The following is a 57,671-nucleotide window of genomic DNA, read 5'->3' on the forward strand; positions in this document are numbered from 1 at the left end:
CCTCGACCCGCAACCAGGCCCTGCAGACCCAGCAGCAGCTCGGCGTCCAGGCCCTCTCCATGGCCAACCAGAACAGCCAGATGATCCTGAAGCTCTTCCAGTAAGAGCTTCAGTATGGGCTGAGAGAAGCCTCGCCTTGAAAAAGGGCGAGGCTTCTTTTTGAAAGAATGGTGCGGCCATGAGAGAGAAGCCGTCTTACTCCACTTCTTTGAAGAAATTCTTATGCCTGGCCGTCGCGCTTGGTATCACGAGTTCCTTCGCGGCCGGACAGGTGCAGGCTCTGGCAACATGGATCGGCTCTTGGGATTATGTCCTGCGTCATGATCAGGACGGAAAACCTCAAGCCGCTTTCGCGCGTTTGCGTGGAGACAACGAGGCGCTGCTGTGGCTGACGTGTTCACGGATGCCCGTCGGCGAGGACCTGCCGGAAGTCGTATCAATGACGGCAGCGGTTTCGCAGAAAAGCTACCTTGGACCCAGCGCCCCCCGTGGGCGTAGCACCATCTATTGGTTCGATGATGGCAGTCCGGAGCTGAGCTACTGGGTTTATCGCGGAAGGGTGGGGCGGCTTGCCAACTCGGAACAGGTTTCTCTCTTCCTGAAAAAACTGTCTGGAGCTCGGTCGCTTGTCATTGAGCTTTCAAACTACCGCTACGAAACACAAAGGTCGGAATTTCAGCTCAATGCTGCCGACACGAAGGCTGTTGCTGAAAGGTTCAGGCAGGATTGCCGGGATATTGCTGGTCGTGTGAGCGCCGATCAATCCTTGATCCATTAGGGCGGCTTGTCGAAACGCGAATTGTCTGAAGGTTTGTCATGGTTAGCACGTCAACCCGGTACCAGATCATTACAACGAACACGACCCGCACGAAGGCGCTGATTGAGAAAGATCCTGTCGTCAAGCGTGAGACGGATTATTACAACGCGACGATCAAGACCATCAAAACGGTCGACGAGTTCATCAAGAACGACCGTGTCTTCAAATATGCCATGAAGGCCTATGGCCTGGAAGACATGGCCTACGGCAAGGCACTCATCAAAAAGCTGCTTAAAGAGGGCGTTTCGAGTCCTCAGAGCATGGCGAACAAGATGAGTAATCCGCTCTACAAGGAGTTCGCGAGGGCCTTCGACTTTGCCGGAAAAGGGGCTGCGGCGACATCCGCCGCCAGCGCCACGACAGAGGCGGTGCAAAAATATATCCAGCAGACTTTGGAGCAGCAGGAGGGCAAGGACAATCAGGGCGTTCAGCTGGCGCTCTATTTCAAGCGCAAGGCTTCATCTGTCACGACGACAATGGGGATCCTGGCCGACAGGGCGCTTTTGAAGTTCGTCCAGACGACATTCGGTATCCCCGAGGCAGCCTCGAGAGCCGATCTCGACTTTCAGGTCCGCAACCTTGAAAAGTTCCTGAACGTGAAGGATCTTCAGGATCCAAAGAGGGTGGACAAGCTGATCCAGCGCTTCAATGCCATGTGGGACGTGAATAACGCAACATCGGCAACGATGTCGCCTATGCTCACCCTTTTCAATCAATCCACTGAGCAGGGGATGAGCATCGATCTCATGATGAGCATCGCCAAGCTGAGGCTTGGCGGATCGTGATAAGACGATCAATGAGGTCGGCGCGCCACCCTGAGTTCAGTTCGTCAGGCTAGCGACCGATCCTTCGGTAATGGTGGTCTCTGATGTGACCACGGACCAGCCTGTCTCGGAACGTTCGATGGAGAGAATGTGGCCCGCGCCAGGAATCTTCATGCCCGGAGTGACCCACCACAATCCATTTGGGCCTTCAATCAATGCCGATGCGGCTGTTGCACGATGGATCACATAGCGTGCGAAAGTGGCTCCTACAGAATTAGACTGATTTGTCGTGGACTTCTCGTCATTCTCAGCAAGATAGAGTGTGTTGCTCTCCTTTTTTGGTGGGCTGATCAAGGAATGAGCGGTCATTTGCGGCTTTTCCGCGATCAAGCTATTCCGTGCAGCAATCGAGCTCCCGACGCTTGGTAGATACGCGTAACCGTCGCTATAGAAAGCAGCATAGACAGGAAGCGCCATAGAAGAGACCACGAGCGCAGCACCCAAACCGATTACAATGCGGTCTCCCGTTGCCTCCTTGGCGCGGATGAGCTCCTCCAATCGGCGAACCTTCTGCGCGTGGCTTTCAAGGACGATCCGATCTGCCTTGAGATCATTCTCTGCCCGTGCCACCTGTTCCATCGCTTTGTCGAACCGAGTGAGCATAACTGTTCCTGCCAATAGAATCAGAGATGTTGATCTATGTGTCTCATAAAATTAAGCCAATGAGCATGAGAGAGCATCTTGAGAAAAGTCTCAGGCAGATCGGGTAAGTGCGGGCTCTGAACTCTCAAGCTATGATAGATCAGCCGATAATTTTCTGGAGGAGCTCCGCCCTCGAGATTGAATTTGACCTGCATAGCGTCATAGCTCTTTACTTCGAAAGCGCTAATCCGCAGTTGAGAAAAGCCTTTTCAGACCATGCTGAGGATGCTCTCTTCGTCAGGGGAAAGAGAGAGCATCCAACTCGAATTTCCGACGAGGACTAAGCTGCCCTGACTTCTATCAGGAAGTTGGAGACCTCGTGCCCAAGTTCGCTCGACCGCCTTGCCAGTTCCTGAGCTGCGCCGAGAACTTGCGAGGCGGCGGCACCCGTGTCGCCTGCGCCTTTCTGGACATCCACGATGTTGCCGGTGACCTGCTCAGTGCCGCGGGCAGCTTCCTGCACATTGCGGGCGATCTCTGCGGTCGCAGCTCCCTGCTGCTCCATGGCAGCTGCGATTGAAATGGAGATCTGAGACATCTCGTTGATGGTGCGTGCAATCTCTTGAATCGCTTCCACCGTCTGCTGGGTAGCCTGCTGCACGGATCCGATCTGCTGCGAGATCTCCTCCGTGGCCTTGGCGGTCTGGCTGGCGAGGTCCTTCACCTCCGAAGCGACAACGGCAAAACCCTTACCAGCCTCCCCGGCGCGCGCCGCTTCGATCGTGGCATTGAGTGCCAGCAGGTTCGTCTGGCCTGCGATGTTGTTGATGAGCTGCACGACGTTGCCGATTTTCTCTGCCATGGCAGCCAAGTCTTGAACAGTGGCATTCGTCCGCTGAGCGCCTTCAACGGCACGGTCGGCAATTTGGGAGGATTGCGTCACTTGGCCCGCAATCTCACGAATGGAAATGGAGAGTTCTTCGGTGGCGGCGGCGACTGTCTGAACGTTGGCAGAAGTTTGCTGCGCGGCAGACGACACCGTCATGGATTGGCTGGTCGTCTGGTTCGCGACCGAGGCCATAGATCGCGCGGTCGTTTCCATATCGCTAGCCGAAGATGAAAGGTGCTGTACGAGACTGCCGACGCTGCGCTCAAATTGTTGTGCGAGGGCAGCCATCTCCGCTTTGCGCTTCTCGGCCATCCGGCTTCCTGCAGCCTCTTGCTCGTGCCTGAGACGCTGGGTCTCCTGCATGGCATCGGCAAAGATCTGGGTGGCCTTCCAGATATCTCCAATCTCGTCGCGGCTCGGCTTGACCTGTGGCAGATTGAAGTCCCCGGAGGCCAATTTCTGGATCGCCCCGGTCAAGGCTTGGAGCGGGCGGGCAATCTGACGATGGCCAATCAGCCAGCCCAGCAGAAGTGCAATGAGCGTGCAGCCCCCCGCCATGGAGAGCAGCAGCATCAACATTTTGCTATAAAGGTCTTCGGCCTTTTGCTCGACAGCATCCATGGCTTGACGACCACGCGCTGTGAAGGCGTCAATGGTGACCTGAAAAGCCTTTCTGTTTGCGCGATTCGCTTCCGTGTTGCCTTGTGCATTGGCTGCTGCAGGAGAAACTTCCGTGCCTAGGCGAACAGTTTCAGTTCGATGAGTTTTGAAGCTTGCCGCGTCCTTTTCGAGGGTCTCAAACAATGCAGCGTCTTCAGCCGGAACGTATAGCTTCCATTGTCTGAGCAAGGTATCGATTTCGGTGAGGGCGAGCAGGGCGCCATCCCCGAATTTTCGAGCTTCTTTTGTATCGGAAGACGCATATATACCACGCGACTCCATGACAACTTGGGTCACCAACCGGTTCAGACGCTCGGCATAAAGAGTGTGAATGGCTGCGTCCCTGACTTCGTCGACGGCTGTGTTATAGGTTCGCACGGTGTCGACCCCGACGCCGGTTATGATGATGGTGCCTAGGCTCAACGCAGAAACGAGCGCAAATAGCTTTGTCTTGATTTTCATTGGTTCCTCCGCGAGCCGGATCGCTGCTGCATTTTTCGAGCGGCCAACAGACTTAACGGGGATTGCTTGCGTGAGACTTGCCGGTTTCTACGGACCACCCGTCATCCAAGATGCTGAGGCACGAGAGCGTCTTTCGTGCTCCCGTGCCTTGTGGTTCCGTCCGATATAAGTTGCAAGAACCAGGTCGAGGATGACGCTGCCCTCACGCACTCAGAAAGGTACTGACTTCGTTGTTCGATATAGGAGAGTGATGGGAAGGCTCCTGGGGCGAGTTGAGAGCCCGAGAGGCGGTTGCACCTGCCTCGCCAGTACCTCGGCTTCAACGGTCCGGTATCAGCCGTGCCAAGCTGCGGTGTGACAAGACATATGATAGGGTATATTGCATCGAGAATGTGCGTCTTCCGTCATTGTGCTGCCGAAAACGCTGCGTGTGGGGGCGCCGCGGCTTGCCCAACCAAGTAATGGCAAATTGAGAAAATAGAAGACGAATGCAATTCTTGTAACTGCCGGTATTATTCTGAAAAAAATCCGCAAGCTTCCACGAGAACCTTAAAATCGTTAGTTTACAGCATGCAAAGACGAATAGAATTGATACGCGGCTCTCTCGATCGACTTAAATGAATAGCATCTGAAATGTATTTTCGGGAAGGGGCAGTCATGATCCGCCTCCTTCCCGTGTGGTCCTTATGTTTCCGCCGCTGGCGTGATCCCAAGATCACTCAGTTTGGCGCGAACATCGGTAATCGAGCGTTTGAGCTTGAGGCTGATGACGGAGACCGGCGTTCCCTCTTGCGCCAGTGACTTGAGCATCTGAACGGCTTCGTAGGTCCAAGGGGATTCGGCATTCATTGCAATGACCTCCAATGGCAGAGGTGAAAGGTCCGCTCCAAGTGCGGCAAGATCATGAAAAAATGCCGCCCACTGTTCCCGGGTTGCCGCAACCTTAGCTAGGGATGCGCGTTCTTGAGGAGGCAACACACTCAGGGATCATATCATGAGCATCATCTGGACCATCATTATCGGCTTCGTGGCTGGCCTCATTGCCAAGTGGATCATGCCGGGCCGGAATGAACCTTCCGGGTTCATCATGACGACCATCCTTGGCATCATCGGTGCTGTAGTCGCCACATATCTTGGGCGCGCCGTCGGCTGGTATGGGCCCGATGATGGGGCAAACTTCATCGGCGCCATTGTGGGAGCCGTCATCGTTCTCTTCATTTATGGTCTGATCGCCGGTCGGCGCTCGACGACGACTTATTGAGAGAATGGGCCGCACCGATGGTTGCGGCCCATCTGTCTTGGCACGAGGATCCGCCTCAGTCGGATTCGTGAGAGCCCATAAGGGCTGCCTTGACTGGGCAATTGCCCACATAGCCGCGCCAGGCGAGGTAAGAGCCGCCTGCGAGCGCTAGGATATTCATCAGAGGATTAGGGCGCGGCTTGGCGGCCGCTGCGGCAAGGCCTAGCCCTGCGAGCATATAGATGCCGCGCTCCGTCGCGCTCAAATTCGGTTCTCCGTTCATCAGCGATCCGGTGCTGGCCGAGATGATATTCGCCACGTTCGTTCTCCTTGGGTACAGGGGCCGAACGCGACGTGGATCATAGTTGTTCCGGAAGACGGCAATTCCAAAGGAACCTCAAAACTTGGCCGTCGTTGAGTCCACTCTCACCGATATGGAGTTGGACAATGCCTGCCAAGGAAAAGACCTTGAACGACCTGTTCCTTCACACCCTGAAGGATGTCTACTATGCCGAAAAACAGATCCTGAAGGCCCTGCCCAAGATGGCCAAGGCCGCGGAATCCGAGGAGCTCAAGCAAGCTTTCGAGACGCACCGCGACGAAACCGAAGGCCAGATCGAGCGCCTCGAACAGGTTTTCGAGATGCTCGGCAAGGCGGCTCGTGGCGTGCAGTGCGAGGCCATCAATGGTATCATCGAAGAGGGCAAGGAAGTCATGGAAGACTTTGCCGACAGCGAGGCCCTCGACGCCGGTATCCTCGCGGCTGCCCAGGCTGTCGAGCACTATGAAATCACCCGCTATGGCTCCCTGAAGACCTGGGCGCAGGAGCTCGGCATGAATGATGCCGCAAGACTGCTCGACCAGAACCTGCAGGAAGAGAAGAAGACCGATCTGCTGCTGACGAGACTGGCTGAGGCCCGCGTCAACACAAAAGCTGCTTGAGTCCGAGGCCTTCAAGGCAAAGCCCCGCCGGAAGAGCGGGGTTTTGCTTTTGCATGACCCAGTTGGAGGTGCCCGCCGTCAGTGCTGGTGGGACTTGCAGGGCGCAACGCTGGTGTCCAGCGTCAGGCGTAGCAACCCTGACGGCTGAACTTCGAGCGTTGCCTTCATGGTTTCGGGCTGCTCAACCAAGTGCAGGAACGCCAATAGCCTCAGGCGTGAGACCGGTGGCAGAAGATCAAGCAACTGGCCCAAGTTCTCGCTGAGGCCGTCGATCATTTCCTCTTGCACGAAAGAGGCGAGGGGAGGGGGCTCATCAGGCAGCGACATGGGGCAATCGCTCAGTGAGAGGAGAGAGGGTGCCTTTCCGAACAAGGGAAGCGCCCCGCAAGCCGGCGAGGTTTCGCACATGATGGAGGCTTGCTTCAGAAATCCCGATGGCAGCGGCGACGCAGGGTTGTCCTTCGATCAAATGAGGCAGTCCGAGAGGGCGAACCTTAAAACCCGCCTGCTGCCATCGAGGTAGCCACCACATCTCGACGACGGCTGTCACTTCGGAGATGCCTTCTTCCAAGCAGAATTCCTGCATGGCAGCCAGCAACCGGCAATCGGTCCGCCCTGTCCGCCTTTCCTTGACAACGAAGTAACGGGTCCACTCAAGGACATGGGAGGCTTGCGGAACACCACGGCCTGCCAGATGGGGAAAAACTTCGCTGATCATGTGCGGCAGCAGGGTCGGGTAAAGCCGCTGCCCACCGACGACGCGGCCCGCGTCGATAGCGAGAAGATAGGTGGCATGCTCATTGTCGTACGAGTCTATCTCGAGCCCGTCCGGTCGCCTCAGGTCGTTCCAGCCTCGCTCCTCCACGAAGACCCGATGCCTGAGGCGGTAGAACTGCTCGATGCTCTCTTCGTATAAAGCTCTGTTTTCGTGTGTAATGACATGAACAGAGGTCATTGATGCCATCCCCCTTTGGTGAGCAGGGTGACATTTCACTCGAATGATCTGTGAATGGTATTGTAGGAAATTACAGGTGCCGCATCAGATCTGGATGAGTTTGTACTGAAGCGCCCTTGCGACGGCTTGGGTCTTGTTGGTGGCGTCCAGCTTCTGGCAAGCGCTCACGATGTGGGCGGTCACCGTTCGCTCAGTAATGCCAAGGATGTCACCTGTATCGGCTGCCGACTTTCCGGCAGCGGCCCACATGAGTGCTTCCCGCTCCCGAGGAGTCAGCAGGCCCGCGCCGCGATAGGGAAGCGGGTCGAGAAGCTGGCGCGCGCGCTCAAAGGCATACATGGCCATCAAATGGAGGGCAGGTTTCGTCCGAGGGGAAAGGTCCAGATCGACCCCGCTCATGGAAAAACAGGCCTCATACCCGTTGATGCCGTGGATCGGCAGGCAGAATCCATCCTTCATCCTGAAATCCGTGGCCCGGTTCATGACCTCCGCCGCGCGCGGTTCTTTCTCACGATCAAACGGAGCTTCAGACCACTCGAAAGGTTGAACCGTATTTCGACACAGTCGAATGACTGGGTCAACGCGGACATAATCTTCCTTTGCGTAGATTTCGAACCACCCAATTGGCCATTTTCTAAGTAGAACGACTTGATCGAATCGTTCTTTCAAGTTCGGTAGTCCTGTAATAATGAAATTCTCCAAACCGAATAGGGAGAAAGATTTTGATATTTCATTGATGACATCTTGAACCGACGCGAGATCATCCAGCCTTCCGATAAATTCGAAAGCCTCCGTCGCATGGTCGAAACTGTGATGGGACACCTGCGCCTCCAAGGGAGGTTTCAATTAAAAGGTGTATATCATAGTTTCGCTACCAAAGGTTTTGGAAGGGGTATATTAATCCAAGCCTGACAGTAACGGTAGGAGAGGCGGTTGCAGCAGAAGTCACCCAACCCCATCGACGGGCATATCGGCAGTCGGGTGCGGGCCAGACGGATCATGCTCGGGATGAGTCAGGAGAAACTGGCAGATGCCTTGGGGCTCACTTTTCAGCAGGTTCAGAAATATGAGAAGGGAACCAACCGCATCGGAGCAAGCCGCCTTCTTCGTATAGCCGGCATCCTGGATGTGAGCATCGAGTTCTTCTTCGAGGGGGCGCCTGGACTACGCAAGGGCGGCTTCTCGGATGACAGCATCATGGCGGAGTTCCTGACGAGCCCGGACAGCGACCGTCTCATGCGCGGTTTCATCCGCCTGAAGGATGACGAAGCTCGCAAGAAAGTAGCCGACCTCGTCGATTGGCTGGCATCGATCCAATAGGCTTCTGCTCTCCAATATCTCTGATGGTTCAATGCGAAAGAGCCCTGGGCTCTTCGGAACCTGCCGCGCTTCTAATGGTTACTCCCCCACGATTGAGAGAGGTTGACCATGGGCGTGGGACAGCAGAACGGCAATAGGCAGCAGGATACCAGCAGCGATGATTGGGATGCCCTGAGAGGAGATGTCGGCGAGATGGCCGGTGCGGCCGTCGAGCGTGGCCGTTACTTTATCGAATCGGCGCGCGAGCAGGCGGTCAATTACGTCGGGCATCGCAAGGACGACATTGCGCAGTCCGTGGCGGATTTTGCGACCTCTTTGCGCGAGTCGACCCACTCCTTCGACGAGCGTCCGAATATCCGCGCCGTCGTCGATAGTGCTGCCGATGGCTTGGAACAACTGGCGGACTCGATCAGAGATCGCAGCTTTGCGGATATCTTCAACGACTTCGAGGATGTTGTCCGGCGTCGCCCTGCAACGGTTGCTGCAGTGTCTGTCGCTGTTGGATTCCTGGCGGCGCGGTTCCTCAAGAGCACGGCCGAGGACATGCGGCAGGAGCGCATGACCCCGAGCGTCTCAAGTCCTGGCCGGGGGCGCTCACAGCAGGCCCAGCGCTCACGCGCCAGCGCCGGTGCATGACGGAGAGGCCCATGCAGGGTAACAACAATCAAACCATTCAGGGTCTCGTCGGTGAGGCCCTGCGTGAATCCACTGACCTCGCGCAGAAAGAATTCACGCTCTTCCGCACTGAGATTTCTCAGAATATCCGAACCCTGTTTATCGGGTTGGCCATGGTCGTGGTCGCAGCGATCTTCGCGATTGCGGCGGTTATGCTCCTGACAGAGTCGCTCGTCGAGTGGCTGGCAACAATTGTCAATTCCGAGGCTTTGGCTGCTCTCATCGTAGGTGGCGTTCTGGCGCTCGTCGCGATTGGCCTCGGCCTCTATGGGCGTCATGCCATGACGGCTTCGTCGCTCACGCCGCAAAGAACCATGCGCTCGCTCAAACGTGATGCGGAAGTTCTGTCCGAGAGAGGTGCATGATGACACAGAGCCTTCAGGATCTGGAGAGGGACATCGAGCAGAGCCGCGCGCAGCTCGATCGCACCATCGACCAACTCCAGAACAAGATGACCGTCTCGGGTGTCGTCGACGATATGCTGGGAACAGCACGCGCGAGCCAATACGGCCCTGTGTACGACAGGGCTCTTGAAACGGTTCGCAGTAATCCGGTGCCTGTCATCCTGATCGCGATAGGCCTTGGCCTTCTCGCCTATCGCCTCGGGCGTCCGGCGAGACGTCGCCCTACCCGACTGATCGCCGCGGATGAGGACTTCATCACTGAGCAGGATCTCACAGGGGAACCGGACGACTTGCGTCTCTATCCGTCGGGAGCGGCTCCGCTGGAGCAAGCAGACGGCATGTTCGATCGCCGCAGAATGAACTCCCGCATTTAACGAACGGAACAGGAGCTTTTCATGGCCAACGCAAAGAACGAAAGCGACAAGTCGCCGACCGACAAGCAGAGTGAGACCGGATCCGGCAAGGTTTCTGCCGGTACGTCCGTCGGGAATATCGGCGAGGCTCCGATGCCGCATGCTCATGACGAGAGGAAGAGCGCGCAGAGCGCAACGCTCGCATCCCACACTTCCCATCCGTTGGGCGGCAACCAAGGTGGCGACAGGTCGAAGGGCGGCTCGCAGTCTCAGTCCTCACAGCAGCAAGCTCAGGATCAAAGTGGGTCAGTGACGGACAAGGCTCAGCAGATGGCAGGCGATATGCGCCATCGTGCCGAAGAGGCCTATGAGGGCGCTTCCGAATGGGCGCGCGACACGTACGATCGCGCATCGGAATGGGCATCGGACGCTTATGAAGGTCAGCGTCGTCGCGTGCGCCATATGGGCGGCCGCTCCGCGCGTGCCTTTGGCAGTGCGCGTGGCAGCATGCAGAACTACGTGTCGGAAAACCCGATGGTCGTCGGACTTGTCGGTCTCGCTGCAGGTCTTCTTCTAGGCGCTCTCCTTCCGCGCACACGGCGTGAAAACGAGTTCTTCGGCGAGTGGGCTGACGAGGTGCGTAACCAAGGTCTTCGCTACGCGCGTGACGCCGCCAATCGCGGCCGCGAATATGTGGAAGAAACCTTCAGCGGTGACGAGCCGCAGTTCAGCCGTCACGAGAGCGAGTTCGGCGCCCAAGGCCCCGACGCAAACCGTCACTGACGGCAAGTCCTCAAGCAAGGCGAAAGCGCTGGCCTTGTGCCAGCGCTTTTCATTTTTACCTCGTTTTGGGAGATGAGCCGCTCCGGAAATGGGAACGGCCACGGCGAGATCATGCGCGTACATCCGGCGTCATCATCTCGGCATCGTGACCGCATCTGGCAGGCAGTGCCGCCAGGTTGATACGCAGATGGTGCTGTTCAGCCCGCGTTTCAAGGCCTGGGTTTCAGAAATTTAACCATACCCCTTGAATTCCGGAGAGTTTCCGGCCGAGCTGGAACCCTCCATTGGTAAGCCCGTTCCCACTCTGGGTTGGATAGAGTTGCGGTTCATCTGAACAGATTGGCTTTGAAAAGCGATCCGGCAGGGTCTGTGAGCGGAGTTGTGTCATGCGTATTCTGATCTTGGAAGATGATCCTTTCATTGCCTCGGATCTCCAGGCGATCCTGGAAGACGAGGGGCATGAGATCGTCGGTATTTTTGATTCACTGGCTGAAACCTACGAACATCTCGAGGATGATTTTGATTACGCGCTGCTCGACGTAGATGTGGTCGGCGGTAAGAGCTTCGGCGTAGCAACAGCGCTTGTTGAGCGTCACATTCCGTTTGCCTTTGTGTCGGCTTCGCAGCCAGGCGATCTGCCTCATTCGCTTCGGCGGGCGGCCTTTATCCCGAAACCTTTTGAGGAACACGCCATCCTGCAGTCGATAGACGAGACTTCGTCCCGCCTCTATTCGTGCTAAAGGCATGAGGGCACGAACCTGGGACAGAGGAATCCAGCTGCCCATGCCCAATCCCAGACTTGGCTTCTGCTGCAAGTTTCTGCCGGAGGATGGCAAGGCGGAAACGGCGCGGCAGATGAACACCACAACGGTGACGATGGCCTATCTCGGCCGCCTCGATCCAGGGGCTGCCTATGACAGGTTGTCCGCCGTCGTAGCCCATAACCTGGAAGCGGCCATCCGCCAGATCGCGCATGTGGCGAGCCGCCCGAAGCTGGAGCGATTGCATCGCCTCTCCAGTGATCTCCTGCCGGGCTATACGCATCCAAGCTGCCAGGATTTCTATCGGGACCAGGACCTGCGCAACCTCGTCGAGGCCAAGCTCGCGTCAGCCGGACAGCTCGCACGGGAGCATGGCGTGCGCCTCAGCATGCACCCCGGTCAGTTTTGCGTGATTGTCTCCGCGAACCCATCTGCTGTTGCCAATGGTGTGGCGGAGTTCGAGTACCATGCGGATGTGATGTGCTACATGGGATATGGCGAAGGCTGGCATCCGTCTGGCGCCCATATCAACATTCATGGCGGTGCAAGGGCCATGGGTGTCGGGGGCATCCGCGAGGGCCTCGGCCGCTTGTCGGAAACGGCGCGCAATCTGATCACCATCGAGAACGATGAGGTTAGCTTCGGCCTTGACGATCTCCTGCCGCTGGCAGATGCGGTGCCGCTTGTTCTCGATCTCCATCATCACTGGATCAAGAGCGGGGGCAAATATGTCGAGCCCGACGATCCCAGGATCGAGCGGATCATCGCCTCCTGGCGAGGTGTGCGGCCTTTAAGCCATATCAGCGTGTCCCGGGAGGATTTGCTGCCGGATCACGATATCCATGCGCTCCCCGACTACAAAGCTCTCACTCAGGCTGGAATCAAACCGAAGGATCTGCGCGGTCATTCCGATCTGATGTGGAACGTGGCGGTCAACGATCTCGTCGCACGCCATCTCGCCTGGTCTGATTTCGAAGTGGAGGCGAAACTAAAGAACATCGCTTCCGAGGGGCTGGCCCAACACGTGGAAAGGGCAGGGGCCCTGGTCGAGTGAAAAACTGACCAAAAGGTCAACTGGTCTGCTTCAGGTATGGAACAAACACTCGGCTTGAGCGTTCATGAGCATTGTGCAGTCTGCCGAGCGCCCGATGCCTGAGTCCCCGTCCACAGTTCTTTTGGTTGAAGACGAGCCCCTCATTCGTCTGTTTGTTGCAGAGCTCCTGGAGGAATCCGGATTCAAGGTGGTCGAAGCTTCCAATGCCTCGGAGGCTTTGGTGCTTCTGGAAGCGGGCCTTGAGGTGAATGTTCTGCTCACCGACGTAGACATGCCGAACGGCTGCAATGGGTTCGAACTCGCTCATAAAGTTCATGAATCCTGGCCTGAGGCCGAGATCCTGATCATGTCGGGGCGGCAATGGCCGGCCGAGGGCGACCTGCCCATGGGTGCGGCCTTCCTGGCGAAGCCCTGCCCGAACGAGGCGATCGTCTCTCACGTCCATTCAGCGGCCGAGCGGTCCAGAAGGTACTCCCGTCCGAGGCGGAGTCCAGTTCCTCAGGAAACGGCGAAAATCCTTCCCTTTCCGAAAACCGCCTAAATTCCCGAACTCTATCTTGCTGAAGGCGCAGAGCAGACATAAGCTCTGCCGGAATTGACCTACCATCGGGGGCTGGGGCCTTTTACATAGTCTCCGGAATATCCGACCCAGGGCAGGCCAATGAGCTTTCGAGGCCCAAGATGAAACGGCTGTCGAGAAGCTTTCCCACTCTACTCCCGGAGGAATACATGCCGACCAAGACGACAGACGGAAAAGCCGGAGCGAAGAAGGCTGCTGCCAAGCCGGCCGCCAAGAAGGCTGCTGGTTCCAAGCCCAATGCTCTTCAGCAGCCCCTGCAGCCGTCCAAGGAACTGGCCGCCATCGTGGGCTCGGACCCGCTGCCGCGTGGCGAGGTTGTGAGCAAGATGTGGGACTACATCAAGAAGAACAACCTGCAGAACCCCGAGAACAAGCGCGAGATCCTGGCTGACGACAAGCTGCAGCCGATCTTCGGCAAGCCCAAGGTGACCATGTTCGAGATGAACAAGCACCTCGCCCAGCACCTGAAATAAGCCATTCGGCCGTTTGATCAGGAATCCTGCCGCCATTGGGTGAGCGGCAGGATTTCCGGCCTCTGGCCCGGCGCTCGTCTCCACGGATCGACCGCCCATTCCTGTCCGCTCCCTTTTTCTGCTATGATGGCAGTGAAATGCGGGTAGCGACCATCCAGAAAGAATCCCCGCGACTCCGGCGGCTCGACCCGATGATAGGTCAGCAGGCCTTTTTCCTGCAGCACGAGCAGCAGGCTCGTCGTATTCGCAGTCTCATCCAGGCAATCCATCTGACCATGAACGCCCGACATCTTAACCGGTGAGCCCGGGATATCCGGCCTGCCGCCGATAGAGGCAGCAAGATACGCCGTGTAGGCGCTCACCACCTGAGCGAGGGCTCTTCTCTCCGCCTCAGGCGACGCGCTGCCGGACTTCAGGAGAGCGCTCGCCCGGCTGAGCAGAGCTCCATCCACAGAAATCGCCTGACGGCGAGAGCAGCCATAACCATGGCAGGCAATGATGCGAGTGCCTGCAGGTCCCACATAACCTTGGCTCTGAAACCAGCTCAGCGCTGCTTGCGAGGCGCTCGCCGAAGAAGGTAGAGACAGCACCGTTAAGACCGCTGAAACGAAAAGTGGCATCGCTTTCATCGTGGGGTTACCTCTATGGCCATGCTGATGGGATGCACAGGGATCTAGGTCACCCAACCGTGGCGCCCATCTGCTAAGGTGTCCCAAGAACCGCATCATTCGAGGTATTCATGTCCCGCATCGTGTTCCTGAACGGCTCGTTCCTGCCTATTGAAGAGGCCAAGGTGCCTTTCATGGATCGGGGCTTCCTGTTCGGGGATGGCGTTTACGAAGGCATCGCCGTGCTGGAAGGGCACCTCGTCGACAACGAAGCGCATCTCGAGCGCCTTGAACGGTCACTTCGTGAGGTGCGGATTCCGAACCCCTATACACGGGCTGAGTGGACGCGCCTTGAGGAGGAACTTGCCCGCCGCAACGGCCTGACCGAGGGCTTCATCTATTTCCAGGTGACACGTGGTGTGGCGGAGCGTGATTTCATGTTTCCCGAAAACGCCACGCCGACCGTTGCGATGTTCACACAGGCGAAATCCATCGTGAACTCTCCCGCAGCGGAAACGGGCATCGCCGTGATCACCGTGCCTGACCTGCGTTGGAAGCGGCGTGACATCAAGTCAATCAATCTGCTTGCCCAGGTTCTAGCCAAGCAGGCTGCAAGGGAAGTCGGCGCGCAGGAGGCCTGGATGGTGGAGGACGGCTTCGTGACTGAAGGCGGCTCATCGAGCGGCTTCATCGTCACGAAGGAAGGGCGCATCGTCGTGCGCCCGCTTTCGAATGCCATTCTTCCTGGCATTACGCGGCAATCGCTGCTCGCTCTCTCGAAAGAGGCTGGGATCGAACTTGAGGAACGCCTGTTCACCGTCGAGCAAGCCTACGATGCCGCCGAGGCTTTCCTCACGAGCGCATCGAATTTTGTGCTTCCCATCGTCTCCATCGACGGACGACCGGTTGGCAACGGCACGCCCGGTCCGATCACGAAGAAGCTGCGTGAAATCTACATCAGGATGGCGACAGCACAGCGCATGGCGGCTCGTTGAGCCAAGCGGAACTGCCACAAGGATCGCCCGTTGCCTTCCCAAAGGAGCGATCCATGAAGCGAATACTGGTTCTGTCCCTGGCCATGGCCGGCGGTGTCACCGTCGCCCTAGCGCAAAATCCTGGGGTGCTGAATCAGCAGGCCCCCAACATGCCGCCGCTGCAGCAGATGCCTCCTGAAAAGGTCGAGCCAAACGGGATCCAGTCCCGGGAGGAGCCGTCTTCGACGGGCTCGACCTTGAGCGACAAGCTCGAGCAATCCGAAGGCGTCATTCGCCCGCCGGAGACAGGTGCACCTGACATCACCGTGCCTGCGCCCGTGCCGGATCCTGGTACGACACCGGTCATTCCACCGCCGGGAAGCCCAGGCGGCAATCAGCAGGTCCAACCGAAGTAAGTCAGCTTCTCAAGAGACGGCGGGGTCGGGCAGGGTCTGCTTTCCCTCCGCTCTGTTACGCCGCCTGTTGTTGCGGCCATTGCCGTCGCGGGGCTCGGACGCACCGTTGCTCTGCATTACTTTAGCTGCGACTTCGCTGATCTGGCGGCGCAGCTCCTCGTCGCCCTTCCCGAAGCTCTCCTGCGAGGCGATGCGGTTTTGCGCCTCGTCGCGCTCGGCTTCGATCTCTCGAATGCGCTGTTCCAGGATCAGGCCACGCTCCTGTTCGGCGGCCAGATCCTTGGCGAGTTCGGTAAGGCGCTTGCGCTCGTCCGAGAGCTCGCTGTGGCGCTCGTTCAGCGCGCGTTCGAAATCGTTGCCGCGTGCGGTCTGCGTCATCAGGCGCGTTTCGAGATCCGAGATCGCGATGCGCTTGGCGTCAATGTCGCTCAGGGCTGCCGTCAGGCGCCGGTCGGTGTCGGCATAATCGGCTTCGAGGCGGGCAAGCTTCTCCTGGGTATGAAGCAGCTCCGTCTTGGTTCGGGAGCAGTCGCTCTGAGCGAGATCCAGCTCCATCCGGGTGTTGGACAATTCGTTCAGGGTCGCGCGGTGAGCATTCTCGAGAGCGGCAAGGGTTTCGCGAGAGGTGGCGAGATAAGTCTTCGTCTGCCCCAGTTCGTCCTCGAAGGCAGCGAGCCGTGTCTGCGTTTCCGCAAGTGTTCTTTCAAGCTCAGCGATGACCTTGTCGCGTTCGGTCAGAGTGCTCTCGAGAGCCTCGATCCGAACCGCGCGACGGCCCAGTTCCTCCATGCTCTGGTGCTTGGCGGCAAGCGCCTCCTCGGCCTTGCGCTCGATCTTGCGCTGCAGAACTGCGAACTCGGCACGTAAGTGGTCCTTCTCCGCCGTCAGCTCGGAGATGGACATGGGAAACAGCGCCTCGGCCCTGCGGCGCGCAAGGCGTTCCGCGCGGGCATTGACGGCGGGAATAATAAGAAGCGCGATGAGGGTTGCTGCCACAAACCCCAGCGCGAAGATCATGATGGTTTCAACCACGCGGACGCCAACTCCAAGAGACCTGAAAGAGACCTGACCGGTAACGCTCAAGCACCTTGCCTTGTGCCTGCGCAGCTTTCTAGAGCCTGAGGCTCCGAATGGCCGGTTCTAGGGCATCTTTAAGCCCTTTCCACTGGCGTGGAAGCGGGGCAGCGTTCCGCGAGCCCCTTAGAAGGGGTTCCAGGTCGGTTCGGGCGTGAACTTCAGGTAGCCCATGTTGACGCCGAGCCGGGCGCCGACGCCGGTGCGGATCGGAACCACGACCATCTCGTCCGCCGCCAGCGCCGTCACGCCGAAGCCGCCGATGAAATAGGCCGAGCCGTCGATGCCGACGAAGCGCTTATAAAGGGCATCCGTGAAGGGCATGTTGTAGACCAGCATCATGGTCCGGGCGCCTTCGCCGCCAAAATCGAAGCCGACGGAAGGTCCCTGCCAGAAGACTCTGCGCTCGCCCGCATTGCGGGTGAACAGCTTGCCTTCACCGTAGCGCAGGCCGCCGACGATGGCGCCCGAGGCTTCCTGGCCGAGGATGTACCCATTGGGCTCACCCCAGCGGCGGACGGCTTCTTCGAGAGCCGAGGCCAAACCGCGGGAGGCTGAGCCGAAGAACTGATGACCCGACTCGACCAATTCATTGGAGTTGAAGGAATTCGGGGTGCCCGGATAGCTCGCATAGGCGCGCTGGGTGGTCTGGGCGGAAGCCTGAAGGGGGAGGGCGCCGACAAGGGCGGCCAAAGCAGCCGCAGCAGCCAATGAAAGGCGGAAGCGCATGGGCTATCTCCTCGTATGAGACAGGGGACGAGCCGGCTTTTTGAGGCCGGACGGCTTCTATCGGGCCCCGACTTTACGAGCATCAACCCTAACAATGTCTGTACAAGCGGCGCTTTAGTGCCGCAGGGAGAGATCCGGAGACCTCAAGCCGCAGCGACCGGCAGGTCCAGCTTGGGGGCGAGAGAGGTGTCCCCCATGGCAGCGAAGGGGCCGTTCCGATAGCCTCGATCCTCATGGCCATAGGTGAGGGGAACACTGCCCGGACCGACGACGCTGCCTCCGGCGCAGCTGAGAATGTGGTCGCCCGCCGCCGTATCCCACTCCATGGTCGCCCCGCAGCGCACATAGATATCGGCCTCGCCCGAGGCGATGAGGCAGAACTTCAGGGCAGACGACGTCATGCGCCTTGTGCCGATGGAGAGCACCGAAAGGCAGGCCTCCGTGGCGATATCGCCATGACGGCGGCTGACCAGCGCCACGAGGCCATCTTCGGGGGCTTGCCTGACCTTGACCTCCCGCCACTCGAATGTGCTGTCGCCTACTGCGGGCATGGTGCTCATCTGGGCGGTTGTGCCGGCAATCCAGATGGAGCCCATGGCCGGAGCTGCGACAGCGGCGGCCATGGGGCGGTTCCCGCGGATGAGGGCGATGTTGACGCTGTATTCCCCCGTGCCGTTGAGAAAGTCGCCCGTGCCGTCAAGGGGATCGACCAGGAAGAAGAACTCGCCCCTATGGGCGGTGCTCGCCGTTTCCTCCGCCACCACCGGCACCCCGGGCCAAGCCTCGTTCAGGCGGCGAATGATCAGCTGTTCCGCCGCCAGATCGGCTGCCGTGGTTGGGCTTCCGTCGTCCTTGATACGCTTTTCGACCAAGGCATTTTCCATGCCCCGCAGCAGATGAGCGGCCTCCGAGGCGATCGGGGCCAGCTTCAGGGCGATGTCTTCAGGATGAGAGTCATCGAGGCGCATAATAAACTTGTGCCTGTTCTCGGAAGACCTGTCGATCTCTTTTGCCTTCTTTCCAAAGAACTCGTAGCCGAGTATCCGGTTCACGTTCTCTTTCCTGTTTGGCGATATTCGTGAGGCCGGAAATCCAGAATTTCATGAATCCAACGCTGAACTTACGGTTTACTACCCGGAGCCCTTATGGCCACCATCTCCCTTGATTCGCTCGACCTTGCCGCCCTCCTTTGCTCGCGCGTCTGCCACGACGTGATTTCGCCGGTGGGCGCGATCGTCAACGGGCTCGAGGTCCTGGAGGACGACAGCGACACCTCCATGCGCGAATTCGCGCTCGACCTGATCCAGAAGAGCGCCCGTCAGGCCTCCGCCCGCCTCCAGTTCGCCCGCCTTGCCTTCGGCGCGGCAGGCTCGGCCGGAGCCTCCATCGATCTTGGCGATGCCGAGCAGGTGGCGCGCGGCCTCTTCCTCGACGACAAGATCACCTTCTCCTGGTCCTCGCCGCGCCTCCTGTTCCCGAAGAACAGGGTCAAGCTTCTCCTCAACCTGGTCATGATCGCCATCACTGCGATCCCGCGTGGCGGCTCGATTGCAGTGATGGTGACAGGCGATGCGGAGACCTGCGAGTTCACGATCAGGGCGAAGGGGCTGAACGCACGCATCCCGGCGCACTCGCAGGAACTGCTCGCAGGCCAGTCGGAAACCGGCACGGTGGATGCCCATGGCATTCAGATCTACTACGCCGGTATGGTGGCGCGTGCATCGAACATGAACATCGCCTTCAGCATCGATGGCGATGAGGTGACGATCAAGTCGGCTAGTGTTTGATGTAGCGTCAATGTCATCCCGGACGAGGCGCAGCGGAGATCCGGGATCGTATGATCGATCTGGCACTGTCATTCCGGCGAAGGCCGGGATCCATAACCACGACGACACTCCAGTCTGCATCCACAGTGTTTATGAATTCCCGCCTGCGCGGGAAGGACAGTCGAGGTTCAGGCACCATTCTCATGATGCGCTTCCAAATGAGTAAGCCATCGGGGATGACGAAATAAATCTCTACTCCGCACAAACAAAAAAGCCCGGCGCATGGCCGGGCTTTTTTGTTTCATTGTCGTGTCGCTCAGATCGCGATGCGCTCGTCGGACTCGTTCGGCTCGCGCAGCACGTAGCCGCGGCCCCACACGGTCTCAATGTAGTTCTTGCCCTGCGATGCGTTGGCGAGCTTCTTGCGCAGCTTGCAGATGAAGACGTCGATGATCTTCAGTTCCGGCTCGTCCATGCCGCCATAGAGATGATTGAGGAACATCTCCTTCGTGAGCGTCGTGCCCTTGCGCAGCGAGAGGAGCTCCAGCATCTGATATTCCTTGCCGGTCAGATGCACGCGAGCGCCGCTCACTTCGACAGTCTTGGTGTCGAGGTTCACGATGAGATCGCCGGTGGTAATCACAGATTGCGCATGGCCCTTCGAACGACGCACGATGGCGTGGATGCGGGCCACCATCTCGTCCTTGTGGAAGGGCTTTGTCAGATAATCGTCGGCTCCGAAGCCGAGACCCTTCACCTTGTCCTCGATGCCGGCCATGCCGGAGAGGATCAGGATCGGTGTCTTCACCTTCGCGACGCGCAGCGTGCGCAGAACCTCGTAACCCGACATGTCGGGAAGATTCAGGTCGAGAAGGATGATGTCGTAGTCGTAGAGCTTGCCGAGGTCGATGCCCTCTTCGCCGAGATCCGTCGTATAGATATTGAAGTTCTCGGACTTCAGCATCAGCTCGATGCTTTGCGCAGTTGCGCTGTCGTCTTCGATGAGAAGTACGCGCATTGTTATTCCCCAGCCCTTGCCCTGGAGCTTGCGTGTAGCTTGCGGCTACCCATCCGCCACCGGGCCAGCGGCGGATGCCCTTTTGCACTGATTCGTAACGCTAGTTCTGAATGGTTAACAAACCCTGATTCCTGCATGCAAGCGCTTAACGACATGTCTCTGCAGATCTGTTGCTCAGAGCGCATGAGCTGTGGATTCCGGGTGACCATAGGGAACCTCGTTGCTCCATTCGAAACTATTGCAAACGAAGGATTTCGCTTGCACTCGCCTGCCGTTCTCTCGAAGCCGCAGACGTAACGGGGGCAGTGTTAACGAAATCGGTAAACGAAAGGTTGACGCAAGCTCCGCGCAAGCTTCCTGAACCGCGAACAGGCGGCTAGTGGTTTGACCCTCCAATGATTTTCGTTTGCTTCGGTAAGGAAGAGTCAACTTCCATGCGTAATGATGCCTCAGCCTCACGGATAACTGAGCGATCCGGCGGGCACCTGAAACAGCGACGTGTGGAGTTGAATCAATATGAAGTCGCGGGATACGCTCATCCGCCTCAAGCGCTTTCAAGTCGACGAGAAACGTCGGAGGGTGGCGCAGATTGAGATGATGATCGCCGAGTTCGACCGCATGGCGGCTGACCTCGACCGGGAAATCGCAGTGGAAGAGCAGAAGGCCGGGATCACTGATCCGAACCATTTCGCCTATCCGACCTATGCTCGCGCCGCAGCCCAGCGGCGGGATAACCTTCGCATGTCGGCTCAGAACCTGCACGCTCAGCTCGATGATGCCAAAGCCGAACTCGGCGAGGCCTTCGAGGAGCTCAAGAGGGCTGAGAGCCTGGAGGATCGGGAGCGCACCAGCGAGCGGACCCTGGATCCGGCCATCAGCCAGATGGGTCAGGCTCGCGCCATGCGGGCTACCGCCTGATCCGTTCCTCTCTCGAGAGATTGAAAAGGACGCACCGCACCAGGTGCGTCCTTTTTGTTGTGAGCCTCAGGCGAGAACCGGAATCTGCGGCGCGCACGCACGCGGGAGGAAACCCTGGATGCGTGGATCGTCCGCCACCTCAATGGCACGCCGATAGGGTGTGAATCCGGAACGCATATAGAAGGACAGTGCTCCCGGGTGGTCGAGACTGCACGTGTGGACGAAGAAGCGGCTGATCGGCCGTGCGAAGGCACGGCGGATCGCCTCGTTCATGAAAAAGCGGCCGGCTCCCTTGCCGATCACTCCGGGCACGAGGCCAAGGAAGACGAGTTCCGCTTCTCCTTGAGAGCGGAAGTCGAGTTCCAGAAGACCGATATCGTCCTTGCCATCGTTCAAAGCATAGGCCTCGACTTTTGGATCATTGAGGATGCCGGCCAGTTCCTCATCGGGCATGACCACCCGGCTGAACCAGAGCCAGGATTCGCCAATGCGGCGGTACAGAGTTCTGTAACGGTCGCGATCCTTGTTAAGAGGCTGGAGCGACCAGCCGTCCGGAATTGGTGCAGATGAAGCAGGAGGAGGGGAGCGCATTTCCAAATAGGTGACGATCGCCGCAATCTTGCCCAGCGGCAGATCCGTGTAGCCGTCGAGGTTCAGCATCGTCTGAGGGTTCGTCATGTGGCCACCTTCCGATCCGAAAAGGAAAGCAACGCTCTGTCACGGGTCTGGTTGAAGAGCAATGGAGGAAAAGCCGAGGCTGCAATCGTGCCCGGAGCGTTTGCAGGATTGGACTTTATGTCCATTCCGTCGGGAACCCGTTTCCTCTTGCGGATTGAATGGATTATGGGCACAGAAGGGAGAGCGAAGGAGCACTGCCGTCTCGATGAAGAATGTGCGTGAGTTCATCTGGCCCGTGATCGGGCTTGCGGCGGTCGTAATTTCCGGTTGGCTTCTTTATCGCGAGCTGCGCGGTATGTCCCTCGATGACGTGTGGGACAGCCTCACCGCAGTTCCGGCACATCGTTACGCCATGGCCGGTCTGTCGACCCTTGTCGCTTATGCCGCTCTGGCCTGGTACGACCGGATCGCGTTGCTCCATCTCGGGGTCCGCCACATCTCGTGGTTTTTCGTATCGGTCACCTCGTTCACGACCTATGCCCTGTCCCACAATATCGGCGCCTCCGTCTTTTCAGGCGCTGTCGTGCGTTACCGGGCCTATACCTCGAAGGGCCTGAGCGCGTCGCAGATCGCCGTGCTGGTGGCGCTTTGCTCCTTCACTTTCGGACTCGGCACGATCCTGCTCGGTGGCGTGGTGCTCACCGTCAATCCAGGGCTCCTTTACCGGCTTGAGGATATGCTGCCGTCAGCACTCACCAATCCGGCAACCGCCCGGGTCGTCGGCTTCCTGCTGCTCGGCTTCGTGGCTCTTTATGTCGTGGGCTCCATTCTGCACCTGCCGCCGCTGGTGATCCGGAAGGCCAAGCTGGAATACCCGAGGCCTGCCATCATGGTGCGGCAGCTGATCGCCGCTCCTCTCGAACTTCTGGGAGCTGCCGGCATCATCTACTTCGTGCTTCCGGCCCATCTCGAGCCCAGCTTCCTCATCGTGCTCGCGGTTTTTCTGGCCTCGTTCTCAGCTGCTCTTGTCAGCCATGCGCCTGGTGGGCTCGGCGTGTTCGAACTCGTGTTCCTCACCGCCATGCCCGACATTCCAAAGGCGGATGTGCTGGCGGCGCTCATCATCTTCCGCCTGTTCTACCTGCTGATCCCCTTCGCCATGTCACTGGTGGTCGTGCTTCTCTTCGAGCGGGCCCGCTTGGCTCAGGCCTGGCGTACTCGGGGAGCTGTCGACACCCGCACCGTGCCGCCCCCGCCTCTCTCCTCGTCCGACCAGTAGGTCTCGCGAGGTGGCGCGTCTGCGTTTCGATGCGGTCCTGGGCTGAGAGAGATCCGTCTCAGGCTGCGAAAGTTTGTTTCTGGCCCGGCTCCGGGACGGAGAAGCCAGCTTCCATATACTCGTTCAGCTTGTTGCGCAGGGTGCGGATCGAGATGCCGAGAATGCGCGCCGCGTGGGTGCGGTTGCCGAGGCAATAGGTGAGGGTATCCAGGATCAGGTGGCGCTCCACATCGGCGATGGTGTGCCCCACCAGAATGCGCCGGAGCGCCTCGATGGTCTGATCAGCGGCGGAGGATGGTGGAAGGGCCGTATTCGAAGGAGAGAAAGCCTGCTGTTCCGGCATATCTGTAGCGCTGAGCACGATTCATACCTATCTGAGTAGAGGGTAAGGATTTATGCCCAAAGTATGGTTAGGAAGATCTTAACAGCCCAGCTTCCGCCTTCATGTTTCATGGCCCAACGAAAAAGGCGCCGCCTGATGGGAGCAGCGCCTCGTCATGTTTCGCGTTCGAGCTTTAGGGCTTACTGCCGGTATTGCTGAATGCGGGTCGTCCGGAGACCGGCGAGGCCATGCTGGTCGATGGACATCTGCCAGCTCAGGAACTCCTCCGTGGTCAGCGTGTAGCGCTGGCAGGCTTCTTCCAGGCTCAGCAGGCCACCGCGAACGGCGGCGACGACTTCGGCCTTGCGGCGAATGACCCAGCGGCGGGTGCTGGAGGGCGGCAGGTCGGCAATCGTCAGGGGACTGCCATCGGGCCCAATGACATACTTGACCCTTGGGCGGTGGGGTTCGGTCATGATACGCTCACACAAAAATTCAACGACCTTTGATAGGCTCGAACCTAAACGGCGGGACTTAATGTTTTCCTAAGCCCGTCCAAGCGGTTACGAGAGTGCCTAAGCTTAGCCATAAACGTTAACGCAGGCTTATTGCGGCACGGTTTCTCTTTAAGAATTCACCGGCGATCGCTATAGAAGGGCTTTGGCCCCTCCCGTGCGCCGCCTTGAACGGCGCCTCTGGATGGAACGATGCTCAACTCACTCGATCTTCCCAAGTCTCCCGCCGAGACCCGCGTCGTCGTCGCGATGTCGGGCGGTGTGGATTCCTCCGTCGTGGCGGCTCTCCTCAAACAGGAGGGCTATGACGTCATCGGTATTACGCTGCAGCTCTACAACCACGGCGAAGCCGCGCACCGCAAAGGCGCCTGCTGCGCCGGTCAGGACATCTACGATGCCCGCCGCGTGGCGGAGGCTATCGGCATTCCCCATTACGTGCTCGATTACGAGGAGCGCTTCCGCGCGGCCGTGATCGACCGCTTCACCCAGAGCTATCTGGCGGGCGAGACGCCGATCCCGTGCGTGGAGTGCAACCGCTCCATCAAGTTCCGGGATCTCTTGGAAACAGCCAGGGAGCTCGGGGCAGACGTGCTCGCCACCGGCCATTACGTGGCCAGCCGCCGTCTGCCCGACGGGCGCCGCGCCCTACACCGGGCTGCCGATCCGGATCGCGACCAGAGCTACTTCCTGTATGCGACGACGCCGGAGCAGCTCGATCTGCTGCGCTTCCCCTTGGGTGAGCTGCCCAAGGAAAAGACCCGCGACCTGGCCCGCCAGTTCGGGCTGGCTGTCTCCGAGAAGGCTGATAGCCAGGACATCTGCTTCGTCACGCAGGGGCGCTACAGCGATGTGATCGAGCGACTGAAGCCCGGCGCCGTGCAGGGCGGCGAGATCGTCCATGTGGACGGCCGCGTGCTCGGTCACCATCAGGGCATCATCCACTACACGGTGGGCCAGCGGAAAGGTCTCGGTCTCTCCGTCGGCGAGCCACTCTACGTGGTGCGCCTCGATGCCAAGGAGGCCCGCGTGGTGGTGGGTCCCCGCGAGGTCTTGGCGACCCGTCTCATCACCATCGCGGATGTGAACTGGCTCGGTGATGTGCCGCTCGAAGCCTTGGGCGAGCAGGGGATGGAGGTGGCCGTGCGGGTCCGTTCCACCCGCGAGCCGCGCCCGGCGATCTTGCGATCCACAGGAACCGTCACTACGGTCGAGCTGTTGTCGGCGGAAGATGGGGTTTCCCCCGGTCAAGCCTGTGTCATCTATGAGAGCGATGCTCCGCGGGCACGGGTGCTTGGCGGAGGCACCATCGCCCGCACTGTTGCCGAAGCCGCTTCCGCCGCGGCTTGAGGCTTCCCTCAGAAGGAACCCGTATGACGGATGGAGCGACCACGGCCCTGATGCGCAAGGCCTATGCGCGTTGGGCGCCGATCTATGACCTCGTTTATGACAAGCTGACCGAATCGGCCGCTCGCGCTGCCGTGAACGCCGCAGTCGCCTGTGGCCCTAAGGTTCTGGAGGCTGGCGTCGGCACCGGCTTGTCGCTCGGCTATTACCCCAAGCATGCCGAGGTTTACGGGGTCGATCTTTCCGAAGACATGCTGCGCCGGGCGCAAGAGAAGGTCGAGAAACGCGGCCTTGCCCATGTGAAGGGCCTGCAGGTCATGGACGTGACCAAGCTCGGCTTTCCCAGTGCGATGTTCGATGCGGTCACCGCTCAGTTCATTATTACCCTTGTGCCGGAGCCTGAGGTTGCTCTGTCTGAGTTCGCCCGCGTGCTGAAGCCCGGTGGCGAGATCGTGCTGGCCAATCACTGGGGACAACCCTCCGGCCCCATCGCGGCCCTTGAGGAAATGGCGGCGCCGATTGCCAAGGCTATCGGTTGGAGTTCCTCCTTCAAGTCGGCCAGGGTCGAGGATTGGGCCCGCAGCACCGGCAACATGGAGGTGGTCGAGCTGAGGTCCCTTTTCCCAGTCGGGTTCTTCAAGCTGATGAGAATCAAGAAGCGGGCTTGATGGCCCGCTCTTCTTTTGTGCGTTAAAGCATCGGACCTAAAGGTGGATTCCACTTTTGGGTCCGATGCGTCCTTTGCCAGAGGAGTGCATCGTCGGGGCGGAAAACCGGGTCCACTCTTCCGCATGATGCGCCGGTACGGAAAGCCCGCGGCGTGACTTTCAGGGTTCTGGCCCTATTTTCCTTGGCGCAAGCCCCTGCACAAATTCAAGAAAGTCATTCCCATGCGCCTATTCATGTTCACTTCCCAGGCCAAGGAAGATCTGCACGCTTTTGCTGGCGATGAGTCCGGCAGCAAGCTGCCTGCCAAGTACGGCCCCTGGGGCTTGACCGGCACCCTCAGCTCCCGCGAAGCTCCGCCACACAAGTTCTCGCGCCGGACCATCGAACACGCGATTTCCACCGAAGGATTCCAGCTCTGGCGCATGAAGCCCAAGGGGTGACATGAAAGCCGAAACGGAGGAGAGGGGACGAGCCGGCTCGTCCCCGATCTGCTGGCCCGGATCCCGCGGCTACAGCATCGGCCCCAAAAGTGGATTTGCACTTTTGGGACCCATCCGATGCTTTCTCCTTGAATGAGAGCATCGTTGAGAGCGGAACCGGAGGTCCGCGTCAGCGAAAACCGGATCCACTTTTCCGCACGATGCTCTAGCTTGCGCTTCTGGCGCGACGATCTTGGCTTTGCCGTCCTGTATAAGCGGCCCGAATGCGGCTTCGCCTTCATCGATCTCGACGGCACATCCCTGATGCTGGAGCAACGGGATCCCGCGGCAAGAACTAGGAGACGGGGGCATTCGAACGCCCTTTAGGGCGCGGTATCAATTTCGAGATCCGGGTCGAAGATCCCGACGGCATTCTCTCCCGCCTGTCCGCCGCATCCTGGCCTCTCAATATATGGCGCCTGAGGACAAGTGGTACCGGGGCGGTGCCGTCGAGAGGGGACAGCGGCAATTCCTGGTGCAGGATCCGGACCTAGTCCGTTTAGCCAACTCCCTGGGTGAGCGTCCCGCTTGAATGCTGGAGGCGACAAATTCTTGAAAGAGACTGCGCCTCTTTCTTGACACTGGGGCCCAATCTTCCCTATATCGCGCATGCCTGACGCGGGGTTCGCCCCTGCGGCCTGGGGCGGAGTAGCTCAGTTGGTCAGAGCAGAGGAATCATAATCCTTGTGTCGGGGGTTCAAATCCCTCCTCCGCTACCATTAGATTAACCTGCTAAGTCAAAGACTTAGCAGGTTTTTTAGTGTCTAAAATTTGCTTGATGCCTACTACAACGCATCTCACCGGAAATACTTATTTTACAATGGTTTGCAACAGTGGCTATTCGGCTCCGTGCAACACAAACGCAACATCGATCGGGGCAAGTGTGACCTTATCGGGGGGCCTAGGAGGGCAATGTTCGCTAGTGCAAGGGAGGGAATTTGTGCGCTCACCGGCGCATTGGTTTCGTGTGTAGATGAAGAACTCTACACCTATTCTGGAGGCGCAGCGCCAACTCAGCTTCGCCCGAGTTCATCAATCCTGCTGAGGCGGGGCCAAGCGGCCTTGGTGCCGGTACTCCAGCGAAGGATTCGTAAAGTTCAGCGGTGTTGCGTTCTAAGCAGAAGGTCGCGGGTTCAATTCCTGCCGGGGCGTCGACGCAGTCGATAACTTGTCAGAAGGGCTTGCTCGGTGCTTCAAGTACTTTGCTGCTGTGGGTACGCCGCGAGTAACAGATCCAAAGAGAAAATCGACGAAAGGCCCTTCAAGTGAGTCCAATCTGAAAGGCACTCAGGGGACAGATTGAAAGCGCACCAAGGAACCAACTTATGATGCTCGGGCTGAATCTCCCCTCGGATGTCTGCTAGATAGTGCCCCCCTGTTGAGTTCGAACCTACCTGCGTGTTTCGAATCGCAGATTCTTGAAACCCAAACGGGGAGAGCCATAGCATCCTTCTACAATGTGGAACGGCAGCGCCCCCAAACCAGTGGCACTATTAAGACTAGAAAGCGCTGCGTTGCGTTGTACGATGTCTGCTCAGAATTTCAGGAAGTCGGGCGGAAGAGGAGCCAAACAAGACAAACCGAAAGCTTTCGAAGGTACCGCAACCAGGATCCAATACTTGGAAGACCTTTATCGCGGATGCAATTGCCAAGCCGCGAGAACGGCGCACTAAAGAGGAACGGGCAGCAGTAGTAATGGCTCACGCGGAGCGTACTTCTAAGCATTAGCCGTGGCGTGGAAGCAAAATTACCTTGTTGGCTGTAAGCTAGCTATGATACCTGTGGCGTTATTTTATTAACGCTATCCGGTTTCATTCTGTCACGTTGCGGTTGCACACAAATCTTCAAAAACTTGTTCGATACAGGATCGGGCCGAGCGCCCTGCGGTCCAAATGCGTCTTGTAGCTTTCCTGGTGTGCTGACTCGGCTACAGGCAGCAACTGTTCGTTTTAAGAAGTTCGATTAGTTAGCTTAATGCGGCAAGTGGCGCGCTAGAGGTCGACAAATGGTGGCTCCTAACTGCTTCTTGGTCCGTACTCAGGTTAACCTGGACACTTGGGTTCCCTGATTTCTTTCCTGCAAGAAATAACGGGTCGGTATGTCTCGTCGCATGGAAAGTTATACTGCGGGTTACCTTTGCAAAACAAGGATGCTTCTGATCGTGGGTGAAGCGTCTTCAGTTTCGCACCCTAAACAGGCCATTTATAGCATTTCATTGGGCTACTAAAGTTCTAAGCCTTTCTCTCAGGGCATTTGTCAGGTGGGAGGTAGGAAAATTAGGGACCCTGGGCTATGAAAGCACTGGGGGAATTCATTCCGAATGATCTATCTTGACGCGAATGCCACGACTGCGGCATCCGAGAGTGTAGTAGCCGCCGTTTTTGCTGCGATGCGGGGGGCGCTAGGGAATCCGTCGAGTATTCACGCAGCCGGAGCTGATGCCCGCAACGCTATCACAAGGGCGCGCGACGAGGTTTGCCTCCTCATTCCTGGGGCATTGCCGGAGGGCGTGATCTTCACCTCTGGCGGCACTGAGGGTAACAATGCCGTCCTCCGCGGTATCCCAAACGTCACTATTGTCACCACCAACGTTGAGCATCCGTCTGTCCTCCGCCCTGCCGAGGCTGCGAAGGAGCACTGCTCGGTGCGGGTGGGCAGGGACGGCACCGTCGATCCACAGGCCGTTGCCGACGTGCTGCCCCCGTCCGGCGAGGTGATCGTCAGCATCCAATGGGCCAATAGCGAGACGGGTGTGATCCAGCCCATAAGTGACATCATTGGCGCCGTGCGCGCACGGCGTCCCGATACTTTCATCCATGTCGACGCTGCCCAAGCCATCGGGCGCATCCCGATCCGCATCGATGGAATCGACGCACTCACTTTCTCTGGCCACAAGATCCATGGTCCGCAGGGCACAGGCGCCCTGGTGCTCGGGGACCCCGACGAAACCCGCCTAAAGGCCCTGATCCTCGGGGGCGGGCAGGAGGGCGGTCGGCGCTCGGGCACCCAGAACGTCCCTGGAGCGGTTGGGCTGGGTGTCGCGATACGCGAACGGGAGGAGGCCTTTGAGAGCGCCTCGCGCGCACTCAAAACGCTGCGGGACGTCTTCGAGAGGGCGGTCCTTGAGGTCGTTCCCGGCTCTAAGGTGAACGGTGGGGGCAGCCCGCGCGTGCCGAACACCAGCAATATCCTGTTCCCAGGCATTGAGGCGATGGCGATGGTCGCGCGGCTCGACCAGCGCGACGTTGCCTGCTCCGTCGGAGCCGCCTGCTCGAGCGGCCGGCCGGAGCCGTCGCACGTGCTCTCGGCAATGGGGCTTTCCGAGGATGAAGCTTATTCGAGTGTTCGCTTCTCATTCTCGGTCATGAACTCGGTCGACGAGGCGCTGCGCGCAGCCGACATCGTCGCGCAAACTGCAAGGGAGTTGAGATGAGGGCAGCCGCCAAGGATGCACGCCTACCGTTTGAATTCGGCAGGCACGAGACATTCGCCATTAGAGAAGGTTGGCTTACCAAGGGTCTCGCTCGGTTCGACCACGAGAACGGCTTCAAGGCCGACCTCGAGACCGCTGACGCGCTCGGTCTCGGCAGTCGCATGGTGAAGTCCCTCCAGTACTGGCTCGATGCCACTGGGCTGCTCAAGGCATCCGAGGGAAAGAGGCGCAAGGAGAATCAGCCCTCCGCGCTGGCGGAGACCCTCAAGAAGCACGATCACTACTTCGAATACCCGATCTCGTGGTGGATCGTCCACATCATGCTCGCGCGCAGGGACGGCAGCGTGTGGAACTGGTTCTTCAACGAATACCAGGAGCGGACCTTCGATCGCACGGCATGCGTCGACGCCTTCGCCAAGCACGTCCTCGACAAGGCGAAGAATCGGACGACGCTGGCCGTGATCCAACGCGAAGTCGCCTGCCTTCTGATGTCCTACGCGAAGCCATCCGCTAACGAGCGCCCCGATCCCGAGGACACGAGCGCGTGCCCGCTGCGGAGCCTCTCGTTGCTCGTAAGACATTCCGACACGAACCGCTTCGAGCGGACACGCCCCCTCGACCGCATCCCACTAGAGGCATTCCTCGCAACCGTGTCCCTCATGGCGAGGGAAATGGACAGCAGCGATATCCCCTTAATCGACCTCCTACGCCGTCGGAACTCCCCCGGTCGGCTCCTCGGCATGGATGGCGATATGATCGACGAGATGGCAGCACGTGCGGCCAACCGCTACCACCAACAGGGCGTGAACGTCACTCTCCAGGGCGCCACCCGCACGATCAGCATCCCGAGATTTGAGCCCTACGAATGGCTTCGACTGCATTTCGCAAGGATCGGATGAACTCGATGACCCATCATTTCCTCCGCTCCGTCAGCATCAGGGATGACCTCGCGGTTCCGTCGCGGTTCGACCACTACCATCCAACCTCGCGTTCGCTCAAAGTGGCGCGCGCCGTTCTCTTCGACAGCACCACGATGGTTATCGCAGCCTACGGCAGCGGCAAGTCGCTTTCCGCCGGCATCGGCGCGCTCGCGGTCGAGAATGCGCCGGAGAACTGCGCCCTCCTGCGCTCGATCGCGGATCGCATCGCCAGTGTCGATCCGGATCTCGGCAAAGAGATCAAGGAGCGGATCGACCTCGGCTCCAAGGGGAAGGTCATTGCCCTTTCGGGATACGTGAGGGATTTCCCCAAGGCCCTAGCCGCAGCTCTTGGACCACACCCCGTGGAGGATCTCGAGCAGGTTCTCTCGACGATGTCGCGAATGATGGATTACGACCGCGTCGCCATTATTTGGGACGAGTTCGGACGCCATCTTGAAGGCCTCGTCACCGAGGGGCGGACCCGTGAACTCGACGCAATCCAACGACTGGCCGAGTGGACATCGCGGTCGGGCCGCAAGAAGGATGGCCCCACGGTCAGCCTGACCCTCCTGCTCCACCAAAACCTGCTCGCCTATGCCGGGAGCGTGAACCAAGGCACGCGCAATGAATGGCGCAAGATCGAGGGGCGCTTCACTCCCGTCCGCTTCATCGAGGATAGCCGCGAACTCTACGGTTTCGTCGCATCGATCATCAACGGCCGCCGCAGCGGCCTGAGGGTCGACCGAAAGAAGCTGATCCCCATCGCCCAGAAGGCGGTCGATGCGCGCTGGTTCGACGGCATGGCTGACGCGGACCAGGTCGCCGATCTCCTCGCGAAGGTGCATCCCCTGTCTGCAGGCGCGCTCCAGGTGCTTCCCCGGCTCGCAGCCCGCGTCGCGCAGAACGAACGCAGCTTGTTCTCCTTCATCGAGGAGGTGGACCTCGACTCCCGCGTGGGCATGCTTGAGGTCTATGCCGCCTTCTCTGAGGCGATGCGATCGGACGTGGGCATCGGCGGCATGCATCGGCGCTGGGTCGAGGCGGAGAGCGCGCTGAGCAAGGCGGAGGACGAGGTTGAGCGCGAGAGCATCGCCGCAGCCTTCCTGCTCCAGCTCGGGGCCTCCGGCGAACGTCGCCACCTCCCAATAGCGGTCCTTGAGCTTGCGGTCACCTCCAAGGGGTATGCCACGGACCGCGTAGCCAAGGCCCTCGATGCACTCATTAAGCGCAAGCTCCTCCTTTACCGGAAGCTCAACGACGATGTGTCCATCTGGCATGGGGCCGATGTGGATATCGCCTCGCGCCTCCTGGAGGAGCGGGAGCGCCGGGCAGCGAACTTCAACCTGCTCGCCTTCCTCAATCAGCACCATCCGGCGCCATTCGTGCGTCCGACTCGGCACAATGCCGAGACGGGAACGAGCCGCTACCTGACGGGCATCTACGCCACCCGTGAAACCCTCAAGGATATCCCGGAATATCCGGAGGTCGGCATCTGGGGGCGCATCGTCTACGTGCTCTGCAACTCAAAGGAGGATGCGCGCGCTGCGAAGGCATTCGCGAAGCAGAACAAACTCAAGAGAACCGTCATCGTCGTGCCAAACGGCGGTATCCAGGTGTTAGAAGCTTCCATTGAGGTGGAGGCCCTTGCGGTGCTGCGTCGTGACGAGACGCTACTCGCGGAAGATCCGCTGGTCGCGCAAGAGCTGGACGAATTGCTTGCGGTTGCCCGACGGCACCTGACAGTCATCCTTCACCGACTGACGACGGACCGTCCCACCTCTGCCACTTGGTATGCAGACGGAGTGGATCTCAAGCTCAGTGCCCATCTTCCGGCCGGGGTCAAGGTCTCGGACCGAATGAGCACGTGGTTCAGCAAGACGCCGTACATCATCAACGACCAGGTGATGCGGGCGAACCTGTCGCGCCAGATGCAGACTGCGCGCGTCCGCATGATCACGCGCCTGATGGAGCACTCCACCAAGCCGATGCTCGCCTACGAAGGTGACACCTCGGCGGAGTCGTCCATCTACCGTACGGTGCTCCAGCATACCGGCCTTCACTACGAAGAGAGCGGGGAAGGGCGGTTCACCGAGCCTGAAAGACTCAAGGATGAGGGCCTAAGAGAGGCTTGGGGGGAGGTCAAGGAGTTCTTCACGGAGCCCGGCGACAAGGAGCTGATCTCGATCATCAAAGCGCTCTCCGGACCGCCGATCGGTCTTCCGGCAGGCGTCATTCCGATCATCGTGATGGCGGGCTACCGCGCCTTCGGACGTACCGTTTCGATCTGGACGGACGACGTTTATGTTCAGGACGTGCTCGGATTCGACTCGACCCGCATGTTCCTGGAGCCCTCCCGCCATAAGATCCAGGTCCATCAGTTTGATAAGGACATTGAGACGTACCTGAGGGAGGTCGCCCACACCTTCTCGGGCGAGCATCCTGGTCCTCATGATGAACTGGTCCGCATGGCCTGGGATGCGATCCGCTCCTGGCGCGCAGGCGTTGCCGACAGCGCGGTCCGCTCGAAGCGCCTCCCGCCCGAAGCTCGCATGCTTCTGCGCGAGCTCAACGAGGTCAAAAGCCCACCCGACTTCCTGCTCCAGTCTCTGCCGGACAGCTTAGGGCAAGCTCTGGAGGGCAACGAGCGGTACGAAACCACTGTTAAGCGGCTCTTCGAGGCGCGGAACCAGATCGACCGCTTGGTCGACGGCTATCTGCGAGATGCCGTCGAGGTCATCATGGACGTCCTCCGGCTCGACGGGGCACCGAGTAGCATCGAAAGCGTTTGCGAATGGGTATCTTGTCTTGACGTCGACGCATCACAGTTGCGAAATATGTTGCGCCAAGTCGAATGGACCGTCGTTCGTGATGCCAAGGCTATGGTCGAGAGGCGACTGACGACCGAAATGCTCGCCCGGACCATCAGCTCTATGCTTCTCCAACGAGGCATCGAGAAGTGGCAGGACGACACGAAGGAACTGCTCCGTAAGGAATTGAGGGCCTTCCGGGATCGGGTGGAGGCGGCGGCACTCGATGCAAAGGAGCCATCGGAGGCGGTGGCACCGATCATCAAGGCCCGCATCCGGCAACTTCAGGCACAGTTGGACCGGATCATGGGCGCACAAGGAGGGAACGGGCAATGAGCATCGCAAAAAGGATGGAAGAGGCTGCCCTTGACAAGGAGGCCCGACACATCGTCCCGCTCTCAGGTGGCAAGGACAGCACCGCGCTGGCGATCTACCTGTCGCAGACTTATCCCAACCTCCCGTTTGAGTACGTCTTCTCCGATACGGGAGCGGAGCTACCCGAGACCTACGAGTACTTCGAGCGGCTTGAGCATGTTCTCGGCAAGAAGGTGACGAGGATCACCGCGCTCGAGATGCTCGGCGTTTCCGAGAAGCACGGACGCTCCCCGTTCGACGTGATCCTCTACGAACACTACTCGGGCTTCCTCCCGAGCCCGCGCTCTCGTTGGTGCACTCGGATGCTCAAGATCCATCCGTTCGAGAAGTACGTCGGCAGCGACAAAGCGTATTCGTACATCGCGATCCGCGCCGACGAGAACCGCTCGGGCTATCTCGGCAAGGGCAAGTCCGTCCTCCTCTCGGAGGAGCCGAACATCACGCCCGTCTACCCGTTCAAGGACGACGGGATCACCATTGAGGACGTGCAGCGCCTGCTCGACGATACGGGCCTTGGACTTCCCAAGTACTATGAATGGCGTTCGCGCTCGGGCTGCTACTTCTGCTTCTACCAACAGATCGGCGAATGGCAGGGCCTCAAGGAGCGTCACCCCGACCTATTCGAGAAGGCAAAGTCCTACGAGCAGGGCAAGAACGGCCGCAAGTACACGTGGGTCGACGGGCGCTCTCTGAACGATGTCGAGAAAATGCCCCGTCGGGCGATCAAGGCCAAGTCCGACGAGGAGGGCTGCGCAATCTGTCACCTCTAGGGAAGACAATGGATAATCCGCTCATTGGACTATTAAGGACCTACGGTCCGAGTGCCGCCTCCTCGTCGTTGTTCGACGAACACGTTCGGGATGAGGTGAGAAAACACAAGGTTAAGGAATTCGAGATCCCCGCACCCAACGTCAAGATCATCGCTGACATCCTGAAACAGGATGCGGCGCCTTCCGTGATCCTCACGGGAACCGCGGGCGACGGTAAAACCTACCACATCCGGAAGGTCTTCCTCGACGAACTCGGCGGCCCACAGGACCAATGGCCGGGCGACGTCATCAAGAGCATCAAACTGCCTAACGGGCGCGAGTTGCGGATCATCCGAGACCTCACCGAGGTTCCCAAGGACCGCAAGAAGGCGGAAATTAACGACATCACGAGATGCCTGCTGGGTGAGGAACCCAACGTCTCCTACTTGGTCGCGGCCAACGACGGCCAGCTCCTGATGCTGTGGCGGGAGGCCTTCGAGGATGGCGGGGCTGATGCCCCACGGCACGAGGCAGTCCATGATATCTTGGCCACCATGATGCGACAGGAGGATAGGCAGGACAAAGGAGGACGGCTAAAACTAGAGCTCATAAACCTCAGCCGCGAAACTCGCGTGGAAATGATCGACGAGGTGATCGATGCTATGCTCGGTCACGAGCATTGGGAGGCCGGCTGTTCCCGATGCCCGCTCGCCACGAGCCAATATAATCCCTGTCCGATCCTTCTCAACCGCGCCCTGCTCAAGGGCGACCCGAACGTGAAGGAATCCGAGCGCTTCCGGCAGCGCCTCAAAGAGGCCATCGATCTCGCCTCCGCCAACGACAAGCACGTGCCGATCCGGCAACTGTTCGCCTTTGTGTCGAACATCATCCTTGGTTCACGTCACAACCCGGATCACCCACTCCTCGACTGCAAGGAGGCCCGCCAGGTCGCCCGGGACAAAGCTTATCGCCGCACGAATCCGTACAACAACGCCTTGGGATTGAACCTCCGCGAGGAGAGACGGCGCAACAACGCCATTTTCTCGATCATGGAGACGTTCGGCCTCGGACACGAGACGAACAACGCGATCGACAACCTACTCCTCAACGGGGAGCCGAAGTCGGTCATCGAGAGGCTCGGGAAGGAGGATCGCTTCTACGGGGACGAGATCTTTTCGGAGCAGCGCAATCGCTACATGCGGGGATCTCACGACGCCCTCGACCGAAAGTCCTTCAGCGAGGCCATGGAGACGCAGCGCCGCAGGCTGTTCTTTAGGATGCCGCAGGACTCAATCTCTGGTGTGAAGCCGGGTCCGCTCGACCCATGGGCGCTCACGATCTTCCAGCATGCCGGGCTGTATCTCGCCTTCCGGGATGCCATGGAGCACGGCAACAACAAGGCCCTGATCGACAATGTTATGAAGGCGCTCATTAAGGGCCTCAATCGCACGCTCACGGGCATGATGACCGAGGATGGCGACCAATTGTGGCTCGCCGGATCTATCGGGAAGACCGATGACCCAACTGGGCGGATTGCATTGCAGGCGCCGATCTCAAGGCTGCCTGGAGGCGGCTTCTTCCGCATGAAGGTGGAGCATTCCGGGGCGAAGCGGAGACCCTACCTAACGATCGGTCTGTCCACCCAGTTCGCGATCTCGCTGCCGATGAAGCCACCGCAACTCGACCTGAGGCTCATCATCTTCGAGTACCTCATGCGCGTTGCGGCCGGAAGCCTGCCATCGAGTTTCTCGCGCCAGTGCCACCAGGAGGTCCGGCGGTTCGCTGTCATGCTCTCGAAGGAGCTTTCGAAGCTCAACGGCGCGAATGACAGCCAGATCGGCATCCTCTCGATCAATGAACAAGGCACTATCCAAAGTCGGAACATCGAGGTAGCGCAGTGACCGTCGAGATCAAAACGCAAGTGCTGCTCCCGAAGCAGGCACTGCCCCTCCCGGAGGGGCTTAACGTCAGCACCATTAAGAATTGGCTCGAATACGGCATCTGGGGCCTCGTTCTCTACGACAACCAAGCTCCTTGGTTCGCGCTCATCGAGTGCATGCAGATCCTCCACTCACTCCATCAAGACGGGAAGCCCCTGTTCCCGGGACCGACTAAGGACATCCACGGCAACCTCGTGCACGAACGTGACGAGTACGTCGCGCCAATTAACAAGAACCTGCGGCACCTGCTCTTCAGGGATCGAGAGGTCATGAAGTTGAAGGAGGTCCAAACCTCTGATCCCTTGCGCCTGTGGGGGATGTTGAGAGCGAAAACGCTCGAGGACACGGGCGGGAAGATTGATCTCGGCTACCTACAACATGCGTTCAGTGATTTCGATACATTCGCTAACGCTTTGGACCTCCTAAGGTCTGCCGAGGTCGAGAGCTTCGGCGCGCAGCGATGGACCTCGCGGCACCTCCTTCCGCTAGGGCCAAACATGCTGTTCGCAGACATCGACGAGAACGACAGGAACGACCGCCTGATCTTCCGCCGCACGGGCGAAATCCTGTGGCTGATGATGGGCCGTGCGTCCGTTCAACTAAGGACGCGCCTCACCGAAATCGTGAGGGATAGGCTTCTGATCCCCGATAATCCTTGGAACCGCCTCGCGGGCAAGATCGCTCACGAGCCTGGTAAGAAGATCGAGACCGCTCGCATGACCACCGGGTACCTCCCGATGCCATGGATGAATGTGTACGATAGCCTCGCGGAGGACTGGTGCTCGCTTCTGTCAATCTCGGGCATGCCCGTCGAGATGCTCCTCGACCCGCTGATGCGGCTCTCAGGCCTTCACCAAATCATCTACGTTCTCCGGCGCTGCGAGATGGAGTTGAACGGCACTCCGTTCCCGCCGCTCGTCCTTGACATCTCCGGGTCGGCGCGGCGGAACCCGATCCAGAAGCTGTCCGCTGACCTTTACGACAACCACCGCAAGCTGCCCCTGAGAGCGGCCGAAGCCTATCTGGACGATTACACCTCCTCTGAGGAGTGGATCGCGGTCCTGGACCGGATCAGTCGCAAGATCGATGCCTATAATTTGGTGGACAGCCGATTCCTTTGGCCGCGAGGCAAGTCGCCGCCTCTGGAAGCGAACATTTCTGAGCCGCAGGAGCACCTCGGCGGGGTATTCCATGCCTACCAGAAGTCTAGCCACACGATTTGGTCAATGATCGCCAACCATGGGCGAAAAATCGGTCTCGTGGCGGCACGGCAGAAGGCGGGCACCTGGTACTATCCGAGCGACAGCTTCATCGAGGCTCTCGTCCTCGCCAACGTGACGACCCCAATGGAGATCGGACAGTTCCTGCGCAAGCTCCACCAGCGCTACAACATCGTGATCGGCGCGAAGCAGGCCCGCGACAGTTTCGGGGACGACGGTGTCTCTCTCGAGCCGTTCAACGCGAACCTGGCACGGTTGGAAGAACGCCTCGGCATTCTGGGCTGCATCGATCGCAAGTCCGACGCCTGCGCCTTCGTCGTCAATCCGTATTACTCATAAGCCGATATCCCACTGGAACTGAGCGATGAACGCACTGGAAATCATTGGCGACCTTGCCGCCGACCGGATCAAGGCCATCGTCGACGGCGAACCCGACGGTCGCGTCACCTATGCCATCATCGGCCTCTCCAAGGAGGTCACCTCGGCGATCGCGCTGTCGATCTCGAAGCTGAAGGATCCCGCCATCCAGGTGGCCATCCACCGCTCCCTAGCAACCCCCGAGGTTCCCGGCGCGCTCGGCACGGACGATGTCGCGATGCACTTCAGGAACTCGAAGGCCTTAGGAACGCGCGCCGTTATCTTCTCAGTTCCGGTCGACGAGGTGGAGGTCGCCCTCCAGAGTTTCGAGGACGTTGAGCGCATCAACACGACATGGCTCCTCGATCCGAGCCAGTCACGCCGCTGGGCCGAGAAGGCGCTCTACGCTGCCGATCCCGACACAGTGATCAATTTCGGGACGATTATCAGCGGACTTCTCGCCTCCGACATCGTGGTCTCGGAAACCATGCTAGGGGAGTTCGTCAGCGGGGTCGCCGATGCAATGTCGGGATCCCAGGGGCTCAGGCTGCTCGAGGCGGTGAACCATGCGCTTCCCGCCTTGCGGCTCCCGCGGCAGATGCTCGACCTAAAGGGCGATCCAAAGACATTCGCCCAATCCGCCGAAAGCCATTTCCGCCGGGCCATGGAGGCCACGCGCTCGCACTTCTTCCTGAAGTCGAAGCATGGTGACTTCCAATCCGTGCGCGACCTCACCCAACGGATCAATGACATGACGACACTGACCTCAAGGGCCGTCAACGCCCTGAGGGCGCTCGTCAATGACCGTGAGATCAAGAGCGGCTCATGGACGGAGTCCCAGTGCGCGCTTGCCGAGATCCCGTGGAACGAGGTGGCGCCGTTCTTCGTCGACAAGCAGAAGGACACGAAGCTCAGGCTTGGTGACGAGACCGAGCAGACCTTCAACGCGCACTATCCGAGCGTTCTCACTAAATCCGATATCGACATCCTGCGGGAGGTGAAGTCCCCCACTGCGCAGGCCGGGCCGCAGCATGAGGATTTCTTTGTCCGTCACAGGGAGCGGCTGCGGAGCCAACCCAAGCTCTACAAACGGTGGGAACGTTTCGTATTCAACAAGCCTATCGAGTGCGAGGACCTGATGCTGGGCCTGATCCAGCTCGCCCACGCCGCAAACACCTCGGGGGATTTGGAAGATCCCGTTCTCTACATCAAGCTACGCGAAGCGGAACGGCTGCCATTCTGGGACAGCGAAAAAAACACTGACCTCTGCCTGTACCTGCGGGATCGGTTCCGCGGCCTCGACAAGCTGATGGGCAAGGAGGTCGCCATCGACTTCGGCCTTTGCTGGAAGAGGGATTGGGAGGCGGAACTCAGCGAAAAGGTCAACAAAACGGGCAAGTCGTTCGTCGAGTTCCACTTTGAAGCTTACCTCGTTCCGTCGAGCCTCGTGCAGGGAGGCAGGGAGCCGAAGGCCAGCGAACTGCAAGGGCTCAGCAAGGCCCAAATGATCTGGCGGCCAGGCGGGAAGACAATCGCGAACGCCTTCTCCAATGATCTGAGGCGCATTCTGCCTGACGGGAACGGGGAAGCCTTCCTGCTCGCCGGACAGGTCGCGCAGGCGCGGCACGGACGCAGCGGCATCTTGCAAAGCATTAGGCTCGACCATGTCGAGTCGATCCGGGACGTGCGTGGCGAGAACTCGGGCGCAATGGCGAACCCTGACAGGGCGGAATTCCGCATCGACCAGATCTGGCCGGAGAGGCTCAAGGCACATGCTGCCCGCGGGATCATCTCCGCTGCGGGCCAAGAGGCTCTTCTCAACGCCTTCAACGCTTTTCGCACGGCCTACACCAAGGCCATTAAGGCCCTCACAACCCCGTCGGGTGATGGCATCGCCAATGATGCGTTGATCGAGCAGGCCATTCGGTATGGAGAGCTGCTCGGACTGCTACGCGTGCACGCCCGCTCCCAGATGGGCGTGCACGATCTTTGGGAGCCCCTCCTGCACGTCGGCACGGCCGAGGTGTCGGCCGAGCGGAGGGGCCTTATCGTGACGCCATGGCATCCGCTCCGTTTGGCGGAGATCGCCGCGAAGGCAGGTCAGAGCGCGGAAATCATTCGTCACATCGTGAACGGCACTGCGAGCAAGTCCGTTGCCGTCGACGACTTCATCAGGGACCGCATCACGAGCCTTAGTTCGACATACTATGCCGATGTCGGCGTGATTCTGGGCGACAAGCCTTCCGTGGGCGTCGAGATGAGCCGCATCGCGGATTACTCCTTGCTCCAAGCACCGTTCGCGAGCGACCCAACCGTGCTCGCCGACGATCCGGGCAAGGAAGCCGTCCAGGCCTTCGGAAAAATCGCCGAGGAGTATCTCAGGCTCAAGCCGCACGAGCGGGCAAACTTCTCCGTCGCGATCGTCGACGCGGAATCCGAGGACCTGCCCGTCGCCATGGCAAACCATCTCGCGGCGCAGATCGAGGACCACGACGACCTACGCTGCGACCTCGTCGTGACGCATGAAGATCCAGGCAAGCTGCGAAAGATCTATGAGCGGCAGAACCGCCGCATCGGCCACGAGATCGATTCCTCAATGACCAACGAGACGGTGCGGACGTTCCTGTCGCGCCTTCGAGTGGGCATCATTAGCCCGCAGCCGATCACCTCCGACGGGGAAACCAAGACCCACGACATCGTGCTCCTCAATGACGTGATCGCACGCACGGCGAAGGTTTCATGGATGAAGACGGAGGTCGAAGACGCGCCGGACCTCGCAACCCACGTGCCCGTGGATTTCTCAAGGCGCCTGCCGTACCGCATCGGTGCCGTCTCGACGGCGGTCTACTTGACCGCGCCGAGCCAACCGCCCGTCGCGCAGAACTACATCGACATCATCCACGACGTATGTGAGGGGCAGCCCTACGATGACGGGGAACACTTCCTGCCGATCCAGTCGGTCAACTTCCGCGCGAGCGACGTGGTCGACAAACTCGCACGCTCCCACGCTTTGGGGAGCTGGGTAATCACCTACGACCGCATCGCTGACCGCAGGCTCGTGTCAGCGTCAGACAACCTGAGGGTCCTTCGGTACCACTCCTCGCCGCGCGCGATCCACAACGTAATCGTGTCGACCGAGATCTCGAAGAAGTACATCGGCGAGCGTCTGCGCGATGACCTGAAGGAGATCCTTCCCAGCGCCGATAACAGCATCCTGGAAAGCCTGGTGCACGCGATTCATCGACGGGCCGCGAGCCTGTCGGGCGGGATCGTCATGCGCGCCGCCCAGTGGGAGAACAGCGCCAAGGAGCTGATCGGGGTGGTCGCGTCGCAGCGGCAACTCGACCTCCTGATTGGCGGGCAGGGCCCCCACGAAACGGCGTGGTTCTTCCTCGACGAGTTCAAAGCATGGCTCGACATCCAAGGTGAGATCTCGGACATCCTTGCGGTGAGCCTCGTCAACGATGGCGAGCGCCCGCGCGTGCTAATCACGGTCGTGGAGGCGAAATGCGTGGCGGAGTCCGCCCTGCAAAGCGAGCGGGCGAAGTCGCAGCGCCAGCTCGAGACCACCTACGAGGCGATCAAGAACCGCTTCGTGACCGCTGATATGGCCGTGGACGCAGGCATCTGGCGCGGCCGCCTCGCGGACATGCTCCTTGAGCACATGGATCCGTTCGAGCGGGTGGGCGACATCGACTACGACAACTGGCTGAAGGGCATCCGGTCGGGACGCTTCCCGATCGAGATCTCCGGCCACTCCATCGTGTTCGCCCATGACATGCAAATCACGCTGGATGCGGAGCCAATCGTCGCCGATCTCGACCGAGAAAAGAAAATGCGCCGCCGCATCGCACAGTGGGTCTTCGGCCGCGACATCATCGTCCACACCTTCCAAGCGTACGAGAAGGTGGACGCGAATACTGTCCTGCGCGTACCCCACGAGTGGCCAGGAGCGGAGCTCCTCCAGCAGACGGAGACGACCACCGCAAGCGAACCCCCAGAACCGATCGAGGAGAACCCGCAGGTCGAGTTGGTTGCAGCCGTCATGGATCCCGTTCCGGACGTGAGGCCCGAGGATACTCCACGGGAGGAGGAGCCACGGCAGCCGGAGGCTGCTGTCGCCGAGCCTTGCCCGCAGGGATGGCTCCCCGAGGTGTGGGAGGCGGTGAGAGCCATGCACCGCGCAGAGGATACTAAGGAAGGCGAGGAGTGGCTCAAGGAAAAGGTCCAGAAACTCAAATCCGCTTTCCAGGCCGAGAACATGAACGCGCCAGTCGTCGGGCAACGGCTCACGCCGAACTCCGGCCTGATTTATCTCGACGGAAAGGCCGTCACGACCTCCTGGATCGAGAGGAATCAGACCGATCTCCTCACCAAGTACGCGCTGGATATCAGCCGCGTCGTGCCAATGCCGGGGAAGATCGGCATTGCGATGAAACGGCCGACGCGGTCCATCCTCCATCTGTCGGAAGCGTGGATGCGCCGCGAACTCGACGAGGTATCCCCGTCGATCAATCTCGCCCCGGTCATCGCCGAGCGAGAGGATGACGGCTCCCTGTTCTATCTGCCCTTTGCGGATTCGTTCGCGGGGCAGGAGAAGGCTGCGCCGCACTCGATCATCTCGGGCACCACAGGCAGCGGTAAGGGTGTCCTTGCCAGCAGCCTCATGCTAGACCTGTGCGCCTTTAACGACCCGAGGCGTATCATCCTCCACCTGATCGACCCCAAGCGCGGTGTCGACTACCGCTGGACGAAGAAGCTCCCGCACTTCCGGGAGGGAATCATCGAGAACAAGGAAGAGGCGGTCGCCTTCCTCCGCTATCTCGTCGACGAGATGGAGGAGCGATACGATCGGATCCGCGATGCCGGGGTCCAGAACATCGACCAATATATCCAACTACCCCACGAGCCGCTGGACATGCCTCGGATCGTGGTCTTCTTCGACGAGGTCCCGAACTGGATGCAGGACGAGGAGTTCAAGGCTGCTGCCGAGCCGCTGATCAATGAGATCGCAACAAAGTCCCGAGCCTCCGGCATCCACTTGGTCATGATCTACCAGCGCGCCGACAACCAGGTCATGACCATGCAGCTCAGGACCAATCTCGGGAACAAGCTCGTCCTCAGGCTGGGCGACGAGGGAAGCTCGAAGATAGCGATGGGCGATGCGTCCGCCTACAAGCTCCTCGGTAAGGGCCATATCATCGCGAAGCTCGATAGCGATGACAAGATCTACGGCCAGGTGCCGTTCATCGGTCCGAGCGAAGTCGGGAAGTTGGCGGACGCCATTGGGAACGCTTGGGAAAACCGCCTACCGGAAAGGCTGAAAGGCATGCCCGTTCCGCCTTGGCAGAAGGAACACGCCTAGCTCCAGGACGGGAGGGCCGCCGGCTGGCAGCGAACCGGTAGCCTTCCCGTCAATTCCCTCTTCAGGAGTCTCGAAAAAACCCGATCCGGCGACTATCATTTATGCCTCGAGTTGAAACGAGGTCAGATTTGGCGTCCCCATCCCAATCCGTAGGCAAGCGCGTCGGGGGCTTTCTCTACGTCCATAGGGATGCGCTCGACCTCATCGACCCGAAGCTGTCCCAACTCGTCGCCCGCTGTGCTGAGAGCGTTCCCGATCTGCCGTGGAATGTCGCGAAGCTGTCGCCGAGCGAGGTGTCCCTCCTCGTGTACGAGGACTTTGACAAGGCGGCCTTCCCGGCCCTGCTGAAATCCGCGAAAGTCGATCCCGTCACTGGCTACGTCACGAAGAGAGACTACGAGGGACGCGACAGCCCTCCCATCTTGCACCGCAAGGAGATATTGCTGCGTCCGGACGACCCGCGCATCCCGAAGTTCAGCGCGCTCACGGCTGATGCCGAGGCACACGGGTTGTTCAAGAACTCAAACTCCATCGGTACGAAGCGAAAGTGGGAGGAGAGACTCAAGGAAGCCGGCGTGAGGGTGATGGGCCAAGTCCTCTTAGCGATTAATGACAGCCTAGTTGATGTCGCGCGGCACCGGACTGCCATCGCGCGGCGGGACCTCTCCCAACCGATGCAGCTCATGATGCGTCTGGGGATCATCCGCCGCGAGTTCAGCATCTTCGACTATGGTTGTGGGCAGGGCGATGACGTGGCCCTACTCCAGGGTAACGGCTATGAGGCATTCGGCTGGGATCCTCATCATGCCCCTGATGGGCCGCGCCGGAAGGCTGACGTGGTCAATCTGGGATTCGTCCTCAATGTCATCGAAAACCCGCACGAGCGGATCCAGACGCTCAAGGCCGCATGGTCCTTTGCGAAACGCGTCTTGACGGTCGCCGTCATGCCGGCTGGCAAGTACCAAGTTTCCGGACTCACGCCATACAAGGATGGCTTCCTGACTAGCCGAGGCACGTTCCAACGCTATTTCTTGCAGGATGATCTGCGGGAGCTAGCAGCCGCGACCACAGACATGACCCCAATCTCTCTTGCACCTGGGATTGTGGCACTGTTCCGCGACAAGGAATTGGAGCAGGAGGTCGCCTACCGAAGGCGGTCGCGTGCCTCTATTCTTTCGGAGGCGTTTCACGACGTACCGCGACAACGCCCCTCCACTGCAACTACGGTGGCGCCACCGATCAGGGATCGCATTGCTCCACAGCTCAAGGCTATTTGGCGGATAGCCCTCGACCTTGGCCGCCACCCTGACGCGTCGGAGGTGCCGCCGGAGGTCATCGGTGCGTTGTCAGAAGCCCGCGTCTCATTCGAACGGGCTATTACCCTGTGCATCGAGAGCTTTGACCCTAACACTCTAAAGGAGGCAACTGAAGCAAGGAGAGAAGACCTGCTCGTCCACTTTGCCATATCGCTGCTCCCAGGCGCCCCACGTTACGCGATGCTACCACGGTCAATTCAAAGGGATGTCCGGACGTTCTTTGGTAGCCACTCCGCAGCGATGGAGAAGGCGAGGGGGCTCCTATTTTCCGTTGGTGATCCGGGGAAGATTAAGGCCTCTATCAAGGGAGCACTTGAGCAGGGCCTAGGTGGGGCCTGCAACGGGTCCTTCCGCTTTCTTTCGTCTGTGCTTCCCCGAATGCCAGCAGTAGTCCGGGTCGTTGTTGGTTGCGCTGAGGTGATTGAGACTGACCTCGGCTCGTACGACTTTCTGGAGATCGCACCCGACGAAGGCCTTGTGCGCGGACTCCGCTGCGACGATGTCACTAAGGCGCTTCCAATTGTCGTGGAGATCGTTGAGGTCGATTTAAAAGCTCTACGCCGAAAGAGAAAGCAACCGAAGGGAATGGTCCTATACCTCAAGGGCAGGTATCTCCCTTCAGATGATCCCGCACAGGCCGACCAGCAAAAGATTGATGATAAACTGATACAGGCCAGCATTGTCTCGACTGATGGTGTCGGGCCAGACGCTGCGTCATTAGCGCGGATGCTAATGTCTACTAAAAGCCGCACGAAGACGTGAGGGCCGCACGGCATCAGTGCTCAGCCTCTACGAGCTCCGCGACTCGTCACCAACGGCTAGAGCTGTTTCCGCCAACGTAGAGTCAACTCTCTTCTTTGGTGCGCCGCATTTTTGAATGGCGAACCGGGTCCACTTTGCCGAAAATGCTCTAGGCCCAGAAGCTCTGATCACATCAACATATATGCAAGCGTGAGCGATGAGTATCTAAAACTCATAGCCCGACGATCGCGGTACACACGCTGAGGGCCTGCACGAGCATCGTCATTAGGCATGAGTTAACCAATTTTTTGGATTCGGTTGCCTGTAGCTCCGAGAAGGGCTTGGACCTCGTGTGGCAATGTGTTTCGGTAACATAGGCCATCTCTAGCTAGAGAGCTCAACGCTGGGTATAGGCCCAGGCGAAGAGAAGATTCTAGGTCCAGAATAAAAGCAGTGGCCTGGGGCAGTTCAGTGACAAAAAGAAATATTAACTCTTGGTCAGATCTGCAGTTGCAGGATCTTTTCTATGCATATCGAAAGGCAAAAGCTGACTGCTACTTCGAGCGTTCACTTTGTATTGCACAGGCATTTGCTGAGTATGAAGCGGATTTGCCTGCGCACTTGTATGACCTACTTGGACAGCTGAAGGCCGGCAATGTCGCCAATCTCCTGAAGGGTAATATCGGTACGCCGAGGCTGATTGCAAAGAAGCTAACGACGCGATCAAAGCGGACCGACGAGACAGCTAGTAAGGGACTGGACGGCCACGGCTACTTCTCGGATCCGGGACGCGCCTTTTTACGCTTACAAGAAACAAGCAATCTTGAGCCGGAACTGAGACTTGTAGGTGACTTCCCGGTAACGATGCACATCCTGTCCGCTCTGTGGATCAACCTCGTGGGACACAAGTTTGACGCTGCCTTGTCAGGCTCGGCATATGGATCTCGCTTGCGCCGGTATCGTGCTAAACCAAGAGCAGCTAAAGGAGTTACAGGAGAATACCACCTCGACGCTGTTGGTTCGTTCGAGCCCTACTTTGAGCCATACAAGCAATGGCGGAAACAGGGGCTACAAGCGATACGGAGGGAGTTAGAAGAGGACCGTGCAGTCGTCGCGGTATCGCTAGATCTTACAAGCTTCTATCATCAAATCGACCCCGCTTTCTTCGCGACTGATGGGTTTCTTGCTGCCGCAGGTATTGAGCTAAACGGGTGGGAGCACCAGTTTACAAAGGCTCTTAGCGAGGCACTGGCTGCATGGTCTGATTTAGCTGCAACGCAAATTCGATCAGCAAGTGGGCTTGCATCAGATTCGGCACTCTTAGGAGGGCTGCCGATTGGTCTATCTGCTGTCCGTATTATCGCGAATGCATTGCTGATCCCGCTGGATCGGGATATCGAAAAGGGCTTAACACCCGTCTATTACGGTCGATATGTAGATGACGTTTTTCTCGTAATTCGCGATCCAGCTGATTTGACAGACACGCGGAAGCTGCTTGAGTTTATCTCGTCACGTACCAAGTACTTCCCTCAAGAGGCGGATCAAGACGGGAACGTATACCTTAAGAGGTTCGGGGACTACGTAGGAAGAACGGTTCTTTCTCTCCAGCAGACGAAGCAGAAGGCATTCTTCTTGCAAGGGCAAGGTGGCCTTGATCTTCTCGATAACATCGAATCTCAGATTAGGCAGGTGTCTAGTGAGCGGCGGCTGATGCCCTCGCCTGACCATCTTGGATCGATGGCATCTGCAAAGGTTCTCACCGCCGCTGCAGACCCGTCAGAAGAGGCGGACACTTTGCGGCGAGCAGACGGATTAGCTGTGCGGCGTCTTGGGTGGGCAGTCCAGCTCAGAGCAGTTGAAATGTTGGCACGTGACCTCCGCCAAGATGACTGGAAGAAGGAGCGGACTCAATTCTACCAATTCGCGCACAACCATATCCTGCGACCTGACAAGATTCTTGATCATATCGACTATCTGCCGAGGCTTCTTTCGCTTGCCGTCGCACTTAAAGATTGGGCTGATGCGAGCCGACTGATCCATGGAGCGTTAGGTGCTCTGCGCGCCTTGGCAGATCCTAAGGTAAAGAAATCAGTCAAGCTGAATGGAATATCTGTAGCGGGAGCTGACCAGAATCTATGGGTGGAACTCGAAGGTGCGATCCTTAGGTTGGCAAAGGATGCTATCATCCGCTCGCTTGGCTGGGATGCGAGAACTGGGAAGCCTCGCCCGCTGACGCAGATGGCTTTGAGCGTCTGTCGTTCGGTTGATCTTGGCTCAGACGTTGCCGAGATCTACAGGCTAGCGCTCATTCTGCGTGAGGCTGATTGGGCGAAGACGGCATATAAAGATCACCTCCGCCGCTATGCATCTCACCAACGATTGGAGTTGCCGCGGGAGCAGGAGATTATTGAATTATATCCGCGGGAGCACGATCTCCGTACATTTCTTGAGCGCTCTACAAATGGTAGCGGTTCAAGTGCCGACAGGGTTCACCCAAGGTGCGCGGAAAACATGAGCAGCAATCAAAAACCTTCATTGATACCGTTCTTGTTTCCGACACGTCCTTATTCGACTCAAGAAATTTCACTGTTCTTGCCGTTCGATTGTGTCTTCGGCGAGGGAAGCAAGCCAGTTCAAGCATGGGCGCGCTATACGCGCGCCGTTCGCGGAGTTTGGGTCCACGAAAGTTCAGCGGCTGACATTAGGCCTGATAACGACAGTAGTGGAGACCCCGAGCCGCCTAAGGAAAGGCAGATCGCAAGACTTGGTGGGGGTGCATCAAATCAAAAAATTCTCCTCGGAATTAGTAGTCTGCTGACCACCGACGACAGTTGGTCAGCAGGAGCCTCTGGAAAACCAGATTTGTCACGGGGTCGTTACGAGCGCATCAGAGGATTGATAAATCAGGCGATTGCCGCCCAACCTAGGCCGACCCACCTCCTTCTTCCTGAGCTTGCGTTACCCGAGCGTTGGATCGGCACGGTTTCTGGACTACTGCGAGATGCGGGTATTAGCCTGATCGCTGGCTTGGATTATCATCTACACAACCACAATGAGGTGCATAGCGCCGCGGCGTTAGTGCTTGCCGACGATCGCCTCGGATTCTCTGCCTCAGTAGAAATCCGCCAGAGAAAGTCATTGCCTGCACCAGGCGAGGAGGAGAATCTTCTAAAGCACTTTGGACTGGTATGGCAGAGCGGCAAGACTGACGAGGTCAAGCCAGTATATATACACAAAGGGTTCTGCTTCGGTGTCCTAGTATGTTCTGAACTTCAAAACGTGAAGCACCGGTTAGGTTTTCAGGGAGGCGTCGATTGCATGATGGTGCTATCTTGGAACCAGGATTTAGAAACATTCTCGGCGCTAGTAGAGGCTGCGAGTTTAGACGTACATGCAAGCATTGCGTTGGTTAATAACCGACGTTTCGGAGACAGTCGCGTTCGTGCTCCGGCCAAGCAGCAGCACCTGCGTGACATATGCCGCCTGCGCGGTGGAGATAATGATCACATCGTAGTTGTTGAACTGGACGTTGGACGCCTCCGCGCATTTCAAAATCGCGCTAAGCGGTGGCCTAGTAAGGAAGATTCATTCAAGCCGGTACCAGAGGGGTTCGCGCTTGCACCCTATAGGAGAGCGATGCCACGATAGAGGCTGCTATAGTCTGCGATATCGTTTAACTCCTATCGAGCCACGATGGTGGCTAGAGTGATGATGTGAAGATCAGCGAACGTTTGAATAACGCGAAGCCTAATCTAAAGTTTGCGCGGCTGCGTAGCATCGTGGCGACACACCAAACTTGCGCATGGCGTCAGCCAGTTAGACCGGCTCCAGCTGAATACCATGTTCCTGCACCATAGGGGCGGGCTTCTCACCCGTAGCGCTCTGATCCGCAGGGCCGGGTGCATGCTCGAGCGGCCTAGACCGCCTGCACGCTACCGACTTGGCCACAGTCATCGGCTGTGGTGGGTGTCCCATGAGCTGCATCGCAGCGGCCAACCCGAAGCTGCGGGGAAGATTATAGGCTGGGCGCGGCACTGTGGGCCGCCGGGCTCAGATTCATCTGGGTGGCGCTGCAACCAGCGCCGTACACGCGAGGGGTAGCCTCGATAGCCCTCGCCGAACTTGCGCTCGAGATAGGCATCCTCGCGGGCCACGACGCCGTAGCGGATAACGTGCGCGAAGGGCACCAGCACCATCAGCAGCCAGACAGTGTTAAACGCAGGGGCCCGGCCGATCAGCCCAGGAACAAGTTGAGATAGATGGGGCTATGTGAAGCGGTACGGCCCATTCTCGACGATGGTCGTGGCGGGCCGGTCTGTGGGGACGTTCGAACCGGCCTCGGGTGTTGGTGACGATGGCCCCGCTGAACAGCGCCAGTCCGAGGACAAACACCATCGCACCGACCTAACCTGCAAGCAGGTCGGCCAACAGGAACGGCAAGGGCATGAGCCAGTTGAGCGTAAGCCCGGTCACGACGGCAAGCCCACATGCGAGCGGCTACCGAACAATGACGTGAGCGGTATCTGCCGTATCAGCCATAGCGGGATCGCGAAGCCAAGGTCCTTGTCTACGTCAGTTGCAAAGCCACTTGTAGGCTACTGTGAAACTACTTCCAAAGCTGCCCCACACCAAAGATCTTCAGGTCCCTCGGCCTGCGCGATTGGGCACACCAGTTCTGATACTTCCGGAGGACCGCCTCCCGCGTGCGCCGTATATCCTGCGGTGCCTTGTCTTTCGGCCGGCATCGCTCCACCAGTGGCTCCAGCATCATCGATTGGGCATCCGTCAGCATCGCTCCTCCTCAGTCAGGACGAGCAAAATGCCCAAACGCACAAGTGATTAACGTTGTCACGGCATTACGACTAGACAGCTCCTATCAGCGCATAAATTGTGAGCGAGTGATGCGGCGCTTGAATATCAGCGATTTTCTCGCTGGAGTAGCAACAGATGAATTAGCTTCGTCACTTCCTGCAGCTCCGCGCAGTGCCAGCGGCTCGTTCAGTGCCTCTGGCAGCTTCCCCATGGCCACGTAGCGCCCGCTCATTGCTTGCAATCCACATACTGCTGCATAGGCATATACGAAGCACACGCCAGCTTCATGCGCAGCCTTTGGCTTCTCCCATTCGGTAAACCCCTGCCGGCGCACCACCAAGCGCTCACGGGTTAGCTGGGTAAAGAACTCCTCGTCGATTGCACGGGAGCCAGCGGCAGGCACCTCAGGGAAGTGGACGTATCGTGGGCCTGGTTTCTCGACCGCGAGGCTGCCATAGGCCCAATCCCGGGCCGCGTTGCCGCCGATCATGTACCAGACGGTCCCAAGCCTAGAGGAGGGCTTTCGCGGCCATACCTTTGTACGTTTACCGTTGATCTCCGCTCTGCCCTTGATGGCCCACACCCGCCGACTACGTCGCTCGTTGCAGAATGCGTAGGTTTCTGCCGTATGATGCCCACCAGCATCAATGGTGGCCGCCTGCACCCGCAGCATCTTGCCGTCCGCCCGCCTGAAGGAGCGCTGCAGCAGGGCATCCAGAGCAGACCAGACCTCTGCGTGAGCAGGATCGCCTGGCAGCACGAAGTGGCCGATGAGCCAGCACTCCAGTCCTGGGCCCCAGCCGTACACCGCGGCCTCGATGCGCGGGTTGACCTCGCCTGATTGTACGTCGGCTCCGAGCGTCAGGAACTCAACCCTGGCCGGGACATCTGTTGCATAGTGCTCGACGCGTGCCAAGAACTGTCCGAGCTTGAGCTCTTGGCCATAGCTTGCCCGATAAGTGCGCCCGAGTCGCAGGTTCACAAAGGGCTGCACAAGGGTGGCTGGATCGTCCTGCGCCTCAAGCCATTCCTGCACGAGGATGGGCCAGGCGGCATTCGGGTTAAGGCTCATGCCGGTCCAGAGGTGAAAGCCGGCATGTCCCTCCTGCTTGGGGGTGGCGGTCGCCCGCCATTCGCCCCGAGCATCCATCCAGGCCTTATAAGTCTCCTCAATGATGCAGCCGCAGGTGCCCACGTACCAGACACTCTCCAGTCGCCCGTCCTCTCCGAGCTTCCACTTGAGGCCATGGGGTACGTCGGGGCCACCCCAGTCGAGTACCTGCATGTCGCCGCAGTGCGGGCAGGGAACGAAGTATCGGCGCTGGTCGGACTGCGTCCAGAGCTTGGTGACCCGGGAGGTCTCCTCAAGAAGCGGGGTTGATCCGCGGATCTGCTTGCGGTTCCAGAAGGTCTCGCCACGGGTCCAGAAGAGCTTCAGCTTGTCGCCCTGACTGCGCGCGCCTGGCGTCCAGCCTTCGCCGTCGATCTCATCAGCAACCTGAAAACGCGCGGAATAGCGTCGGAAGGCGTCATCGGACGCAGCGCCGACGACGCGAACAGATGCGCCATTGCTGAGCTGGAGGAAGGTGGCCTTATCCGGCTTCTCACCCTTGCGCACCGGCCGCAGAAGCTCGGCAAGGACAGGCGTCTCCCGCAGCATCGGCGCGATCTCGGAGCCGCCGAAGTCCTCCGCGTCCGGGATCGTCGGCTGTGCGATAGCGCAAAGGGAAGGCTCATGGTGGAGATGGTAGGCAAGGGCCAAGGTCGCGCATCGGGTGTAGCCGACGCGGGCGGCCTTCATCACCGTCACGAGTGGAATCCGTGGGTCGCACATTGCATCAAGCAGACCGCGTTGATAGCCGTAGAGGGTGACGGGTCCGCTCTCCGCACCTGTGCCCTTGGGGATCCAGCCGAACCGCTCCGCCCACTCGGATCCGCTCATGCGAGGCTGGAACATCAGGGATGTGTCGAACAGCCCGAGTATGGCGCTGCGGTGGGCGCGACGGCCGATGCGATAGTCCCCGGCACGATGGTCGACTGTGCGTTCGCTAATCGTCATTAGCCGTTCTCCGCCCACTGCTGCTTGAGCTCGCCTTGGGCGGCCTCGAAGGCTCGGTTCATCTCGCGCTCGCAGATCTCTTGGATCTCGGTCGGACTGGTGAGGCTCGCTGCCCGGGCAGCGATCTTGGCGCTCGCGTTTGCTAGGCCGGTTTTCAGAACGACGCAGAATCCAGCCAAGTCACTTTCAGCATCAGCTCGCGCGACTACTCGATCCAGTGCTTCATCCGCGGCGACCTCGGCGGTGATCGCCTGGGCCACAGCCCGGCGGCGATCCGCCTCCTCGCGGCTGATCCGGCCTACTTCACCTTGCAGGCTGGCGACAGCGTCAGCAACGGCCTTTTGAATGCGCCAGTCGACGACGTCCTGGATGGAGATCTCCCATTCGACGCCGCGCGTGCGATCCGCGCGCTTGACTACAGGGCATCCTTGATCCACCCAGCCAGAGAGCGTGTTGCGGTGAACACCGAGAACGGCGGCTGCCTGCACCAGGCTCGTTGTTCGGCGATGCTTCTCCATCCCTGCTCCTATGCTGATGCTGCCTTTGATTCAGAAATCTGCAAGACGGAGGAGACCTGCGTCTCCGCCATCCCCGCTCTACCGAAAGCCACAGGGGCCCCCAGAGGTGTCGGGTGTCGCTTTGTGTCGCTTCCTACCGTATCTCTCCATACGCGCACGCATGTGTGCGCGTATGGAGAGATACGGAAAATGCGTCACCATGCGTCACTGCCGTCACTGTGGTGCGTCAGGGTCCGGAGCCGAATGCCCCGAAAGCCCCGGCCCAGGGAGCCGGTGCGGAAGGCTTCAAAACCCCGCTTTCTCATTTCGGCGGCGAAAGCTTTTTGGCTTCCCGGCTTTTCACCGGAGCGCATCGCGAAATCGGACCACGACTTGTACAAGGCAGCGCTGGTTCCCAACTTATTCTTATTGTCAGGCTCGGCATCCGTTTCTTCCTGTAGCCATTGACCAAACAGGTCCTGCTCCGAGAAGTAGGTGTCCGTGGCATCACGAACGCTCTGCGGGCGGGTGAGCCCGTTTTTCTGCCAGTCGAGACAACCGTCGATCATCCACCGCAGGATCGCTGGCCATTCTGCCTTGAGCTTCTCATCAAGGTTCCGGTCAGGATGAGCGGGTTTGATAATAAACGGGACAATATTGAATCGGCGACGGGCGGCATCATCGACATTGCGCAGGTTAGGTTGATGGTTTCCGACGATGGTCAACTTGAACTGGGGCCGGAAGGTGAAGTTGTCCTGGCGCATGAACCGCGCTGTGATCGGGTCACCGCCGGTCATCTGCTTGATGCGTGCTTCCGCCCAGGGGCGGTCCTCCTCCGTCTCGGAGGCGGTTACCAGCCGGGCTCCACGCAGCATCGCGAGGTCGGTCGTGTGCTTGTCCGTATGTGAGGCAGTGAAGGTGTCCATCGCGGCGGTCGCCGCATAGTCGCCGAGGATGCCGGTGAGGACAGTCAGAAATACGGATTTGCCGTTGCCGCCTGGCCCATAGACGAATACGAGTGCGTGCTCGCGGATGAGGCCGGTCAGGGCATAACCACACCACTGCTGAAGGAACCGGATAAGCTCGATATCGCCACCTGTCGCCTCATCAAGGAACTTCAGCCATGACGGACAGTCCGCCGCATCTGAGGGCGCCACGGTAGTAATCTTAGTGAGGCCTTCCTGGGGAGTTGACGCCCGTAGCACGCCACTCCGGAGATCGACAGTGCCGTCTGGAGTGCCGAGCAGAAGCGGATCCTGATCCCAGGCTTCTGCCGTTACTGCGAATATGGGATCGCCGCGAGCAAAGCGCTCGACGCCCGCCGCGAAGCCGACCTTACGCACCTCCTTGAGATCCTTTGGCCTGCTGCCCTCGCTGAACTCTCGTGCTAGCTCGCGGACAAGCTGGAAGGTGCGATCGGTCTCGTCCTTCTGCCAATACGCTCCAGTCCAGAAATACCACGCACCCATGCTGTGACAGTATCGCAGACGATCTTCCTGACGATCGGCAAAGGCGCGCGCGACTGCGTCCTGCGTAATCGTACCGTCGTCGATCTCGCCTGTTTGCGCTGCCACATGTTGAACTATGGAACCTGCGGCCAATTCGAATGGCCTCATATCCCGTCCCCTTTTTCAGCGAACAGGCCTGCCACCTCGGACGGGCCGCCAACTAAAGCTGTTGTCCTTATTGATTGCCATCGCTTGCCGACCGTAGGCCAGCTATCCAACAGAGCGAGCTCCTCCCGGACGTAGCCCAACACGACATACCGGGTAGGTGGGTACTGCCGCGGAGTTTGCTCCGCGGCAGTACAGATCCCCGCACAGTGGATAATCATGGCTGCTCGTCCGCATACTTCTCCAGCGCATCTTCGATCAGGAGCAGATAGTTATCGGGATGGAAGCCCCTGTCCTGCAGATAGCGAAAGAGAGCGAAAGTCTCCGTCGACCGGCGATGGTCGATAATCTCCAGCATCTGAGCTATGACTTTATCGAGGTCCATAGGCATTTGGCAGGGCTGGACCGTCAGCTCTCTGTCTGCCCCGTCTTCCAGGGAATACAGCTCAGCCGCATGCGCGATCGCCGCCAATGCCTCGGCGCGACTGGCGTAAATTCCAATCGGAACCTCGGCAGGCCATGACCGCGCATGGTGTTGACAATTCTGCTCAAGGATATGGCCAATCAGCTGGTCGCCAAGATGGCATTCCAGGAGCGTCATATCGCGGCGCTTACTATCTTTTGAGCTCATGGGAGAAGTCCCTCGCGCGCTGCCTCAGCGATTGCTTCATCCATCGCAGCTCGGAGTTCCTGCAGGAGTGATGGCTCAAGTGTGAACCCGTTTCGGCTCGGGAACTCCTGGCCACCAGTTCGATCGTAGATCCTAACATCGATCATGCTCTGACCGCTGCGCTGGACGAGGCTCACAACAACCCGCTCCCGGGTATTTTTCGTGACGCTTGCTATATGCTTTGCTGCCATTGGAAATGCCTCTACGCTGCTGCGCCGCTACGCTCTTGAGCCTCGATCCAACGGAGGATCGTACTCTTGCGGGCACACAGAACGCCCCCAAGTTTGAAAACTGGCAGGCCATGCTTCTGCGCGGCATGGTAGACGCGACGCTCGTTGGCCTCGTTCTCCCGCTCGTCTTTGCTCTCACCGTAGATAAATCTAGCGATAGGGCGAGCACCTCTAAGAAGGTCGTCTGCAAGAGGCAAACCACCTCCGTTCGCGCCCAATGGGCGCGTTGTCATTTCAGTCATAGTTATCCCCAGAATTTAGGCCTGTAGTATATCCGCAACTCTCATGAGAGTTCGGTGTGTTATAGTTGCTGTATCCTGTCTATCTGGCATGTCTTCGCTCGAATGATTGGTCTCAAAAATAAGTTTGGATCGAGCAAAATATTCAGTCTTAATCGTCCCAATGTCACGCCAGTGTGTTGTTCCTAGAAGCTTCATCTCTACCGATGCGCTGGGTCTTCCAAAGCTGATCGTGAACATGGCAGGTAGGAGCTGAAACTTTTCTCGTTTGGCCTCGCGGTGGACACGTTCTGGATCTGCTTTGTCGAGTATTCCACGCATCTTGCAGTTCCCATCCGCGTCTCGGATGCACCATTCGATTGCCTTCTCAAGAGCATCCCCGAGGGTAGCCTCGTCGTCCAAGCCTCCCAGCATATCGAGGACGAGTGAGCGGGGGCTTTTCCGAAGTGACCTGTAGCGTTCAATCGTATTTGGCACCTCCTTCGCCAACGGTGACGCATTGACTGCGATCAGGAGATTGGCAGCGTCCCTCACAGTCATTCTCGCGGCATGTCGCCCCCGACCTTGATGAGTGATGAAGCCAGCTTCTCGAGCGTGTCTCGCGTACACGCCGACCGAAACTTCATCGAGGCCTTCGATCTGAGCCACGGCCTTCACCAAGTCGCTAACTACGCCCATTTGAGTTCTCATCGTTTGAATTTGTATCATTTGACAAAGCGCCGTGTCAACAGTCAAATGAAACTGCTTCAAACGAAAGTTGGCACGCAGACGGAGATAACTGAAAGGGATTCAAGATATGGCTTCAATACGCAAGAGAACGTTGCCCAGTGGAAAGACGGTCTGGCTAGCCGCTTATCTCGATGGCGCAGGGAAACGCCGTTTCAAGCAATTCGCCCGCAAGGCAGAAGCGGACGCCTTTCTTGTCACGGTCCGCAGCCAGGTGGCAGCGGGTGTGCACACTCCGGACAGTGTTTCGATCACCGTAAAGGAGGCAGCCGACCTGTGGCTCGAACGTTGTGAGAGAGACAAGCTCGAGGAGACGACGCTTCGGCAGTACCGGGCGCACGTTAATCTTCATATCGTGCCTCGGATCGGCGCGACAAAGCTCTCGCGCCTCACGACGCCGGCGGTGAACGCTTTCGCCGATCAGCTCATTGCAGACGGCCGCTCGGCCGATATGGCCAAGCGGGTACTGCGATCGCTATCTGCGATCGTAGCCGAGGCCAAGCGGCGGGGCCTGGCAGCTATGAACCATGTTCGGGATGCCACGCCTATTAAACGCTCAAAGCGTGGTGAGGCTCGGCCTGAGATGCCTTCAAAGGCCGAATTGAAGGCCATGATCGATGCTGCCCAAGATCGGGAGCGTCCTTTCCTCTTCACCGCAATCTTTACCGGCCTGCGCGCTTCCGAGCTGCGGGGCCTGAAGTGGAAAGATATCGACCTCAAGAAAGGCATCCTACATGTCCGCCGCCGAGTTGACCGCTTCAACCAGTTTGGACCTCCAAAGAGTGCCGCGGGCACTCGGGATATCCCTCTAACGCCTATCTTGCTCAAGACGTTAAAGGAGTGGCGTCTGGCGTGCCCCAACGGGGAACTGGAACTCGTCTTCCCGACCGGGGCTGGCAACGTGGAGAGCCACGGCAACATCCTCTCCCGGCTCTTCTGGCCGCTACAAATCAGGGCCGGGGTCGTGAACATGGTGGATCGCAAGGACGCAGAGGGGAGAGACGTGAAGATGCCTGACGCGAAGTACTCGCTTCACGCGCTCCGGCATGCGGCCGCTGCGCTCTGGATTGAGCAGGGCCTGAGTCCAAAGCGGATCCAG

Annotated in this window: 50 protein-coding genes, 1 tRNA gene and 1 pseudogene (1 of these 52 running past the window's edge); 32 read left to right on the forward strand and 20 right to left on the reverse strand. The window is 59.0% G+C overall.

The window, feature by feature from the left end:
• The first annotated feature begins 178 nt into the window (after window positions 1-178).
• Window positions 179-778, forward strand: coding sequence for a hypothetical protein (locus DC522_RS18840; RefSeq protein WP_133239312.1), 600 nt, complete (start codon window positions 179-181; stop codon window positions 776-778).
• 38 nt (window positions 779-816) lie between these two features.
• Window positions 817-1,602 (forward strand): DUF1217 domain-containing protein, encoded by a 786-nt coding sequence (locus tag DC522_RS18845; RefSeq protein ID WP_116530215.1) that lies wholly within the window; start codon window positions 817-819, stop codon window positions 1,600-1,602.
• Window positions 1,603-1,638: 36 nt separating this feature from the next.
• On the opposite strand, the gene DC522_RS18850 is transcribed toward DC522_RS18845, so the two are convergent.
• The 3 genes from DC522_RS18850 to DC522_RS34945 form a co-directional block, all read right to left on the reverse strand.
• Window positions 1,639-2,244 (reverse strand): hypothetical protein, encoded by a 606-nt coding sequence (locus DC522_RS18850; RefSeq protein WP_116530216.1) that lies wholly within the window; start codon window positions 2,242-2,244, stop codon window positions 1,639-1,641.
• A 319-nt stretch (window positions 2,245-2,563) separates the two neighbouring features.
• On the reverse strand, window positions 2,564-4,234 hold the full coding sequence (locus tag DC522_RS18860; RefSeq protein ID WP_116530218.1) for a methyl-accepting chemotaxis protein: 1,671 nt from the start codon (window positions 4,232-4,234) through the stop codon (window positions 2,564-2,566).
• Window positions 4,235-4,918: 684 nt separating this feature from the next.
• Complete coding sequence (locus tag DC522_RS34945) at window positions 4,919-5,083, reverse strand: hypothetical protein (protein ID WP_165820211.1); 165 nt, start codon at window positions 5,081-5,083, stop codon at window positions 4,919-4,921.
• A 145-nt stretch (window positions 5,084-5,228) separates the two neighbouring features.
• Between DC522_RS34945 and DC522_RS18865 the strand changes: the two genes are divergently transcribed.
• Window positions 5,229-5,495, forward strand: a complete 267-nt coding sequence (locus DC522_RS18865; protein WP_047188773.1) for a GlsB/YeaQ/YmgE family stress response membrane protein — start codon at window positions 5,229-5,231, stop codon at window positions 5,493-5,495.
• A gap of 55 nt (window positions 5,496-5,550) precedes the next feature.
• On the opposite strand, the gene DC522_RS18870 is transcribed toward DC522_RS18865, so the two are convergent.
• Window positions 5,551-5,793 (reverse strand): YgaP-like transmembrane domain, encoded by a 243-nt coding sequence (locus tag DC522_RS18870; RefSeq protein ID WP_371679963.1) that lies wholly within the window; start codon window positions 5,791-5,793, stop codon window positions 5,551-5,553.
• A 128-nt stretch (window positions 5,794-5,921) separates the two neighbouring features.
• Between DC522_RS18870 and DC522_RS18875 the strand changes: the two genes are divergently transcribed.
• Entirely contained in the window at window positions 5,922-6,416 is a 495-nt protein-coding gene (locus DC522_RS18875) for a ferritin-like domain-containing protein (RefSeq protein ID WP_116530219.1), read from the forward strand.
• Window positions 6,417-6,494: 78 nt separating this feature from the next.
• Here the strand turns inward: DC522_RS18875 and DC522_RS18880 are convergent, their stop codons facing one another.
• From DC522_RS18880 to DC522_RS18890, 3 genes are all read right to left on the reverse strand, one after another.
• The gene (locus DC522_RS18880; RefSeq protein ID WP_133239313.1) at window positions 6,495-6,692 is read right to left on the reverse strand and encodes a hypothetical protein; all 198 of its coding nucleotides are present in this window, start codon (window positions 6,690-6,692) and stop codon (window positions 6,495-6,497) included.
• A 37-nt stretch (window positions 6,693-6,729) separates the two neighbouring features.
• Entirely contained in the window at window positions 6,730-7,371 is a 642-nt protein-coding gene (locus tag DC522_RS18885) for an acyl-homoserine-lactone synthase (RefSeq protein ID WP_116530221.1), read from the reverse strand.
• Between the two features lie 84 nt (window positions 7,372-7,455).
• Window positions 7,456-8,193: a LuxR family transcriptional regulator gene (locus DC522_RS18890; protein ID WP_116530260.1), complete on the reverse strand. Its 738-nt coding sequence runs from the start codon at window positions 8,191-8,193 to the stop codon at window positions 7,456-7,458.
• A gap of 111 nt (window positions 8,194-8,304) precedes the next feature.
• Between DC522_RS18890 and DC522_RS18895 the strand changes: the two genes are divergently transcribed.
• The 9 genes from DC522_RS18895 to DC522_RS18935 all read left to right on the forward strand — a co-directional run bounded on the left by DC522_RS18895 (window position 8,305) and on the right by DC522_RS18935 (window position 13,774).
• Window positions 8,305-8,691, forward strand: a complete 387-nt coding sequence (locus tag DC522_RS18895; RefSeq protein WP_116530222.1) for a helix-turn-helix domain-containing protein — start codon at window positions 8,305-8,307, stop codon at window positions 8,689-8,691.
• Window positions 8,692-8,799: 108 nt separating this feature from the next.
• The gene (locus DC522_RS18900) at window positions 8,800-9,327 is read left to right on the forward strand and encodes a hypothetical protein (RefSeq protein ID WP_205769678.1); all 528 of its coding nucleotides are present in this window, start codon (window positions 8,800-8,802) and stop codon (window positions 9,325-9,327) included.
• A gap of 11 nt (window positions 9,328-9,338) precedes the next feature.
• Entirely contained in the window at window positions 9,339-9,731 is a 393-nt protein-coding gene (locus DC522_RS18905; RefSeq protein WP_116530223.1) for a phage holin family protein, read from the forward strand.
• Window positions 9,728-10,144, forward strand: a complete 417-nt coding sequence (locus tag DC522_RS18910) for a DUF3618 domain-containing protein (RefSeq protein ID WP_116530224.1) — start codon at window positions 9,728-9,730, stop codon at window positions 10,142-10,144. Before DC522_RS18905 ends, DC522_RS18910 begins: the two co-directional genes overlap by 4 nt.
• Window positions 10,145-10,165: 21 nt before the next feature.
• Window positions 10,166-10,906 (forward strand): hypothetical protein, encoded by a 741-nt coding sequence (locus DC522_RS18915; RefSeq protein ID WP_116530225.1) that lies wholly within the window; start codon window positions 10,166-10,168, stop codon window positions 10,904-10,906.
• 386 nt (window positions 10,907-11,292) lie between these two features.
• Complete coding sequence (locus tag DC522_RS18920) at window positions 11,293-11,646, forward strand: response regulator (RefSeq protein WP_116530226.1); 354 nt, start codon at window positions 11,293-11,295, stop codon at window positions 11,644-11,646.
• Between the two features lie 43 nt (window positions 11,647-11,689).
• The gene (locus DC522_RS18925) at window positions 11,690-12,721 is read left to right on the forward strand and encodes a UV damage endonuclease UvsE (protein ID WP_245444307.1); all 1,032 of its coding nucleotides are present in this window, start codon (window positions 11,690-11,692) and stop codon (window positions 12,719-12,721) included.
• A 64-nt stretch (window positions 12,722-12,785) separates the two neighbouring features.
• Window positions 12,786-13,262 (forward strand): response regulator, encoded by a 477-nt coding sequence (locus tag DC522_RS18930; RefSeq protein ID WP_245444309.1) that lies wholly within the window; start codon window positions 12,786-12,788, stop codon window positions 13,260-13,262.
• A gap of 188 nt (window positions 13,263-13,450) precedes the next feature.
• Window positions 13,451-13,774 carry an SWIB/MDM2 domain-containing protein gene (locus DC522_RS18935; RefSeq protein ID WP_116530227.1) on the forward strand — a complete coding sequence of 108 codons (324 nt, stop codon included), beginning with the start codon at window positions 13,451-13,453 and terminating at the stop codon, window positions 13,772-13,774.
• Between the two features lie 17 nt (window positions 13,775-13,791).
• Here DC522_RS18935 and DC522_RS18940 read toward each other — a convergent pair whose 3' ends face one another.
• A complete protein-coding gene (locus tag DC522_RS18940; protein ID WP_133239314.1) occupies window positions 13,792-14,226 on the reverse strand; it encodes a hypothetical protein in 435 nt (144 codons plus the stop codon).
• 287 nt (window positions 14,227-14,513) lie between these two features.
• Between DC522_RS18940 and DC522_RS18945 the strand changes: the two genes are divergently transcribed.
• Window positions 14,514-15,377 (forward strand): D-amino-acid transaminase, encoded by an 864-nt coding sequence (locus tag DC522_RS18945; protein WP_116530229.1) that lies wholly within the window; start codon window positions 14,514-14,516, stop codon window positions 15,375-15,377.
• A 53-nt stretch (window positions 15,378-15,430) separates the two neighbouring features.
• The gene (locus DC522_RS18950; RefSeq protein ID WP_116530230.1) at window positions 15,431-15,772 is read left to right on the forward strand and encodes a hypothetical protein; all 342 of its coding nucleotides are present in this window, start codon (window positions 15,431-15,433) and stop codon (window positions 15,770-15,772) included.
• A 9-nt stretch (window positions 15,773-15,781) separates the two neighbouring features.
• Here DC522_RS18950 and DC522_RS18955 read toward each other — a convergent pair whose 3' ends face one another.
• The 3 genes from DC522_RS18955 to DC522_RS18965 all read right to left on the reverse strand — a co-directional run bounded on the left by DC522_RS18955 (window position 15,782) and on the right by DC522_RS18965 (window position 18,627).
• Window positions 15,782-16,804 carry a hypothetical protein gene (locus DC522_RS18955; RefSeq protein ID WP_133239315.1) on the reverse strand — a complete coding sequence of 341 codons (1,023 nt, stop codon included), beginning with the start codon at window positions 16,802-16,804 and terminating at the stop codon, window positions 15,782-15,784.
• A 168-nt stretch (window positions 16,805-16,972) separates the two neighbouring features.
• Entirely contained in the window at window positions 16,973-17,575 is a 603-nt protein-coding gene (locus DC522_RS18960) for a DUF1134 domain-containing protein (protein WP_116530232.1), read from the reverse strand.
• A gap of 143 nt (window positions 17,576-17,718) precedes the next feature.
• The gene (locus DC522_RS18965; protein WP_245444310.1) at window positions 17,719-18,627 is read right to left on the reverse strand and encodes a 3'(2'),5'-bisphosphate nucleotidase CysQ; all 909 of its coding nucleotides are present in this window, start codon (window positions 18,625-18,627) and stop codon (window positions 17,719-17,721) included.
• Window positions 18,628-18,720: 93 nt separating this feature from the next.
• On the opposite strand from DC522_RS18965, the gene chpT reads away from it, so the two are divergent.
• A complete protein-coding gene (gene chpT, locus DC522_RS18970; protein ID WP_116530233.1) occupies window positions 18,721-19,362 on the forward strand; it encodes a histidine phosphotransferase ChpT in 642 nt (213 codons plus the stop codon).
• Between the two features lie 295 nt (window positions 19,363-19,657).
• Here chpT and ctrA read toward each other — a convergent pair whose 3' ends face one another.
• Complete coding sequence (ctrA, locus tag DC522_RS18975; RefSeq protein ID WP_047188784.1) at window positions 19,658-20,359, reverse strand: response regulator transcription factor CtrA; 702 nt, start codon at window positions 20,357-20,359, stop codon at window positions 19,658-19,660.
• Between the two features lie 516 nt (window positions 20,360-20,875).
• On the opposite strand from ctrA, the gene DC522_RS18980 reads away from it, so the two are divergent.
• On the forward strand, window positions 20,876-21,277 hold the full coding sequence (locus tag DC522_RS18980; RefSeq protein ID WP_116530234.1) for a flagellar export protein FliJ: 402 nt from the start codon (window positions 20,876-20,878) through the stop codon (window positions 21,275-21,277).
• A gap of 66 nt (window positions 21,278-21,343) precedes the next feature.
• On the opposite strand, the gene DC522_RS18985 is transcribed toward DC522_RS18980, so the two are convergent.
• Window positions 21,344-21,955: an N-acetyltransferase gene (locus DC522_RS18985; protein ID WP_205769680.1), complete on the reverse strand. Its 612-nt coding sequence runs from the start codon at window positions 21,953-21,955 to the stop codon at window positions 21,344-21,346.
• A 205-nt stretch (window positions 21,956-22,160) separates the two neighbouring features.
• On the opposite strand from DC522_RS18985, the gene DC522_RS18990 reads away from it, so the two are divergent.
• A complete protein-coding gene (locus DC522_RS18990; protein WP_116530235.1) occupies window positions 22,161-23,174 on the forward strand; it encodes a lysylphosphatidylglycerol synthase domain-containing protein in 1,014 nt (337 codons plus the stop codon).
• A 58-nt stretch (window positions 23,175-23,232) separates the two neighbouring features.
• Here the strand turns inward: DC522_RS18990 and DC522_RS18995 are convergent.
• Window positions 23,233-23,514 (reverse strand): annotated as a pseudogene (locus DC522_RS18995) (helix-turn-helix domain-containing protein); the annotation flags it as partial.
• A 182-nt stretch (window positions 23,515-23,696) separates the two neighbouring features.
• Window positions 23,697-23,972: a DUF1153 domain-containing protein gene (locus DC522_RS19000; protein ID WP_009763782.1), complete on the reverse strand. Its 276-nt coding sequence runs from the start codon at window positions 23,970-23,972 to the stop codon at window positions 23,697-23,699.
• Window positions 23,973-24,203: 231 nt separating this feature from the next.
• On the opposite strand from DC522_RS19000, the gene mnmA reads away from it, so the two are divergent.
• From mnmA to DC522_RS19070, 13 genes are all read left to right on the forward strand, one after another.
• Entirely contained in the window at window positions 24,204-25,358 is a 1,155-nt protein-coding gene (gene mnmA / locus DC522_RS19005; RefSeq protein WP_116530236.1) for a tRNA 2-thiouridine(34) synthase MnmA, read from the forward strand.
• Window positions 25,359-25,381: 23 nt separating this feature from the next.
• A complete protein-coding gene (locus DC522_RS19010) occupies window positions 25,382-26,023 on the forward strand; it encodes a class I SAM-dependent methyltransferase (RefSeq protein ID WP_116530237.1) in 642 nt (213 codons plus the stop codon).
• A 234-nt stretch (window positions 26,024-26,257) separates the two neighbouring features.
• The gene (locus DC522_RS19015; RefSeq protein WP_245444312.1) at window positions 26,258-26,464 is read left to right on the forward strand and encodes a hypothetical protein; all 207 of its coding nucleotides are present in this window, start codon (window positions 26,258-26,260) and stop codon (window positions 26,462-26,464) included.
• 681 nt (window positions 26,465-27,145) lie between these two features.
• Window positions 27,146-27,222 (forward strand) — tRNA-Met (locus tag DC522_RS19025).
• Between the two features lie 1,601 nt (window positions 27,223-28,823).
• Window positions 28,824-29,936 carry a cysteine desulfurase family protein gene (locus tag DC522_RS19030; protein ID WP_116530239.1) on the forward strand — a complete coding sequence of 371 codons (1,113 nt, stop codon included), beginning with the start codon at window positions 28,824-28,826 and terminating at the stop codon, window positions 29,934-29,936.
• Window positions 29,933-30,835, forward strand: a complete 903-nt coding sequence (locus tag DC522_RS19035; protein WP_116530240.1) for a DUF4007 family protein — start codon at window positions 29,933-29,935, stop codon at window positions 30,833-30,835. The genes DC522_RS19030 and DC522_RS19035 overlap by 4 nt, the downstream gene beginning before the upstream one ends.
• Before the next feature lie 5 nt (window positions 30,836-30,840).
• On the forward strand, window positions 30,841-33,999 hold the full coding sequence (locus DC522_RS19040; protein ID WP_116530265.1) for a hypothetical protein: 3,159 nt from the start codon (window positions 30,841-30,843) through the stop codon (window positions 33,997-33,999).
• Window positions 33,996-34,808, forward strand: coding sequence for a phosphoadenosine phosphosulfate reductase family protein (locus DC522_RS19045; protein ID WP_116530241.1), 813 nt, complete (start codon window positions 33,996-33,998; stop codon window positions 34,806-34,808). The genes DC522_RS19040 and DC522_RS19045 overlap by 4 nt, the downstream gene beginning before the upstream one ends.
• A gap of 8 nt (window positions 34,809-34,816) precedes the next feature.
• Entirely contained in the window at window positions 34,817-36,688 is a 1,872-nt protein-coding gene (locus DC522_RS19050) for a hypothetical protein (RefSeq protein ID WP_116530242.1), read from the forward strand.
• Window positions 36,685-38,286 carry a hypothetical protein gene (locus tag DC522_RS19055; protein ID WP_116530243.1) on the forward strand — a complete coding sequence of 534 codons (1,602 nt, stop codon included), beginning with the start codon at window positions 36,685-36,687 and terminating at the stop codon, window positions 38,284-38,286. Before DC522_RS19050 ends, DC522_RS19055 begins: the two co-directional genes overlap by 4 nt.
• A gap of 25 nt (window positions 38,287-38,311) precedes the next feature.
• Window positions 38,312-43,669: an FtsK/SpoIIIE domain-containing protein gene (locus DC522_RS19060; protein WP_116530244.1), complete on the forward strand. Its 5,358-nt coding sequence runs from the start codon at window positions 38,312-38,314 to the stop codon at window positions 43,667-43,669.
• Between the two features lie 128 nt (window positions 43,670-43,797).
• The gene (locus tag DC522_RS19065; RefSeq protein WP_165820212.1) at window positions 43,798-45,747 is read left to right on the forward strand and encodes a DNA phosphorothioation-associated putative methyltransferase; all 1,950 of its coding nucleotides are present in this window, start codon (window positions 43,798-43,800) and stop codon (window positions 45,745-45,747) included.
• 450 nt (window positions 45,748-46,197) lie between these two features.
• On the forward strand, window positions 46,198-49,374 hold the full coding sequence (locus tag DC522_RS19070; RefSeq protein ID WP_116530266.1) for an RNA-directed DNA polymerase: 3,177 nt from the start codon (window positions 46,198-46,200) through the stop codon (window positions 49,372-49,374).
• A gap of 1,228 nt (window positions 49,375-50,602) precedes the next feature.
• Here DC522_RS19070 and DC522_RS19085 read toward each other — a convergent pair.
• From DC522_RS19085 to DC522_RS19120, 5 genes are all read right to left on the reverse strand, one after another.
• Complete coding sequence (locus DC522_RS19085) at window positions 50,603-52,597, reverse strand: phage terminase large subunit family protein (RefSeq protein WP_116530247.1); 1,995 nt, start codon at window positions 52,595-52,597, stop codon at window positions 50,603-50,605.
• On the reverse strand, window positions 52,597-53,115 hold the full coding sequence (locus tag DC522_RS19090) for a Terminase small subunit (DNA packaging protein Nu1) (RefSeq protein WP_116530248.1): 519 nt from the start codon (window positions 53,113-53,115) through the stop codon (window positions 52,597-52,599). Before DC522_RS19090 ends, DC522_RS19085 begins: the two co-directional genes overlap by 1 nt.
• Window positions 53,116-53,309: 194 nt before the next feature.
• Window positions 53,310-54,695 (reverse strand): phage/plasmid primase, P4 family, encoded by a 1,386-nt coding sequence (locus DC522_RS19095; RefSeq protein ID WP_245444314.1) that lies wholly within the window; start codon window positions 54,693-54,695, stop codon window positions 53,310-53,312.
• Window positions 54,696-54,924: 229 nt separating this feature from the next.
• A complete protein-coding gene (locus DC522_RS19105) occupies window positions 54,925-55,308 on the reverse strand; it encodes a hypothetical protein (RefSeq protein ID WP_133239316.1) in 384 nt (127 codons plus the stop codon).
• Between the two features lie 556 nt (window positions 55,309-55,864).
• On the reverse strand, window positions 55,865-56,524 hold the full coding sequence (locus tag DC522_RS19120; protein WP_116530254.1) for a hypothetical protein: 660 nt from the start codon (window positions 56,522-56,524) through the stop codon (window positions 55,865-55,867).
• A gap of 118 nt (window positions 56,525-56,642) precedes the next feature.
• Between DC522_RS19120 and DC522_RS19125 the strand changes: the two genes are divergently transcribed.
• Window positions 56,643-57,671: the 5' portion of a site-specific integrase gene (locus tag DC522_RS19125; RefSeq protein ID WP_116530255.1), read on the forward strand. The gene runs 117 nt beyond the window's last position; the window shows 1,029 of its 1,146 coding nt (coding positions 1-1,029); the start codon lies at window positions 56,643-56,645; its stop codon lies beyond the right edge, outside the window.

It is taken from the genome of Microvirga sp. KLBC 81, assembly GCF_003075415.1.
Classification (GTDB): domain Bacteria; phylum Pseudomonadota; class Alphaproteobacteria; order Rhizobiales; family Beijerinckiaceae; genus Microvirga.

Excerpts from the sequence above, each read along its gene's own strand:
- mnmA (WP_116530236.1), top strand. The coding sequence starts at position 24,204 with ATGCTCAACTCACTCGATCTTCCCAAGTCTCCCGCCGAGACCCGCGTC.
- DC522_RS18880 (WP_133239313.1), bottom strand. The coding sequence starts at position 6,692 with ATGATCGACGGCCTCAGCGAGAACTTGGGCCAGTTGCTTGATCTTCTG.
- DC522_RS19040 (WP_116530265.1), top strand. The coding sequence starts at position 30,841 with ATGACCCATCATTTCCTCCGCTCCGTCAGCATCAGGGATGACCTCGCG.
- DC522_RS18920 (WP_116530226.1), top strand. The coding sequence starts at position 11,293 with ATGCGTATTCTGATCTTGGAAGATGATCCTTTCATTGCCTCGGATCTC.
- DC522_RS18910 (WP_116530224.1), top strand. The coding sequence starts at position 9,728 with ATGATGACACAGAGCCTTCAGGATCTGGAGAGGGACATCGAGCAGAGC.
- DC522_RS18900 (WP_205769678.1), top strand. The coding sequence starts at position 8,800 with ATGGGCGTGGGACAGCAGAACGGCAATAGGCAGCAGGATACCAGCAGC.
- DC522_RS19085 (WP_116530247.1), bottom strand. The coding sequence starts at position 52,597 with ATGACGATTAGCGAACGCACAGTCGACCATCGTGCCGGGGACTATCGC.
- DC522_RS18925 (WP_245444307.1), top strand. The coding sequence starts at position 11,690 with ATGCCCAATCCCAGACTTGGCTTCTGCTGCAAGTTTCTGCCGGAGGAT.
- DC522_RS18950 (WP_116530230.1), top strand. The coding sequence starts at position 15,431 with ATGAAGCGAATACTGGTTCTGTCCCTGGCCATGGCCGGCGGTGTCACC.
- DC522_RS19030 (WP_116530239.1), top strand. The coding sequence starts at position 28,824 with ATGATCTATCTTGACGCGAATGCCACGACTGCGGCATCCGAGAGTGTA.
- DC522_RS18860 (WP_116530218.1), bottom strand. The coding sequence starts at position 4,234 with ATGAAAATCAAGACAAAGCTATTTGCGCTCGTTTCTGCGTTGAGCCTA.
- DC522_RS18990 (WP_116530235.1), top strand. The coding sequence starts at position 22,161 with ATGAAGAATGTGCGTGAGTTCATCTGGCCCGTGATCGGGCTTGCGGCG.
- DC522_RS18885 (WP_116530221.1), bottom strand. The coding sequence starts at position 7,371 with ATGACCTCTGTTCATGTCATTACACACGAAAACAGAGCTTTATACGAA.
- DC522_RS19000 (WP_009763782.1), bottom strand. The coding sequence starts at position 23,972 with ATGACCGAACCCCACCGCCCAAGGGTCAAGTATGTCATTGGGCCCGAT.
- DC522_RS18930 (WP_245444309.1), top strand. The coding sequence starts at position 12,786 with ATGAGCATTGTGCAGTCTGCCGAGCGCCCGATGCCTGAGTCCCCGTCC.
- chpT (WP_116530233.1), top strand. The coding sequence starts at position 18,721 with ATGGCCACCATCTCCCTTGATTCGCTCGACCTTGCCGCCCTCCTTTGC.
- DC522_RS19010 (WP_116530237.1), top strand. The coding sequence starts at position 25,382 with ATGACGGATGGAGCGACCACGGCCCTGATGCGCAAGGCCTATGCGCGT.
- DC522_RS18850 (WP_116530216.1), bottom strand. The coding sequence starts at position 2,244 with ATGCTCACTCGGTTCGACAAAGCGATGGAACAGGTGGCACGGGCAGAG.
- DC522_RS18945 (WP_116530229.1), top strand. The coding sequence starts at position 14,514 with ATGTCCCGCATCGTGTTCCTGAACGGCTCGTTCCTGCCTATTGAAGAG.
- ctrA (WP_047188784.1), bottom strand. The coding sequence starts at position 20,359 with ATGCGCGTACTTCTCATCGAAGACGACAGCGCAACTGCGCAAAGCATC.
- DC522_RS18840 (WP_133239312.1), top strand. The coding sequence starts at position 179 with ATGAGAGAGAAGCCGTCTTACTCCACTTCTTTGAAGAAATTCTTATGC.
- DC522_RS18985 (WP_205769680.1), bottom strand. The coding sequence starts at position 21,955 with ATGACGAACCCTCAGACGATGCTGAACCTCGACGGCTACACGGATCTG.
- DC522_RS19120 (WP_116530254.1), bottom strand. The coding sequence starts at position 56,524 with ATGGGCGTAGTTAGCGACTTGGTGAAGGCCGTGGCTCAGATCGAAGGC.
- DC522_RS18915 (WP_116530225.1), top strand. The coding sequence starts at position 10,166 with ATGGCCAACGCAAAGAACGAAAGCGACAAGTCGCCGACCGACAAGCAG.
- DC522_RS18865 (WP_047188773.1), top strand. The coding sequence starts at position 5,229 with ATGAGCATCATCTGGACCATCATTATCGGCTTCGTGGCTGGCCTCATT.
- DC522_RS19015 (WP_245444312.1), top strand. The coding sequence starts at position 26,258 with ATGTTCACTTCCCAGGCCAAGGAAGATCTGCACGCTTTTGCTGGCGAT.
- DC522_RS19035 (WP_116530240.1), top strand. The coding sequence starts at position 29,933 with ATGAGGGCAGCCGCCAAGGATGCACGCCTACCGTTTGAATTCGGCAGG.
- DC522_RS19060 (WP_116530244.1), top strand. The coding sequence starts at position 38,312 with ATGAACGCACTGGAAATCATTGGCGACCTTGCCGCCGACCGGATCAAG.
- DC522_RS18905 (WP_116530223.1), top strand. The coding sequence starts at position 9,339 with ATGCAGGGTAACAACAATCAAACCATTCAGGGTCTCGTCGGTGAGGCC.
- DC522_RS18980 (WP_116530234.1), top strand. The coding sequence starts at position 20,876 with ATGAAGTCGCGGGATACGCTCATCCGCCTCAAGCGCTTTCAAGTCGAC.
- DC522_RS18935 (WP_116530227.1), top strand. The coding sequence starts at position 13,451 with ATGCCGACCAAGACGACAGACGGAAAAGCCGGAGCGAAGAAGGCTGCT.
- DC522_RS34945 (WP_165820211.1), bottom strand. The coding sequence starts at position 5,083 with ATGAATGCCGAATCCCCTTGGACCTACGAAGCCGTTCAGATGCTCAAG.
- DC522_RS18960 (WP_116530232.1), bottom strand. The coding sequence starts at position 17,575 with ATGCGCTTCCGCCTTTCATTGGCTGCTGCGGCTGCTTTGGCCGCCCTT.
- DC522_RS18875 (WP_116530219.1), top strand. The coding sequence starts at position 5,922 with ATGCCTGCCAAGGAAAAGACCTTGAACGACCTGTTCCTTCACACCCTG.
- DC522_RS19105 (WP_133239316.1), bottom strand. The coding sequence starts at position 55,308 with ATGACGCTCCTGGAATGCCATCTTGGCGACCAGCTGATTGGCCATATC.
- DC522_RS19090 (WP_116530248.1), bottom strand. The coding sequence starts at position 53,115 with ATGGAGAAGCATCGCCGAACAACGAGCCTGGTGCAGGCAGCCGCCGTT.
- DC522_RS19050 (WP_116530242.1), top strand. The coding sequence starts at position 34,817 with ATGGATAATCCGCTCATTGGACTATTAAGGACCTACGGTCCGAGTGCC.
- DC522_RS19045 (WP_116530241.1), top strand. The coding sequence starts at position 33,996 with ATGAGCATCGCAAAAAGGATGGAAGAGGCTGCCCTTGACAAGGAGGCC.
- DC522_RS18845 (WP_116530215.1), top strand. The coding sequence starts at position 817 with ATGGTTAGCACGTCAACCCGGTACCAGATCATTACAACGAACACGACC.